Origin of the sequence: Planotetraspora silvatica (assembly GCF_016863315.1) — a bacterium.
Classification (GTDB): Bacteria; Actinomycetota; Actinomycetes; order Streptosporangiales; family Streptosporangiaceae; genus Planotetraspora; species Planotetraspora silvatica.
Window position 1 is genome coordinate 1 of record NZ_BOOQ01000036.1, and the last position, 45,036, is coordinate 45,036.

At 68.7% G+C, this 45,036-nt stretch carries 47 protein-coding genes and 1 pseudogene; 23 read left to right on the plus strand and 25 right to left on the minus strand.

Going from position 1 to position 45,036, the window contains the following annotated elements:
• Together Psi02_RS41125 and Psi02_RS26065 are read right to left on the minus strand one after the other, a co-directional pair.
• Window positions 1-551: pseudogene (locus tag Psi02_RS41125) on the minus strand (MmyB family transcriptional regulator); the annotation flags it as partial.
• 224 nt (window positions 552-775) lie between these two features.
• Window positions 776-1,591 (minus strand): helix-turn-helix transcriptional regulator, encoded by an 816-nt coding sequence (locus tag Psi02_RS26065; protein ID WP_203978283.1) that lies wholly within the window; start codon window positions 1,589-1,591, stop codon window positions 776-778.
• A 209-nt stretch (window positions 1,592-1,800) separates the two neighbouring features.
• Between Psi02_RS26065 and Psi02_RS26070 the strand changes: the two genes are divergently transcribed.
• Window positions 1,801-2,052: an SHOCT domain-containing protein gene (locus tag Psi02_RS26070; protein ID WP_203978284.1), complete on the plus strand. Its 252-nt coding sequence runs from the start codon at window positions 1,801-1,803 to the stop codon at window positions 2,050-2,052.
• Between the two features lie 135 nt (window positions 2,053-2,187).
• Complete coding sequence (locus Psi02_RS26075) at window positions 2,188-2,637, plus strand: hypothetical protein (protein WP_203978285.1); 450 nt, start codon at window positions 2,188-2,190, stop codon at window positions 2,635-2,637.
• Window positions 2,638-2,695: 58 nt separating this feature from the next.
• On the opposite strand, the gene Psi02_RS26080 is transcribed toward Psi02_RS26075, so the two are convergent.
• On the minus strand, window positions 2,696-3,817 hold the full coding sequence (locus Psi02_RS26080) for an FAD-dependent monooxygenase (protein WP_203978286.1): 1,122 nt from the start codon (window positions 3,815-3,817) through the stop codon (window positions 2,696-2,698).
• 92 nt (window positions 3,818-3,909) lie between these two features.
• On the opposite strand from Psi02_RS26080, the gene Psi02_RS26085 reads away from it, so the two are divergent.
• Complete coding sequence (locus Psi02_RS26085) at window positions 3,910-4,548, plus strand: TetR/AcrR family transcriptional regulator (protein ID WP_239095162.1); 639 nt, start codon at window positions 3,910-3,912, stop codon at window positions 4,546-4,548.
• Window positions 4,549-4,637: 89 nt separating this feature from the next.
• Here Psi02_RS26085 and Psi02_RS26090 read toward each other — a convergent pair whose 3' ends face one another.
• Window positions 4,638-5,096: a carboxymuconolactone decarboxylase family protein gene (locus tag Psi02_RS26090; protein WP_203978287.1), complete on the minus strand. Its 459-nt coding sequence runs from the start codon at window positions 5,094-5,096 to the stop codon at window positions 4,638-4,640.
• A gap of 74 nt (window positions 5,097-5,170) precedes the next feature.
• Between Psi02_RS26090 and Psi02_RS26095 the strand changes: the two genes are divergently transcribed.
• The gene (locus Psi02_RS26095) at window positions 5,171-6,040 is read left to right on the plus strand and encodes a sigma-70 family RNA polymerase sigma factor (RefSeq protein ID WP_203978288.1); all 870 of its coding nucleotides are present in this window, start codon (window positions 5,171-5,173) and stop codon (window positions 6,038-6,040) included.
• Window positions 6,041-6,145: 105 nt separating this feature from the next.
• Here Psi02_RS26095 and Psi02_RS26100 read toward each other — a convergent pair whose 3' ends face one another.
• Window positions 6,146-6,445 (minus strand): alpha/beta hydrolase, encoded by a 300-nt coding sequence (locus Psi02_RS26100; protein ID WP_203978289.1) that lies wholly within the window; start codon window positions 6,443-6,445, stop codon window positions 6,146-6,148.
• Between the two features lie 11 nt (window positions 6,446-6,456).
• Window positions 6,457-7,344, minus strand: coding sequence for an alpha/beta fold hydrolase (locus tag Psi02_RS26105; RefSeq protein ID WP_203978290.1), 888 nt, complete (start codon window positions 7,342-7,344; stop codon window positions 6,457-6,459).
• Between the two features lie 166 nt (window positions 7,345-7,510).
• Between Psi02_RS26105 and Psi02_RS26110 the strand changes: the two genes are divergently transcribed.
• On the plus strand, window positions 7,511-8,086 hold the full coding sequence (locus Psi02_RS26110; RefSeq protein ID WP_203978291.1) for a TetR/AcrR family transcriptional regulator: 576 nt from the start codon (window positions 7,511-7,513) through the stop codon (window positions 8,084-8,086).
• 214 nt (window positions 8,087-8,300) lie between these two features.
• Window positions 8,301-9,008 (plus strand): hypothetical protein, encoded by a 708-nt coding sequence (locus Psi02_RS26115; RefSeq protein ID WP_203978292.1) that lies wholly within the window; start codon window positions 8,301-8,303, stop codon window positions 9,006-9,008.
• A 137-nt stretch (window positions 9,009-9,145) separates the two neighbouring features.
• Here Psi02_RS26115 and Psi02_RS26120 read toward each other — a convergent pair whose 3' ends face one another.
• Entirely contained in the window at window positions 9,146-9,631 is a 486-nt protein-coding gene (locus Psi02_RS26120; RefSeq protein WP_203978293.1) for a carboxymuconolactone decarboxylase family protein, read from the minus strand.
• Window positions 9,632-9,829: 198 nt separating this feature from the next.
• On the opposite strand from Psi02_RS26120, the gene Psi02_RS26125 reads away from it, so the two are divergent.
• Complete coding sequence (locus tag Psi02_RS26125) at window positions 9,830-10,789, plus strand: RNA polymerase sigma-70 factor (RefSeq protein WP_203978294.1); 960 nt, start codon at window positions 9,830-9,832, stop codon at window positions 10,787-10,789.
• Between the two features lie 99 nt (window positions 10,790-10,888).
• Window positions 10,889-11,281: an STAS domain-containing protein gene (locus tag Psi02_RS26130; RefSeq protein ID WP_203978295.1), complete on the plus strand. Its 393-nt coding sequence runs from the start codon at window positions 10,889-10,891 to the stop codon at window positions 11,279-11,281.
• Here Psi02_RS26130 and Psi02_RS26135 read toward each other — a convergent pair.
• The gene (locus tag Psi02_RS26135) at window positions 11,195-12,163 is read right to left on the minus strand and encodes a sigma-70 family RNA polymerase sigma factor (protein ID WP_239095163.1); all 969 of its coding nucleotides are present in this window, start codon (window positions 12,161-12,163) and stop codon (window positions 11,195-11,197) included. The two genes, Psi02_RS26130 and Psi02_RS26135, sit on opposite strands and share 87 nt — an antisense overlap.
• Window positions 12,164-12,409: 246 nt before the next feature.
• Between Psi02_RS26135 and Psi02_RS26140 the strand changes: the two genes are divergently transcribed.
• The 4 genes from Psi02_RS26140 to Psi02_RS26155 all read left to right on the plus strand — a co-directional run bounded on the left by Psi02_RS26140 (window position 12,410) and on the right by Psi02_RS26155 (window position 17,042).
• Entirely contained in the window at window positions 12,410-13,240 is an 831-nt protein-coding gene (locus Psi02_RS26140) for an alpha/beta fold hydrolase (protein ID WP_203978296.1), read from the plus strand.
• A 200-nt stretch (window positions 13,241-13,440) separates the two neighbouring features.
• Window positions 13,441-14,022 (plus strand): mycothiol transferase, encoded by a 582-nt coding sequence (locus Psi02_RS26145; protein WP_203978297.1) that lies wholly within the window; start codon window positions 13,441-13,443, stop codon window positions 14,020-14,022.
• 120 nt (window positions 14,023-14,142) lie between these two features.
• Window positions 14,143-14,454 (plus strand): hypothetical protein, encoded by a 312-nt coding sequence (locus Psi02_RS26150; RefSeq protein WP_203978298.1) that lies wholly within the window; start codon window positions 14,143-14,145, stop codon window positions 14,452-14,454.
• Window positions 14,455-14,915: 461 nt separating this feature from the next.
• Window positions 14,916-17,042, plus strand: a complete 2,127-nt coding sequence (locus tag Psi02_RS26155; RefSeq protein ID WP_203978299.1) for a prolyl oligopeptidase family serine peptidase — start codon at window positions 14,916-14,918, stop codon at window positions 17,040-17,042.
• Between the two features lie 79 nt (window positions 17,043-17,121).
• Here the strand turns inward: Psi02_RS26155 and Psi02_RS26160 are convergent, their stop codons facing one another.
• Complete coding sequence (locus Psi02_RS26160) at window positions 17,122-17,307, minus strand: hypothetical protein (protein WP_203978300.1); 186 nt, start codon at window positions 17,305-17,307, stop codon at window positions 17,122-17,124.
• On the opposite strand from Psi02_RS26160, the gene Psi02_RS26165 reads away from it, so the two are divergent.
• Complete coding sequence (locus tag Psi02_RS26165; RefSeq protein ID WP_239095164.1) at window positions 17,297-17,464, plus strand: hypothetical protein; 168 nt, start codon at window positions 17,297-17,299, stop codon at window positions 17,462-17,464. The genes Psi02_RS26160 and Psi02_RS26165 overlap by 11 nt on opposite strands.
• Window positions 17,465-17,543: 79 nt before the next feature.
• Here Psi02_RS26165 and Psi02_RS26170 read toward each other — a convergent pair whose 3' ends face one another.
• Both Psi02_RS26170 and Psi02_RS26175 read right to left on the minus strand, forming a co-directional pair.
• Window positions 17,544-17,972 (minus strand): nucleoside deaminase, encoded by a 429-nt coding sequence (locus Psi02_RS26170; RefSeq protein WP_203978301.1) that lies wholly within the window; start codon window positions 17,970-17,972, stop codon window positions 17,544-17,546.
• On the minus strand, window positions 17,969-18,862 hold the full coding sequence (locus tag Psi02_RS26175) for an LLM class flavin-dependent oxidoreductase (protein WP_203978302.1): 894 nt from the start codon (window positions 18,860-18,862) through the stop codon (window positions 17,969-17,971). The genes Psi02_RS26170 and Psi02_RS26175 overlap by 4 nt, the downstream gene beginning before the upstream one ends.
• A 93-nt stretch (window positions 18,863-18,955) precedes the next feature.
• On the opposite strand from Psi02_RS26175, the gene Psi02_RS26180 reads away from it, so the two are divergent.
• A complete protein-coding gene (locus tag Psi02_RS26180) occupies window positions 18,956-19,408 on the plus strand; it encodes an Lrp/AsnC family transcriptional regulator (RefSeq protein ID WP_203978303.1) in 453 nt (150 codons plus the stop codon).
• Here the strand turns inward: Psi02_RS26180 and Psi02_RS26185 are convergent.
• The 4 genes from Psi02_RS26185 to Psi02_RS26200 form a co-directional block, all read right to left on the minus strand.
• Window positions 19,405-20,754, minus strand: a complete 1,350-nt coding sequence (locus tag Psi02_RS26185) for a nitrilase-related carbon-nitrogen hydrolase (RefSeq protein WP_203978304.1) — start codon at window positions 20,752-20,754, stop codon at window positions 19,405-19,407. The two genes, Psi02_RS26180 and Psi02_RS26185, sit on opposite strands and share 4 nt — an antisense overlap.
• Window positions 20,755-20,790: 36 nt before the next feature.
• On the minus strand, window positions 20,791-21,477 hold the full coding sequence (locus Psi02_RS26190) for a response regulator (RefSeq protein WP_203978305.1): 687 nt from the start codon (window positions 21,475-21,477) through the stop codon (window positions 20,791-20,793).
• A gap of 5 nt (window positions 21,478-21,482) precedes the next feature.
• Window positions 21,483-22,586, minus strand: coding sequence for a sensor histidine kinase (locus tag Psi02_RS26195; RefSeq protein ID WP_203978306.1), 1,104 nt, complete (start codon window positions 22,584-22,586; stop codon window positions 21,483-21,485).
• 221 nt (window positions 22,587-22,807) lie between these two features.
• Complete coding sequence (locus tag Psi02_RS26200; protein ID WP_203978307.1) at window positions 22,808-23,596, minus strand: SDR family NAD(P)-dependent oxidoreductase; 789 nt, start codon at window positions 23,594-23,596, stop codon at window positions 22,808-22,810.
• Between the two features lie 211 nt (window positions 23,597-23,807).
• Between Psi02_RS26200 and Psi02_RS26205 the strand changes: the two genes are divergently transcribed.
• The 3 genes from Psi02_RS26205 to Psi02_RS26215 all read left to right on the plus strand — a co-directional run bounded on the left by Psi02_RS26205 (window position 23,808) and on the right by Psi02_RS26215 (window position 25,688).
• On the plus strand, window positions 23,808-24,824 hold the full coding sequence (locus Psi02_RS26205) for a sigma-70 family RNA polymerase sigma factor (RefSeq protein ID WP_203978308.1): 1,017 nt from the start codon (window positions 23,808-23,810) through the stop codon (window positions 24,822-24,824).
• Window positions 24,825-25,014: 190 nt separating this feature from the next.
• Complete coding sequence (locus Psi02_RS26210; RefSeq protein ID WP_203978309.1) at window positions 25,015-25,203, plus strand: hypothetical protein; 189 nt, start codon at window positions 25,015-25,017, stop codon at window positions 25,201-25,203.
• A gap of 158 nt (window positions 25,204-25,361) precedes the next feature.
• Entirely contained in the window at window positions 25,362-25,688 is a 327-nt protein-coding gene (locus Psi02_RS26215) for a putative quinol monooxygenase (RefSeq protein ID WP_203978310.1), read from the plus strand.
• A 57-nt stretch (window positions 25,689-25,745) separates the two neighbouring features.
• Here Psi02_RS26215 and kilB read toward each other — a convergent pair whose 3' ends face one another.
• Window positions 25,746-26,327, minus strand: a complete 582-nt coding sequence (gene kilB, locus Psi02_RS26220) for a plasmid transfer protein KilB (protein ID WP_203978311.1) — start codon at window positions 26,325-26,327, stop codon at window positions 25,746-25,748.
• 168 nt (window positions 26,328-26,495) lie between these two features.
• Here kilB and Psi02_RS26225 point away from each other — a divergent pair, with 168 nt between their 5' ends.
• Together Psi02_RS26225 and Psi02_RS26230 are read left to right on the plus strand one after the other, a co-directional pair.
• Window positions 26,496-27,749: a sensor histidine kinase gene (locus Psi02_RS26225; RefSeq protein ID WP_203978312.1), complete on the plus strand. Its 1,254-nt coding sequence runs from the start codon at window positions 26,496-26,498 to the stop codon at window positions 27,747-27,749.
• The gene (locus Psi02_RS26230; protein WP_203978314.1) at window positions 27,734-28,381 is read left to right on the plus strand and encodes a response regulator transcription factor; all 648 of its coding nucleotides are present in this window, start codon (window positions 27,734-27,736) and stop codon (window positions 28,379-28,381) included. Before Psi02_RS26225 ends, Psi02_RS26230 begins: the two co-directional genes overlap by 16 nt.
• Before the next feature lie 25 nt (window positions 28,382-28,406).
• Here the strand turns inward: Psi02_RS26230 and Psi02_RS26235 are convergent, their stop codons facing one another.
• Window positions 28,407-28,916 carry a GNAT family N-acetyltransferase gene (locus tag Psi02_RS26235; RefSeq protein ID WP_239095165.1) on the minus strand — a complete coding sequence of 170 codons (510 nt, stop codon included), beginning with the start codon at window positions 28,914-28,916 and terminating at the stop codon, window positions 28,407-28,409.
• A gap of 132 nt (window positions 28,917-29,048) precedes the next feature.
• Window positions 29,049-29,642 carry a TetR/AcrR family transcriptional regulator gene (locus tag Psi02_RS26240; protein WP_203978316.1) on the minus strand — a complete coding sequence of 198 codons (594 nt, stop codon included), beginning with the start codon at window positions 29,640-29,642 and terminating at the stop codon, window positions 29,049-29,051.
• A 136-nt stretch (window positions 29,643-29,778) separates the two neighbouring features.
• Here Psi02_RS26240 and Psi02_RS26245 point away from each other — a divergent pair, with 136 nt between their 5' ends.
• Window positions 29,779-30,564: a class I SAM-dependent methyltransferase gene (locus Psi02_RS26245; protein ID WP_203978318.1), complete on the plus strand. Its 786-nt coding sequence runs from the start codon at window positions 29,779-29,781 to the stop codon at window positions 30,562-30,564.
• Here the strand turns inward: Psi02_RS26245 and Psi02_RS26250 are convergent.
• The 3 genes from Psi02_RS26250 to Psi02_RS26260 all read right to left on the minus strand — a co-directional run bounded on the left by Psi02_RS26250 (window position 30,559) and on the right by Psi02_RS26260 (window position 35,885).
• On the minus strand, window positions 30,559-31,437 hold the full coding sequence (locus Psi02_RS26250; protein ID WP_203978320.1) for a hypothetical protein: 879 nt from the start codon (window positions 31,435-31,437) through the stop codon (window positions 30,559-30,561). The two genes, Psi02_RS26245 and Psi02_RS26250, sit on opposite strands and share 6 nt — an antisense overlap.
• Before the next feature lie 69 nt (window positions 31,438-31,506).
• On the minus strand, window positions 31,507-32,730 hold the full coding sequence (locus Psi02_RS26255; RefSeq protein ID WP_203978322.1) for a PAS domain-containing sensor histidine kinase: 1,224 nt from the start codon (window positions 32,728-32,730) through the stop codon (window positions 31,507-31,509).
• A gap of 290 nt (window positions 32,731-33,020) precedes the next feature.
• Window positions 33,021-35,885 (minus strand): helix-turn-helix transcriptional regulator, encoded by a 2,865-nt coding sequence (locus Psi02_RS26260; protein ID WP_275415256.1) that lies wholly within the window; start codon window positions 35,883-35,885, stop codon window positions 33,021-33,023.
• A gap of 461 nt (window positions 35,886-36,346) precedes the next feature.
• On the opposite strand from Psi02_RS26260, the gene Psi02_RS26265 reads away from it, so the two are divergent.
• The 3 genes from Psi02_RS26265 to Psi02_RS26275 all read left to right on the plus strand — a co-directional run bounded on the left by Psi02_RS26265 (window position 36,347) and on the right by Psi02_RS26275 (window position 40,498).
• Window positions 36,347-37,822 carry a sensor histidine kinase gene (locus Psi02_RS26265; RefSeq protein ID WP_203978327.1) on the plus strand — a complete coding sequence of 492 codons (1,476 nt, stop codon included), beginning with the start codon at window positions 36,347-36,349 and terminating at the stop codon, window positions 37,820-37,822.
• Window positions 37,819-39,186 carry a sensor histidine kinase gene (locus Psi02_RS26270; RefSeq protein ID WP_203978330.1) on the plus strand — a complete coding sequence of 456 codons (1,368 nt, stop codon included), beginning with the start codon at window positions 37,819-37,821 and terminating at the stop codon, window positions 39,184-39,186. The genes Psi02_RS26265 and Psi02_RS26270 overlap by 4 nt, the downstream gene beginning before the upstream one ends.
• A gap of 130 nt (window positions 39,187-39,316) precedes the next feature.
• Window positions 39,317-40,498, plus strand: a complete 1,182-nt coding sequence (locus Psi02_RS26275) for a metallophosphoesterase (protein WP_239095166.1) — start codon at window positions 39,317-39,319, stop codon at window positions 40,496-40,498.
• A 156-nt stretch (window positions 40,499-40,654) separates the two neighbouring features.
• On the opposite strand, the gene Psi02_RS26280 is transcribed toward Psi02_RS26275, so the two are convergent.
• The 4 genes from Psi02_RS26280 to Psi02_RS26295 all read right to left on the minus strand — a co-directional run bounded on the left by Psi02_RS26280 (window position 40,655) and on the right by Psi02_RS26295 (window position 44,874).
• Complete coding sequence (locus tag Psi02_RS26280; protein WP_203978331.1) at window positions 40,655-41,485, minus strand: NPP1 family protein; 831 nt, start codon at window positions 41,483-41,485, stop codon at window positions 40,655-40,657.
• 296 nt (window positions 41,486-41,781) lie between these two features.
• Window positions 41,782-43,308 carry a dolichyl-phosphate-mannose--protein mannosyltransferase gene (locus tag Psi02_RS26285; RefSeq protein ID WP_203978338.1) on the minus strand — a complete coding sequence of 509 codons (1,527 nt, stop codon included), beginning with the start codon at window positions 43,306-43,308 and terminating at the stop codon, window positions 41,782-41,784.
• Window positions 43,309-43,542: 234 nt separating this feature from the next.
• The gene (locus tag Psi02_RS26290) at window positions 43,543-43,986 is read right to left on the minus strand and encodes a type II toxin-antitoxin system PemK/MazF family toxin (protein ID WP_203978332.1); all 444 of its coding nucleotides are present in this window, start codon (window positions 43,984-43,986) and stop codon (window positions 43,543-43,545) included.
• Window positions 43,987-44,040: 54 nt separating this feature from the next.
• Window positions 44,041-44,874, minus strand: a complete 834-nt coding sequence (locus Psi02_RS26295) for a helix-turn-helix transcriptional regulator (protein ID WP_203978333.1) — start codon at window positions 44,872-44,874, stop codon at window positions 44,041-44,043.
• Window positions 44,875-45,036: the final 162 nt, after the last annotated feature.

Sequence of the window (45,036 nt, forward strand, 5' to 3'; positions counted from 1 at the left end):
CCCCAGCCGGGCAAGGGCCTGCTCGGACGGGCTGCCCGGCTCGGCCTGGAATACGACGAGTTTCTGGCTGGGAGCGCTGTCGACGGTGAACGTCTGGTAGCGCAGGGTCAGGCCTCCGACATCCGGATGGTGCACGTGTACGGCGTCGTTCGTGTCCGTCTATACATCGTGGTTGGCCCACATTCGACGAAAGTCCTCGCTTTCACGCGAGAGTTCCTCGACCAGTTCGAGCAGTGCCGGGCTGGGTCGGCTCCCGCCGCCGCGCGTAGATGGGCGACTCTGGACCTGGCCTGATCTTCCCAGTTCACCCACAACTCACGGATCCTGGGTTCCAGGAAGGTCAATCGCACGATGTTGTCGTTGTGCAGCAAATCTTCGTGGAAAGCCGTGGAGGTGCTGAGTGGCCTCGGTACCCAGTTGCAGAACCCGCGCCAGGGCGTCGAGGACTTGATCGGACGGGTTACGCTCCCGGCCCTGCTCAAGCCGCACGTAGTAGTCGCAGCTGACCCGGCCAGCAGCGCCACCTCCTCGCGGCGTAGGCCTGGCGTCATGCGGCGATCGCCCGCATGCCGGAGCCCTACCTGATCGATGGTCGTGAGCCGGCGCCGAGCGCGAAGGAACTCACCCAGACGGCTTCCCGTGGCCCCGATAATAGGAAACTGCAGGTCAAAGCCACGCAAAGTGTCGAACCTGGTTGGCTTCTCGCCGCTGAACCCGCTCCGGTGGATCGCACCGCCGCGGCATCGCCGGCCCGTCCGAACATGGCCCCGGTCGTTCAGTCGTGACCGGCGACGAGCGCCCTCAATCGGCTCAGGGCCCGCTCGGACGGACTGCCGGGCTCGGCGCGGCCGATCACGAGATTCTGGCCGGGGGAGCTATTGATCGCGAATGTCTCAAAGAGCAGGGTTATTTCACCGACCTCGTGGTGTCGGTAGCGAATCGACTCGTTTGTCCTGACCCGCACGTCATGTCGGTCCCATATCCGCCGAAAGTCCTCGCTTGTGCGCGATAGCTCATCGACGAGCGCGTGCAGGCGCCGGTCGCCGTATTCGGCCCCCGCCGCGGCTCGGATGTGGGCGACCCTGAATCGGGCCTCTCGTTCCCAGTCAAGGTAGAATTCGCGTGACGCGGGGTCGAGGAAGACCAGCCGTACCAGGTTGTCGTTGTACTTGAGCCCTCCGTGGAGGGCCGCGGCCAGCCGATTCCTGTACGGCACGTCCATGCAGGGATTTGTCGTAAAAACCACCAAATGGTGCAAATCTTCCCCGAGGTGTGCCACGGTCGGGTTGACCTGATCGATTGCCCCGCGCCTGCATGCCCGGGGGTGGGCAAGCTCGTGAAGGTATTCGGTGGCCTCCGGGCTGAGCTGGAGAACCTGAGCCAGGGCGTTGAGCACCTGAGCCGAGGGGTGGCGTTCCCTTCCCTGTTCCAGTCGGGTGTAGTAGTCGATGCTCAGGCCGGCGAGCACGGCGACCTCATCGCGGCGTAATCCGGGCGTCCGGCGGCGATCGTCGACGCGTGGGAGACCTACCTGCTCAATCGTCGTGAGGTGGCGTCGAGCGCGAAGGAACTCGCCCAGGGGATTGCGCATGGCAGACACAGTAGGAACCAAAGGGTCAAAAAATGGCAAACAGCGCGACGAAGCCTGAAAGCGGAGTGCGGCTGTCCCTCCGCGACGTCAGGCACGGCGTCGTCCGACGTCGACTCTCGAAGGGTGGCAATGCCACACCCAGGCGAATCGCACCCTGGCGCCCCTGAACCGCGTGCTCGACCATGAGTACACGGCATCGAGGTGATGCGTTGATCGGAGGGAGCCAGATGGACCTGTACGGCATCACAATCAGCCAGGAGGAGTTCCTCTTCCTCCTCATCGCGGTCCTGTTCTGGGCGGCCGTCATCGGCGGCGCGGGCGCCGCACTCCATGCGAAGGCTCGCGCCTGGAGGTCGAGGACTCCCGAGGAGGCCCTCTTCCAGAGGTTCACCGCCGGAAAGATCGACGATGACGAGTACCGGCACCGCCTTGAGGCGCTCCGCGCCGTGATGGGTTCGTAAAGGCGGCCCCGCCCCTGACCACAACACCCAACAGCCCGAACGCCCCGAGCGATCATCGCTCGGGGCGTTCGTGTCGTGCGTCCGATCCATGAGGATCGTTAGGGTGGTAAGCCGCCCCGCCCTGGAGAAGCCATCATGAGCACGCCTGAGCACATCACGACCTGGCGCGACGCTCGCTACGACATGCCCGTCGCCCAACAGCTGGAGCGCTACGACAAGTTGGCCGCCCGGGATGCGTCAGCTCGCGCCCGGGTCGAGCTGGTGGCCCGTGGGATCTATGACCCCGTCCGGCATGGAGCCGAGGACCGGCCTCCGCTCACCGTGGCGGAGCACATCGAGTTGCTGGCGCTCGCGGAGTGCATCGCGCGCACCGTCCGCCATCCCGCCAACATCCACCACGCGCTGCTGGCCGGGGTCACGTGGGCCGCCATCGCCCACGTCATGGACTCCGACGAAGCCACCGTCCGGCGGGACTACCAGCAATGGGCTGACGACCAGCATGACCTCAACCTGCAACACCCGCACCTCGGCATGACCGCCGACGAGTACGCCGCCGCGACCGCCAGAGTTCAACGACAGAGCTGATCTAAGCGAGCAGGACGCGCCTGGCGGAGCGGGACGAAGCCAGGCGCGGCGCGGGGTTTCACCGACGGCTGAGCCAGACCCGCGCGGCGAGGTTGCGGGCGGCGATGCCGAGCCGCGTCTTGGGGATGAGCAGCCCTGCGGCCCGGCCGATGTTGCGCTGCTTCGGGTCGACCAGGGTGCGGTGCTCGGTCTCGTAGCGGCGGAACGCCCCCGTGTGGTCGGCCGTCTGCGCGGCGAGCGCCTTGGCGAGGGTGTGGGCGCCGGCCATGGCGAGGCTGGAGCCGTCGCCGAACAGCGACACACACGACGCCGCGTCGCCGAGCAGCGCGATGCGGCCGTTCGCCCAGGTGGGCAGACGCACCTGGCTGACTGAGTCGAAGTAGAGATCCTCGGTCTTCTGGAGCCGCTCGAGCAGTTCCGGCACTCGCCAGCCGGCGCCCGCGTATGCCTTGGTGACGATCCGCTTGTGCTGCTCGGTGTCGCGGTGGTCGAAGCCGCTGATCGCCGGGCCGCGGAAGATGAAGGCGGCCAGGGCGTGGTCCCGTGACGGATGGATGGAGACCAGCCTGCCAGGGATGTTGTACATGAGCACGTCGTGCGGGTGATCGACCGGGTCGCCGAGGGGCATGGTCGCGACGTAGACGCCCATGTGCCGCACGAAGTCGGGCTCCGGGCCGAACGCCAGCCGCCGCACCGTGGAGTGGAGCCCGTCGGCGCCGACGACCAGGTCGAAGCGGCGCGGTGCGGCGCGGTCGAACGTGACGTCGACGCCGTGCTCGTCCTGCCGCAGCGTGACGATCGTGTCGTCGAACAGGAACTCCGCGTCGTCCCGGGCGGCCTCGTAGAGGGTGGCGGCCAGGTCGCCGCGCGGGAGTTCGACCTCTCGGGTTCCGGCGGCGCTGCGGGTGGCGGGCATGGCCACGCGGGTGATCTGCCGTCCGGAGGCGTCGACGACGCTCATCGTGGTCGCCTGGGTGGCGACATCGCGCAGGCGGGGCATGATGCCCATTTCTTCGGCCACGGGCAGGGCGGGGCCGCGAACGTCGACGGGGTTGCCGCTGGAGCGCAGGCCCTGCGACCGCTCCACGACGGTGGGCTGGAACCCGTGGCGGGCCAACCAGTAGGCCAGGGTGGGGCCGGCGACGCCGCCGCCGGAGATCAGCACGCTGCGAGGTGACATGCCCACACGATAACCGCACTCAATGCGGATTTGCAATGAGTGCTGATTCGCGTTGGATGCCTGTCTGCGTCGAGTGCCGTATGCTCGGTCGCGTGTCACTTCGCGACCGTAAGCGGGCCCGCACCCGCCAGACCCTCGTCGACGCCGCCACTGAGCTGTTCGAGCGCAACGGCTACGACGAGACGACCATCGCCGACATCGCCGCCGCGGCCGACATCGGCACGCGTACGTTCTTCAGCTACTTCGCCAGCAAGGAGGAGCTGCTGTTCCCGGAGAGCGATGCGCGGGTGCGGGCGGCGATCGAGGGCATCGAGTCGCGCGGTCCGGACGACGGACCGGCCGAGGTGCTCCTGCGCGCACTGCACAAGGTCGGCGATGACAACGACGACATGGCGAGCCGGCTCGCCGCGCTGCGGCTGCGGTTGGTGCGGACCGTGCCGGCGGTACGTGGGCGGATGCTGCAGATCCAGCTCGACGCGCAGCGGGAAATCGCCAGGAATCTGGCCGCGGCGTTCCCCGAGCGGCTCGACGAGGTGAGCGCGGCGGCGTTGACCGGCGCGTTCGTCGGCGCGGTCACGGGCGCTCTGCAGGTGCTGCTCGACGATCTCGACCAGCTCGGCGACCCGGCCGCGGTTCAGGTGGCCGTCCGCCGGGCGACGGACGTGGCGCTCACCCCGTGGTTGCGGGCGTCAGCGTGGACGGTCGATCACCCCCCGCGTGGTACGGCCTGAGCCGTACGAGCGGTTCTCGCCCGCCCGGCGTCGGGGGGCGGCGCCGAAGCGGCGCGGTCACCGGGGTGGCCGCGCCGCGGTCGCCAAGCTCAGGGCTTCCACTCACCGGCCACCTGGCGGGTGGCCACGTTGAGCCGGTTCCACACGTTCACCGCGGAGATAGCGATGAGGAGCGCGGCCAGCCCCTGCTCGTCGTAGTGCCGCCCGGCCTCGGCCCAGACCTCGTCGGACACCGCGTCCGAGCGGTCGGCGATCCGGGTGACCGCCTCGGTGAGCGCCAGCGCGGCCCGCTCCGCCTCCGTGAAGTAGGGCGCGTCCTGCCATGCGGCCACCGCGAAGATCCGCTCGTCGGTCTCGCTTGCCTTCTTGAGCTCGTTCGCATGAATCTCCACGCACACGCTGCAGCCGTTGATCTGGCTCGCCCGCAGGTGAACCATGGCCAGCGTGGTGGCTGGCACGCCGAGGTCGTCCGCGGAGGTGCCGTAGGCGTAGAGGCCCTTCATCGCCGCGGGAATGAGAACGGCCGGGTTGGTCATCCGTGCCTGCATAATCGCTCTCCCTGTCATATCGGTTGAATCTGGTTCGTCATCGCTATGACGGATGACAACGGAGGAACCTGACAGTGGATGAGCACGACTTTCTCGCCGAGCGGTTCGAGGCGCATCGCGATCACCTGCGTGCGGTGGCCTACCGGATGCTGGGTTCGCTGACCGAGGCGGATGACGCCGTCCAGGAGGCGTGGCTGCGGCTGGCCCGCTCCGACACCGGCGAGGTGGCGAACCTGAGCGGCTGGCTGACCACCGTGGTGAGCCGGGTCTGCCTGGACATGCTGCGCTCCCGTAAGTCCCGGCGCGAGGAGCCGCTCGACACGCACGTGCCGGACCCGATCGTGGCGTCCGCCGCCCCGGATCCGGCGGAGGAGGCGGTGCTCGCGGACTCGGTGGGGCTGGCGCTGCTCGTCGTGCTGGAGACGTTGACCCCGGCCGAGCGACTGGCGTTCGTGCTGCACGACATGTTCGGCGTGCCCTTCGACGAGATCGCCCCGATCGTCGGGCGCTCTCCGGCCACCGCCACCCAACTGGCCAGCCGGGCCCGCCGCCGTGTGCGGGGTGCCGCGCTGCCGGACGCCGGCCTGCCCGCGCAGCGCGAGGTGATCGACGCATTCATGGCAGCGGCGCACGCCGGCGACTTCGACGCCCTGGTCGCCGTGCTCGACCCGGACGTCGTGCTGCGGGTGGATTTCGGCATGGCGGGACCGTCGGGGCTGATGCGCGGCGCGGCGGTGGTGGCCAAGCAGGCGCTGCTGTTCTCCGAGGGTGCCCGGTTCGCCCGCCCCGTCGTCGTCAACGGCGCGGCCGGGCTGGTCGCGATGCCCGCTGGGCGACCGGTCACGGTGTTCAGCCCCACCGTCCGCGGCGGCAAGATCGTCGAGATCAACATCCTGGCCGACCCCGAGCGCATCGCCCAGCTCGACCTGTCCGGGCTCGAGTGAGGTTCAGTCCTTGTGCCCGTCGCCGCGCGCGTGGTCCGCGCCCGGCGTCGCCGACCAGGCCGCATGCCCCGGCGATCGGGGGGATCGTCGGGGCATGCGGCACTTTCACCTCAGCTGTGCACGGTCCTGCCGGCGCACCCACTCGAGCACCGTTTCCGCCACCTCCCGCCAGCCCCTGTCGAACACGAGTGAGTGCCCGCGCCCGGGAACGGGCCGATATTCGGTGTTGGTCCCCGGCCTGTAGAGAGCCGCGGCCTGACGTGCGACGATCTCCGGGACCGTATGGTCGCGTAGCCCGCCGAGGATCAGGAGCGGCCCGCGATCGCTGTCGTCGAGATCGACGAGCGTCGGTGGCGCCGGGTCCTTCTTCGCGGCCGTCAGATCGAACACGGGCCGTGAAGCCATCTCGACACCCCCTATCGCACTGACGCGGCGGCGCGCTCAACGATCGTCGTCACAGCGGCGGGGGTCTCGAGCATCGACAGGTGACCGGCCTTGACCGTTTCCACCCTTCCGTGCGCGCGTGTCGCCATGGCCTGCTGCTCGGCGGCGGGGATCACCTGGTCGGCGGTGCCGATCAAGAACCAACTGGGCAGCGTCTTCCACGCCGGCTGTCCGGACTTCTCCTGAACCGCACCGGCCGCGATCGGCGTCTCCGATGCCGCGAGCGCCCGGCCGACGGTGCTGGGAAGGCGACCGGCGAAGGCCTCGGCGAAGAGGGCGCGCTTGACGTAGAGGTCGGGGTCACCCTGCGGGCTGGACGGGTCCTGGACGGCGTCGAAGACCGACTCGATCGGCCCGGCGAGGGCCGAGCCCGGCTTCGCGGACGCGAGGTCCACCGCCGACTCTCCCGCGTCGGGCGCGAAGGCGTCGATGTAGACGAGCGCCTTCACCTGCGGTGTCTGGAGCGCGGAGTTGGTGATCACAGCACCGCCGTAAGAGTGCCCGACCAACACCACCGGCCCCGTGGTCGCCTGGTCGACGAAGGCGGCCACGGAGGCCGCGTCCGACGCGAGTCCGCGCAGCGGGTTCGGGGCGTTGAGCACGTTGTAGCCATCGTGCTGGAGCCGAGTCGTCACCGGCGCGAAACTCGACGCGTCCGCCCACGCCCCATGGACCAGGACGATGGTCGGCTTCGCGTGGCCGGTGTGCTTGGCCGTCGAGCCCGCGATGGCGGCCGACGAGGACGAGTGTGCCGGCGCGGGGGTGGCGGACGCGATCGCGGTGGGTGTGACGCCGAGAGCGAGGGCTGCGGCGCCGGCGGCGACGGCTCGCCGTCCCCACGTACGTTGACGGGCGTTCATGCGTGCTCCATTCAGGGGAGGTCGCTCGTCGAGCAACCGAGGAAGAAAGAACGGTCGTTCTGTCGCGAGAAGAAGCGAAGCAGCATGGAGACGTAAAGTCAAACGAGGGTGAGCCTCGGTTCAGTGAGAGAGAAAGAACGATCGGTCCGCGTGTTATGCTGGGACGATGAAGAGCAGCCGCGAGTCGCCGGCGTCGGGGCCGCGACAACACCTGTTGGAGACCGCGAGCCGACTGTTCTATCTGGAGGGCATCAACGCCGTCGGCGTCGATCGCATTTTGCAGCAGGCGGGCGTGACGCGCGCCACGCTCTACCGCCACTTCGCCGGTAAGGAGGCCCTCGTCGTCGCCTACCTCGAGCGGGAAGACGCCTTGATACGCCATCACCTCGAGGCCGCCGCCGACCGGGCGGTGTCGCCCGACCACATGCTTGAACTCGTGATCGAGGGCATCGCCGAGGATGCGTGGCGGCATCACACGCGGGGCTGTCCGTTCATCAACGCGACCGCCGAATTCCCCGATCCGGCAAACCCCGTCCGCCAGGTGGTCGGCCGGCACCGCGTATGGTTCCGCGAGGTCCTCGAGGAGTACCTGACGGCCGCCGGTCGGGAGGACTCCGCCATGAAGGCCGACACGCTCGTGATGCTGCGCGACGCGGTTCTCGTAGGAAGCTACCTCGACGACAGTGAGGCCAGCCGCCGCACCTTCCTGCGTACGGCACGCTGCGCCGCCGGTCTTCCCTAGCGCTGTGACCAGAAACGATCATCGGGCTGCAAAGCCCGCGGAAACGCGGCGTACCGGGGGCGTGAGCCTTTGAAGGCCTGCCGGCCGCGAGTTCCGCACGTGGCGACGCGCGGCCGGATGTCCGGCACCACCTGATTTGATCGTGGCGGTACCGACAGGCGATCATCGCGGGATGGCCGTTCCATCCTCCTTGCGCGAGTCATTGCATAGTCCGGTGTTCTGGGCGCGGTACACCTTCGCCCACGAGGACGGACCCGGAGCCGATCGGCTCGGCGACCTCGAAGAACTGCTCGGCGACGACCTCGACGACCTCGACGACGAAGAGGACCAGGATCCGGACGATACGGCGCTCGATGTGGAGTTCGACGTCGGCGGCGGCCACCGCGTACTGCTGACCGTCGACAGCCAGGCCGACTCCTACAGTCTGGGGATCGCCGCCCCGGACTCGGCCGACACCGCGGAGTTGGGCTGGGACGACCTGGCGCACTGGCACCCGTACGCGCTGCGCTGGGCCGAACTCGACCTGATCTGCCGGGCGGTCGCAGCCCTCGACCCACAGTCCCAGCACCCCGGGGCGCCGCTGGCGCTGCTCTGCCGGTTCGCCGCAGTCTTCGAGGACGACGACGTGGACGGCGCCCTCGCCGCCGTAGACGCTGCGTACGCCTCGCTACGCCCGCAACAGTGGGACGGCTACTGGCCGTGTGGCACCGACTGGCTCGAGCGTGCGGACTTCCGCGGTCAGAACGTGGTCTGGCAGCGCGACCAGGCCGGCAACCTGTGGGCCCGTCAGGAGGACGACCACGAGGCGGACTTCTACAGCACCCGCGTGGAACCGGCAGCCGGCACGGATGACTTTCCGCACACCCGGCTACAGGCCCTGCTGTCCGCCGCCGCTGCCACGCTGAAGACCAGCGCACCCTGATCAACACGATCGCCGGGTGCGGCCAGGCGGCGAAGCATGGAAAAACGGGCCTGCCGGAGGATGGACGGACAGCCCGGACCTGCCCGGGCCCGGCCCGGCTCGAATGATCCCGGGCCGGGCCGCGATTCTCCTGCCGATCAGCTGGTCAGGCCGGCGAACATGCCGGTCTCGTAGGAACCTCCCTTGTTGCGCACGATCACGCCGAGCCGGTTGGCCGCGTTGATCATGGCGACCAGGTAGACGAGCGCGGCGATCTGATCGTCGTCGTAGTGCTTGCGCACCTGGGCCCAGGTCTCGTCGGACACGCCGTGGTGCGCGTCGGCGAGTCGGGTGCCCTCCTCGGCGAGCGCCAGCGCGGCCTGCTCGGCCTCGGTGAACACGGTGGACTCGCGCCAGGCGGCGACCAGGTGGAGCCGGACGGCACTTTCGCCGCCGGCCGCGGCCTCCTTGGTGTGGAAGTCGACGCAGAATCCGCAGCCGTTGATCTGGCTGGCGCGCAGCATCACCAGTTCCTGAGTGGCCCTGGGCAGCGGTGACTGCTGGATCATCAGGCTGACGTTGGCGAACCGCTTGCCGATCTTGGCGCCGATCTCGTTGGTGATCAGGTTGAAACGGGGTTCCATGGCTTCGTCCTCGCTCGTGGAGCGGCATGCCGCGCGGATCGTCCGCGCGGCGTCTGACGACCAAGAGATGCCGGCGCCCCGATCCCTGTGACGCCGCGGCAGTGTGACGTGCGCCACCGATCGGGGGTGTCACAAAGCGGTGGGGACCGGCGTCTTGTGCGCGTGGCACAGTCGAGTGACAACAGGCAGGAGCCGGCTATGAGCGAGGGAACAACGGACGCGGCCGAGCCGCTCGCCGGTGGCGGCCACACGGACTCCGTCGCCGATGCCGCCGATGCCGCCGCGGCCGTCGAGGCCACCGGGGCGTTCGTCGCCCACCGGAACCTGCTGTTCACCGTCGCCTACGAGATGCTCGGCTCGGCCGCCGACGCCGAAGACGTCCTGCAGGAGACCTGGCTGCGGTGGACGGGCGTCGATCTCGATGCAGTGCGGGATCGGCGTGCCTACCTGGTCCGGATCACCACCCGGCAGGCGCTGAGCCGGCTGCGTACGCTTCGCCGGCGCAAGGAGTCCTACGTCGGTCCCTGGCTGCCCGAGCCGCTGCTGACCGCGCCCGATGTCGCCGAGGACGTCGAGTTGGCCGACAGCGTCTCGATGGCGATGCTGTTGGTGCTGGAGACGCTCGCGCCGACCGAGCGGGCGGTGTTCGTGCTGCGCGAGGTGTTCGACCTGGAGTACGACGAGATCGCGCAAGCCGTCGACAAGAGCCCGGCCGCGGTCCGTCAGATCGCCCACCGGGCACGGGCACACGTCGCCGCGCGCCGACCCCGCGGGGTTGTTTCTCCGGCAGAGACCCGCGACGCGCTCAAGGCGTTCCAGCGGGCGGTCGAAACCGGCGATCTGCAACGCCTGCTCGACCTGCTCGCCCCGGACGTCGTCTTCCTGGGCGACGGCGGCGGAGCCGTGCAGGCCGCGCCGGCGCCCATCGTGGGGGCCGACAAGGTGGCCCCCCTGGCCGCCGGACTGAGCAGGTTCGCCGCGGCGTCGCTGCAGCCGGCACAGGTCAATGGCTATCCGGCGCTGATTCTCCGGCTCAACGGCGAGGTGGACACCGTCATGGCGGTGCGCATCGACGACGGCCTCATCACCGGGCTCTACGCCGTGCGCAATCCCGCGAAACTGTCGCACATGGAGCGGGAGACCACCCTGCGCCGCTGAGTCCAAGCCGCCAGAGGGTGCTGACATGCGCTGAGTCTGCCTGAAAGGTCACACCGCTCGAAACCGCCCGGTGGTGCGGAACTCGTCGGCGCTGAGGCGATGAGTTTCCGCGATGCCGGCGGTCCTATCCACATGGCGGCCTCCGCGACCTCCTTCGCCCTCGGCGCGACGGTCACGCGTTCGGACATCCCTGTCCTGTGCGCCGAGCTCGCCGAGTTGGTGCGCGGCCGCGCCGGCGGTGTCGTGATCTGCGACGTCGCCGACGTGGCCCATCCCGACGTGGTGACGGTCGAGGCGCTGGCCCGGTTGCGCTTGACCGCGCGGCGGCATGGCTGGAGTTTGGCGGTCATCGGCGCCGGCCCGCACCTGCTCGAGCTTGTGCGCCTGCTCGGATTGACCGACGCGCTACTCCAGGCGGGCCGGCAGTCCGAACAACGGGAAGAGGCGGGTGGTGTCGAGGAAGTTGTTGACGGCCGCGATTCGCCCCATTGAGATCTCCAGCACCATCAGCGCCCACGGGTCGTGACCGGAGCCGCTGAGGCTGGGCCGATACTGCCCGAACGCCGGCATGCCGTTGGCCACCACTGGCACCAGGCGCGAGCCGCGGCAGCCGCTGCCCGTACCGGCCATCCAGGCGGCGATGTCGTCGTGGCCGCGCAGCCACAGGGGCAACGGCGGCATCGACAGCGTCGCGTCGTCATGCAGCAGCGTCGTCAGCGCCTCGAGGTCGTACGCCTCGAACGCCTTCACGTAACGCGCGAGCAGCGCCTTCTGCCCGTCGTCCAAAGGCTCGTGAACGTCGGCGGCGGTGTCGGCGGTGGCGATGGTGGCCCGGGCCCGTTGGAGGGCGCTGTTGACGCCGGCTACCGAGGTGTCGAGCAGGTCCGCCACCTCCTGAGCTGACCACGCCAGCACCTCCCGCAGGATCAGCACGGCCCGCTGCCGCGGCGGCAGGTGCTGTAGCGCCGCGACGAACGCCAGCCGGATCGACTCGCGTTCGGCGACCACGTCGGCCGGATCGGCGGCCTCAGGCAGCACCCGGCCGTCCGGCACCGGGCCCACCCAGATCTGGTCGGGACGCGGCTCTCCCGGGTCGGTGGCACGGCCGGACCCGGCCGGGCCGAGATCCATCGGCCGGACCCGCAGCTGAGCGCTGGAGAGCATGCTCAGGCAGACGTTCGTCGCGATCCGGTACAGCCAGGACCGCAGCGCTGAGCGTCCTTCGAACCGGTCGAAACCACGCCAGGCGCGCACCAAGGTGTCTTGTACAGCGTCTTCGGCCTCGAAGGCGGATCCCAGCATCCGGTAGCAGTAGCCCGTCAGCTCAGGCCGGTACGCCTCCAGCCGCGACTCGATCGGTGCATTGGTCGCCACATCGTCCACCCTGACGAACCTAGCGGGCGACTACGACTTTTCCGGGGGCGAAATGGCATCCTCCCCGACATCGGCTCGGGGTGGTCCACACCTGTCACCATGCCGGCGGCCGGACCGCACCAGGTGCTCATCACGTGGATGCCTGCGAGCGTGCGGAGAAGTCGCCCCGCCCTGGGCGATGAGTTTCCGAGGGCCGCCCGGTCTACAGACGCGTCAAGCAGAACGGGACATAAGCAAGGAGAAATCATGACCGCCACGGAATGGACCGCTGAGACCGCCGGCTCGGGCCGGTACGCCGAGGTCAACGGAGTCAACCTGTACTACGAGACATACGGAACGGGATCCCCGATGGTCCTGTTGCACGGCGGCCTCGGCTCGGGTGAGATGTTCGGGCCGATCATCCCCGCCCTGGCCGACCACCACCAGGTCATCCTCGTCGACCTGCAGGGGCACGGCCGGACCGCTGACGTCGACCGTCCGCTCGACATCCGGCTGATGGCCGACGACGTCGCCGCGCTCATCGACCATCTCGGCCTGCGGAAGCCGGCCGTGGTCGGCTACTCCCTCGGCGGCGGGGTGGCGCTCCTGGTCGCGATCAGGCACCCGGAGAAGGTGGGTCGCCTGGTCGCGGCTTCGGCACACGTCAGCCGCGACGCGATCTACCCGGAGATGCTCCAGCAGCAGGGCCAGGTGAGCGGGGCGGCCGCCGAGTTCATGAAGGACACCCCGATGTACGAGCTCTACCAGCGGGTGGCCCCCCACCCCGAGCACTTCCCGAAGCTGCTCGACAAGATCGGCGAGGCGATGGCGCAGGACTTCGACTTCTCCGAAGACGTGCGCGGCCTGCAGGTGCCGACGCTCGTGGTCGCCGCCGACGCCGACATGGCGCCGCCGAGCCACTACGTCGAGGTCTTCAAACTCCTCGACGGCGGCCTTCGCGACGGCGGCTGGCAGGGTGAGGCCCGGCCCAAGGGCGGTCACGCACTGGCGATCCTGCCCGGTCTCACGCACTACGACATCTTTCTGTCACCGCTCTTCGCGGCGGTCACCCTCGCCTTCCTCGACCAGGAGAGCTGATCCGGTCCACGCTGCCCGGCGGCCTTTCGAGTCGGCCGTCGGGCGGCTCGCCGTTCACCACTCGCCGCCGGGCGGCTCGCCGTCCACCGCTCGCTTCGCGGACCGAGGGCGCGTGGGTGGCGCTGGTCGAGGTCCCAGGTCTTACAAGATTGCACGATTTCCGGAAGCGGAACGTCCGCAATGTTGTCTACGGTGACGCCATGACCAACAGCGACACTCCGTGGGAACCGCCCCTTGCCGGCACCGAGGTCGAGCACCTCGTCGGGGCGCTCGACCGCCTGCGCACGACCTTTCTCTGGAAGGCCGACGGCCTCGACGCGGCCGGCCTGCAGGCCCGTATCGGCGCCTCCTCGCTGACCCTCGGTGGCCTGCTCAAGCATCTCGCCGCGGTGGAGGACTACACCTTCACCGTCAAGCTGAGCGGGGAGCCGATCGGCGCGCCGTGGGACGCCATCCACGATGGCAGTGACAACTGGGAGTTCATCTCCGCCGCCGACGACACCCCCGAACAGCTCTACGCGCTCTGGGACGGCGCCGTCGAACGCTCCCGCGCGAGGCTCGGCGCGGCCTTGGCCGACGGCGGGCTCGACCGGTTCGCCCACGTGTCCTCGTCCGACGGGCAGCATGCCAGCGTGCGCCGGCTCGTCTGTGACCTGATCGAGGAGTACGGCCGGCACACCGGGCACGCCGACCTGCTCCGCGAGGCGGTGGACGGACGGGTCGGCGAGGACCCTCCGGCTGGATGGCGACCGAGTATGAGCCGATCACGCCTGAGCAGCTGACCGGCGAACGAGGCGTCGGGGGACGCCTGGGAGCGCCCGGCTGTCAGGCGGTTGCATCGCGTCAAGACACCGTCATAATGATTTGACTGGTGTCGCCAATGGTGGGAGATCACAGTGATCATGAGGACCTGGCGCGGTTGGACGCGGGCTGAGGACGCCGACGCCTACGCGGCCTACCTGATGGAGACGGGCCACCCGGGTTACACCTCGACGCCGGGTAACCGAGGTGTCACCTTCACCCGCCGCGACGACGGCGACCGGGTGGAGTTCCTGCTGACCTCCCTGTGGGATTCCTGGGAGGCGGTCGGGGCCTTCGCCGGCCCCGATCCCGAGCGCGCCGTCTTCTATCCCCAGGACGACCGCTTCCTGGTCGACCGCGAGCTCACCGTCAACCACTACGAGGTCTTCGCCGTCGGGCAGTCGACGGTATGAGGGCGGTTCCGTCCGGAGATCCATCTCGAAATGCTCCGAATTACTTTTGCGCTAGATCTATCGCGCACATGACATACCAGTACGCATGCGTCTTTTTTGCGCGAAATTTTGCGGGAGAACAGTTGATATAGCCGACCGGCTCTCCGGATCCCGCATATCGATGATGCGGGGGATCGGCGCTCACCGTCCGAGAGCGACGCCTCCGTTTATCGATCGCGGGCGCGGGGACAGGTCCTATCGTAATCGCCCATTTCGGGCGAATCGGCGCATTCAGGAGGCCGACATGAATGGATACCTTCCGTATCGCGACTCCGGTCCGGCTCCCCGCATCGGGGGCGTGCGCGGCTGGCAGGCCGACATTCTTCGCGGCCAGTCATAGCTGAGTGAGCCGGGGTACTGCGGTCCGAACAGGCCGCAGTACCTCGACCTGTGTCAGGCGGGGCGACGCATTGGGGGAGTTCGTGGCGCGATTGTTCTACCCTGCCGCTCGGCGCGGCGATGTGGTGGAGGATCTGTTCGGATTCCTGGTTCCCGATCCCTATCGGTGGTTGGAAGACGGCGACGACGCGTCCGTGCGGGACTGGGCCGCGGCCCAGGATCGTCTCTTCCACGCGAATCGCAGCGGATGGCGTGAGAAGCAGTCGTGGGCGTCCTTGGTGGATCAAATGTCTTCGTTCGGCGTGTCGGAGCCTCCGCTCGTGCGTGGCTCGGTCATGTTCCTCGCCGAGCAGTTCCGTGGGGATGAGCAACTCCGGCTGCTCGTCGTCGACGCCGAAGGGAACAGGCGGGTGCTGGTCGATCCGGTGGAGATCGATCCGTCCGGACATACAGGGCTTTATGCCTGGTGGCCGTCACGCGACGGCGAACGTGTGGCCGTCCAGATGGAGGTCGCCGAGCAGCCCGGCAGCGAAATCATGGTGCTCGACGTGCGTACCGGCGAGGCGGTGGACGGGCCGTTGCCACGCGCCCGCAACACCTCGCTCGCCTGGCTGCCGGGAGGGGACGCGTTCTACTACGTCAGCCGCGTTCCGGATGAGGAACTGGCCCCCGGCGACATGCGTCTACACCGGCGGGTGAGGCTGCATCGGATCGGGTCACCCTGGCAGGCCGACGCGGTGGTGTTCGGCGGCGACGACGCCCCAGACCACTATTACGGGCTCACGGTCAGCGCCGACGGCCGTCATCTGGCGGTCACTGCGACGGTCGGGCCCGCCTCGGACAACGATGTGCACGTGGCCGAGCTCATCGATCCGGAAGCCCCGCATTTCGTCAAGATCGTGGACGGTCGCACCCTGGGCGCTCGTGTTCTCCCGCGCTTCCTCGCGGACGGCGATCTGCTGCTGGTCACCGATTACCAGGCTCCGTGCGGCCGCATCTGTACGGCACGCCGGCACGACACCGACCCGGCCGCATGGCGCACGCTGGTAGCCGAAGATCCCCAGGCCCCCCTGGACGAATGTCTGGTCCTGGACGACCCGGCGCTCGCACGGCCCCTCCTGCTGGTGGCACGCACCCGCCACGGAGCCTCCACCCTGACGCTGCACGACCTGGCCGACGGACGGTTGCTCACCGCGCTGCCCCTTCCCGGCGCGGGCGTCGTGTCATCCCTGCGGACGAACATCCCGAACGGACGTCACGCATGGTTCAGCTATTGCGACGCGACCACGCCCCCCACCATTTATCGCTACGACGCGGCCAGCGGAAAGACGGAACAGGAAGCCGGCGCCACAATGGCCGGAAATACTCCAGAAATTCGCAGCCACAGCGTTCGCTATGAAGCCGGTGACGGTACCGAGATCACGTTGTTCCTTTTCACCCCGGCTGAAGAACATGAGGGCCCCCGCCCCACCCTCCTGTACGGCTACGGCAGCTTCGGCATGCCGATGCGCCCATGGTTCTTCCCTCTGGCGGCCGCGTGGGTCGGCGCCGGAGGCACCTATGCGGTCGCCTGCGTACGCGGAGGCGGCGAAGAAGGCCAACATTGGCACGACGCCGGCCGCGGACCACACAAACACCGCGCGGTCAGCGATTTCAACGACGCCGCGACCTGGCTCATCGACACCGGCCGGACCACCCGCGAGCAACTGGCGATCTTCGGCCAATCCGCCGGCGGACTGCTGGTCACCGCCGCCGCCACACAGCGACCCGACCTGTACGCCGCGGTCGTCGCCGAAGCCCCCCTATGCGACATGGTGCGCTACGAACAATTCGGTCTGGGATGCACGTGGACGGACGAATTCGGTACGGCCTCGGAATCCGAACAACTCCAATGGCTACTCGCATACTCCCCTTATCACAACGTCGCGCCCGGAGCCTCTTATCCGGCATTCCTCTTCGCCGGCGCGGTGACCGATCTGCAGACCGGTGAGGCCCACGTCACCAAAATGTGCGCGGCCCTCCAACATGCCACCAGCAGTGACCGGCCGATCCTCATGCGTCGAGAACCCGACACCGCCCACGCCGCCTTTCCCGCGAGCAAAGAACGTGCTCTCAGCGTGGACATTCTGGCTTTCGCCGGAAAATACACCGGATTGTCACCGGAAGAGACGACCATGCGTCTTCAGGAGACCGCCGCGGAATCGCACTGAGAACGGTCTGGCCGGGACCACTGAAAATCGGCGATGAAGGGGGAGCGGTGGAGGCCGTAACCGCACCGAGCCCTTTTCGTCAAAGGAGGAAGGCCGCCGTGGCGCCGCTCGGCACCCGCCACAGGCCCTGATCTCCGGTCGCCCAGGCAAGCCCGGTAGGCCCGCTCTCCAGGTCAAGACGGCTCGGCGGGGCGTGGATCGGCGGCAACATCGACACCACGGCGGGAACGATCGTCGGTGAAGAGGCGCTCCAGGTGGCGACCATCCTGAAGGTCACCCAGAACGCCCTGATGGGGGTGGTGGCGATCGCGCTCACCGCGGGCTGGCGGCCGGTCGGTGTCTTCGCCGCCGCGACGGTGGTGAACGTGGTGCTGGCGCTGGGCCTGGCGGCGCTGCTGTTCGGCGGCTTCTCCGTCACGTAGCGGAGGAGGGAGGGGCCGGTACGGCGGACGCGGAGCCGTACCGGCCCTCTGTGCACCGTCCGGCCGGGGGGCGCGGGGGTCAGCGGTAGTACTCCTCGACGGGAATGCGTGCCTCGTCGAACAGGGCGGGGCCTTCGGCGGGGGCGTCGGTGAAGCCGGTGCCCGGCGGTTTGAGGGTGGCGAGCTGTTCGTTGGACAGGGCGTAGACGACACGGCCCAGGCCCGACCGTGCGATGGCGCCGGCGCACATGCCGCAGGGCTGGCAACTGGTGTACATGGTGGTGGCGGCCGCCGTGTCGGGATCGAGTTCGCGGGCCGCCCACCGGGCCAGTTTCAGCTCCGGATGGGCGGTGATGTCCCGTTCGGTGATGGATGTGTTGTGGTCCTCGGCCAGTACGGTGCCGTCCGGGCCGGCCAGGAGTGAGCCGAACGGCGGATTGCCGCCGGCTCGTGCCGTCGCGGCCAACTCGATGGCCCGGCGCAGGAGTGCCTCGTCTTCGCGCGTCATCTTCTCTCCTTCGGAGTGTGGTCACTGATCGAGTTCGCGGGCGGCTGTGTTGTGAGGTCCACGAGGGCGGCCACGGTGGCCAGTGCCCGCCAGGCGGGCTGCGGGCGGAGGGTCTCTGCTGGATCGTCGTAGAACGGATCGAGCACGACGGAGTCGGCGCCGAGCGCCCGCAACTCCCGCAGGTCGTCGAGGATCTGGTCGACGTCGCCCTCGCCGGCGAGCCGTCCGGGGCCGGTGACCGGCGCGTCGGTGAGCCGCAGCAGAATGCGGGGTTCGAAGGCCGGAACCGGCCGCCGCTGCTCGTGCGCGATGTCCTTCAGGCGTTCCAGCCTCTCGCGCAGCTTCGGCAGGGTGAGGCGCAGCGGGTGCCAGCCCTCGCCCAGGCGTACGGCTCGGCGCAGGGCGGCGTCGCTGCTGCCGCCGACCCAGATCGGGACGTGACCGGCACGATAGTCCTGTTCGTCCTCCCAGGCGGTGCGCACGGTGCGCAGGTACTGGTCGGTCAGCGCGCCGCGCTGGTCGAACGGGACTCCCAGGGCGGCGAACTCCTGTCGGGCCCAGCCCACACCCACGCCCAGGACCAGCCGTCCTGCGCTGAGCCTGTTGAGGTTGGCGGCCATGCGGGCGATGAGCAGGGGATCGCGGTACGGGACGATGAGCACCGAGGTGCCCAGCCGGATCCGCTGGGTGACGCCGGCCAGCCAGGCGAGGGTGGTGAAGGGTTCGTAGAACGGCGCCGGGTACTGTTCGGCGACGTCGGGTGTCACCGCGACGTGGTCGGAGATCATGAGCAGGTCGAAGCCGAGGCCCTCCACCGTCTGCGCCCACTGTCGCAGCATGCCGGGGTCGGTGCCGGGACCGAAGTTGGGAACATTGACGCCTATTCGCACCGATTAAGGCTATCCACCGTATTCACGGATCTTGAAGGGATTTCTCCGGGTTCTAGACAGTCTTGGCCTGGAATCTGCCGGTATATTCGTCGAATGGCCGTGAATCTTGATTCGACCGACTGGTCCATCCTGGGCGAGTTGCAGCGCGACGGTCGTGTTCCCCTCACCGAGCTGGCCCGCCGGGTGAGCCTGAGCGCTTCGGCGGTCACCGATCGGGTCAGGCGGCTGGAGACGGAGGGCGTGATCACCGGCTATCGGGCGGAGGTGGATCTGGCGGCGGTCGGTTTCGCCGTGCTCGCCATGGTGCGCCTCAAATACCCCGGCAGCCGGCACGAGCCTCTGCACCGGCTGCTGGAGGAACGCTCGGAGATCCTGGAGTGTCTGCGCACCACCGGCGAGGACTGCTACACGCTGAAGGTGGCCGCGACGTCCATGCGGCATCTGGAACGGATCGTCGACGAGTTGGCCGGGTTCGGCAGCACCACGACCAACATCGTCTACAGCCAGACGCTGCCCTACCGCGGTCCCCAGGCCTCCTGCGGTTAGGCGCCGGACGTGGGTGAGGCGTCCACGGTGGTTCTCGCGGCCGGGCTCACGCTCACCGCGTTGGAAGTCTTCCTACGGGCCAGCGCACCGAGCGCGAGCAGCAGCAACCCGGCCGAGGCCCACGCGGCCCAGTCGCCCAGGGCGGTGTAGAGGGTGGCCGAGCCCTCCCGGGGCAGGGTGGCCGTGACCATGGCCATGCCCGTTCTGTCGCTGTAGCGCTCGGTCACGATCCGGCCGCGGTCGTCGCTGACCGTCAGCCATCCCTGGCGTGCGGCACGGGCCACCGCCAGGCCGTTCTCCACGCCGCGCACCACCGCCATGCGGCTGTGCAGCCACGCGTCCTCGTCGAAGTCCCAGGCGGGCGCGAGCAGGGCGGCGACGCCGGCCTTGCCGTACCCCCTGACCAGGCCGGGGAAGTCGAGGTCCTTGCAGATGATGAGGCCGAGCCGGCCACCGTCGAGGAAGGCCAAGCCGGTGCCGGGCCGGAACTCGCGTTCCACGCCGGGAATCATGTGGTGCTTGTCGTAGCGCACGCCGGAGGGATAGCTCACCGCGCTGTTGGTCTCCATGGCGATTCCCGCGACCACCTCCGCACCCGGGCGGGCGAACGGCAGGTCGGCGGTCGTGAAGACCTTCTCGGGCAGCACCACGATCTCCGCGCCGCCGGCCACCGCGGTGTCGACGGCCTCGCCGTACCGGCGGACCGGATCCTCGGGGTCGTCCGTCGCGACCAGCGCGACCTTCCGGCCTCCGGTGTCGGCGGGCGTCGCGAGCCGTACGAAACCGTGGCCGAGCGTGAGCGCGACCAGCACGGCCGAGACCACCGCCGCGCGTGGCCGCAGGACCGCGATCGAGGCGGGCACGAACAGCAGGAGGAAGGTGATGCCCCAGACCCCGGTGACCGAGGCCGTCTGCAGCACGGGCAGGAAGTCGGCCTGCGTGTACGCCAGGCTCCACCAGGCCCCGTGCGGTCCGGCGAGGTCCATGGCGTACTCGGTGGTGACCCAGACGGCCGGTACGGCTGCCGCCGCCAGGAGCGGTCTGCCGCGCACGAGCAGGGTGCGAAAGAGCAGCACGCCCAGGCCGTAGCAGAGCGCGGGGCCGATGATGAGGGCGGCGGCCAGCGCGGGCGGCATCTCGAGGGTCCGGGTGAAGTACGGCCACATCTGCGCCTGGCCGGCGAGCCAGACGAGGGCCCCGGCGGCGAAGGCCGTACCCCCGCCCGCCCGGCGAGCCAGGAACAGGACGGGCAGCGGCGCGAGCCAGGTGAGCCACCAGACGGGGTGGAGGCCGGTGCCGAAATGCATCAGGACGGCGGAGGTGAGGGTGAGGAGAATGCGTTCCATGCCGACGAGCATGTGTTTCCCCGCCCTGCCGGCGCGTCAGTCGCCGGTGCGATCTCCGTTGTCACTCTCACCGGCGACCACCAGCCCGGACTCGTAGGCCAGGACCACGGCCTGGACCCGGTCCCGCAGGTCCAGCTTGGTGAGCATGCGGCTGACGTGTGTCTTGACCGTGTGCTCGGTGACCACGAGTGCGGCGGCGATCTCCGCGTTCGACAGGCCGCGCGCGACCAGCTTCAACGTCTCGCGCTCGCGTTCGGTCAGTGCGCCCAGTCTGGCCGCCAGCAGGGGGGCGACACCGTGGGCGGGCCTGCGCACCAGGTCCTCGAGCAGTCTCCGGGTCGCCGCCGGGGCGAGCAGGGCCTCGCCCGAGGCGACGGTGCGGACGGCGTGGGCGAGCTCGTCCCGCCGGATGTCCTTCAGCAGGAAACCGCTCGCTCCCGCCCGGACCGCGTCGTAGACGTACTCGTCGAGGTCGAACATGGTCAGCACGAGCACCTTGGCGGCGGTGGTGGCGCAGATCTCCCTGGTCGCCTCGATGCCGTTCTTGCCCGGCATGTGCACGTCCATCAGGACCACGTCCGGCTGGAGCCGCCTGGCCTCGGCGATCGCCTCTCCGCCGTCGGAGGCCTCGCCGACCACCTCCATGTCCGGCTGCGCGTTCAGGATCAGCCCGAACCCCGCGCGGAAGAGGTCCTGATCGTCGGCGATGAGCACCCGTAACATGCGGGCTATTGAAGCGGAAATTCGGCCTTCACCATGAATCCCCCGTTTCGTCCGGCCCCGGTGGTGAGCGTCCCACCGCAGGCCGCCGCCCGTTCCCGCATCCCGGCCAGCCCGTACCCGCCGCTCTCACCCGGCCCCCGGCCGTCGTCGGCGATCTCCACCGTCAGGTTCTCCCGCCAGGTCAGCGTGAGGCGTACGGCACGCGTACCGGCGTGCTTGCGCACGTTGGTCAGCGCCTCCTGAACGATGCGGTAGACGGCGGCCTCGACACTTTCCGCGACCGGGCGCGGGATGCCGACCGTCGTGCTCACCACATCGAGGCCGCTGCGCTCGAGCAGCGCGGGGAGGTTCGCCAGACGGGGCTGAAACAGCGATTCACCGGCATGGCCCGACGTCGGTGCGACGCCTTCGCTCGGGGTCCGCAGCGCGGCGAGCACCCCGCGAAGCTCGGCCAGCGCGCTCCTTCCCGTGCCGGCGATCGCGTCGAAAATCACCTCGGCCTTGTCCGGGTCGCTGCGCACCACCACCGGCCCGGCTTCAGCCTGAACCACCATCAGCCCGACGGAATGGGTGACGATGTCATGCATGTCGCGTGCGATCCGGGTGCGCTCCTCGGCCGCCGCCGCGATGTGCTCCTGCTCCCGCCGCCGCGCCCGCTCGGCCAATTCGGCGGTTCGCGAGCGGCTCGCCCGGACACTGGTGCCCAGCGCGTAGGCGGCCACGAAGGCGGTTCCCACCAGCCGGAAGGTCTCGTCGTTCTCCCCCGGCAGCACCAGCGAGGAACCCACGGCCGCCACGATCACCGGAATCGCCGCCAGCCTCTTCCACGTGGGGCTCAGATCGGCGATCGTGTAGACGGCCAGCAGCGGCCCGAAGGGCAGGAACGGCTTCTCCCACGTCACCATCACCGACATCGCCGCCCCGACCACCACCGCCACCGCCATCGGCGCCCGCCTGCGCCACCACACCGGCAGCGACGCCGACAGCCCCAGCCCGATGATCCACCACGGTTTGGGATCGGGCAGGACAAGCGGCCCGACCGTGGCCAGGACCACGCCTACCGCAAGGGCCCCGTCAACCGCCCGCCCGACCCGGCCCGCTGCAAGCATCCGCTCATTATCAGGATTTATCAGCCCACTGTCCTCACTCTCCAGAGTGATGCTCCCTGGCGCTCTCTGCTTGTGCGTCAGGGCGGGCGCGCGGTCGCCGGAGGCGACGTCGGCCTCGGCTCGTACCGGGCGGTGGCGACCCGGTACGGCATGCTCGCCTGCCGCTGCCAGGTCGCCATCACCGTCGCCGCGTCGACGGCCGCCTTGCCTTTACAGAGGCCCTAGTCGTCCAGGCTTCCCATGGTCAGGTTGACGGTGGTCCCCGTCATCCCGCTCGCCTTGTCGGACGCCATGAGGACCGCCATGTCCGCCACCTCGTCGAGCCTCATGACCCGTCGCGGGTGGGTCGTGCCTGCGAGGTACCCTCCGAACTGTTCCCAGGTCATCCCCGCCGACGCCTTGGCCTCGAAGGCCTCCCTCATCGTGCTCGTCTCCGGCATGCCGTGGGGTCGCAGACCGACCACGCGGATGCCCTGAGGCGCGAGTTCGGCGGACAGATCTCGAGTGAGCGCCTCCTTGGCGGCCTGCGCCGGGCCGTAGCCTCCGTTCAATCGGGAGCCTATCCGTGCGGGGAGCGCGGTGACGGTCATGATCACTCCCGATCCGTTGGGAATCATCTGCCGCGCGGCCGCGCGGGCCGTCAGGAAGTACGACGTCGTGTAGGTCGTGATCGGCAGGGAGAACCGCCCGGCGTCCATCTCGGCCAGCGGGGCACCCAGAATCTCCATGTCCGGGACCCCGATCGCGTTGAACGAGATGTCGACGCGGCCCGACTGATCGATCACGGACCGCAGATGCCTGTCCACAGCCTGCTCGTCGAGAGCGTCGACCTCGGCCGCATCGGCGGATCCTCCGGCGGAAACGATGTCCTTGGCGACGACTTCGACGGGTGCCAGGGAACGTCCGGTGACAAAGACCCTCGCTCCCTCGGCCGCGAAGGCGCGTGCGACTGCGCCGCCGATCGCGCCTCCGGCTCCGTAGATCACCGCGACCTTGTCCTTCAGCATCATCTCTGGTTCCTCTCTGTGCCCGGGTGGTCACGGGTGCCCACCTCATGGGTGAAAGACCGGCCGCTGAACCCATCCGACGTACGGATCGTCAGAGCCGTCGACGATGCAGACACCGCGACATCGGGAAACTGGGCGCCCGCCGACCGCCCAGTTCGCCTCTCGGCCGGTGTCTCTACAGGATGGGAAATGCCACAGACGCGGGAAGAAGGCGATGAGGGTGGCGACAGCCGACCTGATCTCAAGGGCGCGGGCCGGAGACGGCGACGCGTTCCGAGAGCTGACCGAGCCGCACCGCCGGGAGCTACAGGTGCACTGCTACCGGATGCTCGGCTCCTTCCAGGACGCGGAGGACGCCCTGCAGGACACGCTGCTGACCGCCTGGCGAGGTCTCGCCGGGTTTCAGGGACGCGCCTCACTGCGCACCTGGCTCTACCGGATCGCCACCAACCGGTGCCTCAACGCGCGCCGCTCGGCCGGCCGACGACCCGCCAAGGAGTGGAACGTCCCAGGGGTCGAACCGCCGGAGCCGACCCGGCTCGGCGAGGTCGTGTGGCTCGAGCCGTTCCCCGACGCCCTCCTCGAAGGCGCGTTCGATGTGCCACCCGGCCCCGAGGCCCGCTACGAACAGACCGAATCCATCTCCCTGGCCTTCGTGACCGCACTGCAGGTCCTGCCGCCTCGCCAGCTCGCCGTCCTCATCTTGCGCGACGTCCTCGGGTTCCACGCCGACGAGGTGGCCGAGATGCTCGACTCGACGGTCGAATCGGTCACCAGCGCCCTCAAACGGGCCCGCGCGGGCCTGCAGCGCCGCCGGTCGCCGGCCGCCGATCGCGAACCGTCTCCCGCCTCCGGCTCACTCTCCGAGGACGCGATCGTGGCGAAGTTCGTCAGCGCGTACGAGTCCGCCGATCTCGACGCGCTGGTGGCCCTTCTGACCGGCGACGTCTTCATGTCGATGCCGCCGATGCCCCTCGAATACGAGGGACGAGACCTCGTGGCCCGCTTCTGCGCCGGCATCTTCGGCACGGACCGCAGGTTCGACCTCGTGCCGACGCGAGCCAACGGGCAGCCGGCGTTCGGGGCCTACCTGCGCGCTCCCACCGGCATCCGCCACGGGACCGGCCTGTTCGTCCTCACCCTCGCCGGCGACCGGATCTGCGCCATGACCCGCTTCGAGAACAGCGTGCTCCCATGGTTCGGGCTACCGCGATCGCTCCCGAGCCGATAGACCGGTTCCGGGCAGTGAGGGGATCGGTTGAAATGCGGCTCAGCCGTCTGGGCGCGGCACGTTTGACGACATGACAGGCTGAGTCCGTGGACGAGTCGAGGTCGCAGCTGAAAGTTCTCCAGGTGACTGGGGCCGGCGACGGGCGGTGCCGCCGCCCGGTCGTCGGCTCGCGAGTGAAGGGACGCCACGGATGAGCGAGCAGCGGATCTGCTCGGCGAAGGGCTGCGGGGCGGCGGCATCGTATGCCGTGGTCTGGAACAACCCCAAGATTCACTCGCCGGAGCGGGAGAAGATCTGGATGGCCTGTGAGGAGCACCGCCAGTCGCTCGCCGACTTCCTGGACGCGCGCGGGTTTCTGCGCCGGGTGGAGAACCTGTAGGCGCCGGCTCCGGTGAAGCGTGGCCGACCCGACCACGGTGATCGGAGCATCCGCACGGCTCAGACCCGCGCGGTCGTTGGTCGGACGAGCGGAAAGCGCCCGTGACCAGTCGTAAGATGGCCGAAGATCAGGATATTGGAGACATCGAAGGGCCGAACATGATCTTCATCACCGCCAAGTTCCGGATCAAGCCCGAGTATGCGGAGACGTGGCCGGAAATCACGCGGGAGTTCACCGAGGCCACCCGCGGTGAGCCCGGCTGCCTGTGGTTCGAATGGTCGCGCAGCCTGGACGACTCGACCGAGTACGTGCTCGTCGAGGCGTTCCGGGACGGCGACGCCGGCGCCGCGCACGTCCAGTCCGATCACTTCGCGACCGCGCAGCGGACTCTGCCCCCGCACCTGGTCGAGACGCCGCGGATCGTCAACGCCGTCTTGGAGCAGGACGACTGGTCCTTGCTCGGCGAGATGGCCGTTCAGGGCTGACGGAACTGGACCTGGAGACACCGGGAACCACACGTCATGCGCACGATTCGCCTCGTGTCAATGGATCAGACGCTTCGTGGTTTTCATCTGAACCTGCGTTGAGGATCCGGACACGAAGGCTTCGATCGCCCTGCGAACCTCTTCGGAACGGGCCTTGAGGGGCTCGCCGATCTCCGCGTGATGCATGTCCGCAGCGAGATCCATCGCGGCTTCGGCGAGTCGGATCACGTCAGGCTCGTCGGCGATCAGCCGTATGCGATAAACGGCATGCCATGCGGAGGCCTTGAGCCGGAGGGACTCCGCTTTCGCCGCTTGATATTCGAGTTCGTGCCCCTCGCGCCCTCGTAAGGTGGCGCGGTCGTACTGCGCACCGCGGAACTCGAGCACGGCACCGGCGAAGCCGCTGTATATGACCATCCTCTCCTCACGCAACCGGGTGGCGAGAGTGAATCGCTCGGCCCTGTCGGTCGTCCTCCGCTGGAAGACGAACGTGAGAAGGGAACCCAGCAGGGTGCCAGTGACCGCGAGGAGGGCGGTGAGAACGGCTTCCACGCTCATTAGTCGATCACAGGTGGCCGTTTCCCGTTGTTCGCATCTACCGCCGGAGCCGGAGAGAACGGCGTCGGTGTGGCGGGGCATGGGCCTGGACGTACGGGTTGGTGGGGCCAGACCCACTTCAGAGCTGATCGAGGAGGTGCCGGGCTCTGTGCGGTGCACAGTGGAAACACCAAGCCGTACCGGCCGGATCGGCGCATCGCAGGAAGCGTGGGTGCCGCGGTCGGAGGTGTGAAGTGAGAAGGAATGATCATGCGACAGTCGGTGTCGTGGGTGGCGAGCGCCTGCGTCGGGTTCGTGCGAGCGTGCGTTGTGGTGGCCGTCGCCATGCTGGTCCCGGCCGTGTGGGCCGCCGCGGTGGCGCTGGCGATCTGGTGGGGAAACCCGTGGACGTGGATAGCGCCGTTCATATGGGCGTGTATCGGCACGCTCGTCCTGTCCCGACCGGTGTGCCGGATGTTCCGCCTCCTCGTCGCGAAGTGGACGGCCACCGTCATTCCCGCCGGATACCGGGAGGCCGGGCCGGTGGTGCGCATGTCCACCGGGTACTGGTGGAACGGGTACTCCTACGAGCGCACCCGCCGGGACGCCCTCCAGGACCAGCGGATGCGAACCCGGTGGCGCGATCCCGCCACATGGCGTGACCTGCGTTTCACGGGGATCGCACCGATCACCGCGGGGGTGGTCGCGTCCATCCCGCTCGCCGGAGTCGCGGCGGCGGTCTTCGGGTTCTCCCAGTCGTCGCTCACCATGCGCCTCATCGGGTTGCTCGGCTTGGTCGTGGCGATCGCCGGCGCACCGTATGCCTGGCGGGCCGTCGAGCCGGTGGCCGTCCGCTTCCTGCGCGCGTCGCCGGCGATGATGCTGGCGGACCGGGTGGATGAGCTGACGGCTCAGCGCGCGGACACAACGGTCGCGCAGGCCGCCGAGATCCGCCGGATCGAGCGGGACCTGCACGACGGAGCGCAGGCACGCCTGGTCGCGCTGGGGCTCTCCTTGGCGACTGTGGAGAAGCTGATGGAGACCAACCCTGACCAGGCCAAGGCGCTGCTGCGGGAAGCGCGAGTCGGCGCCACCACGTCACTGACCGAGCTCCGCGAACTGGTCAAGGGAATCAACCCGCCGGTGCTGAGCGAGCGAGGGCTCATCGATGCCGTTCGCGCTCTCGCTTTGGACAGCCCGCTCGAAGCGGCTGTCAGCGCCGACGTTCAGCTACACCTGGATCCGCCGATCGAGTCCGCCGTGTACTTCGGAGTCGCCGAACTGCTGACCAACGCGGTCAAGCACGCCCATGCGACCCGGGCGCGGATCTCCATCGCCCGGGACGACACCGACGTCGTCGTCGATGTCGAGGACGACGGCCGGGGCGGGGCCAGTGCGCGAGCCGGCGGTGGGCTCGCTGGGCTACGCCGCCGCCTCGCGGTCTTCGACGGCACCCTGGAGATCACCAGCCCGGCGGGTGGTCCGACCCGTGTGAGGATGGCGGTGCCATGCGAATCGTTGTAGCCGAAGACCTCTACCTCCTGCGTGACGGGATGGTCCGTCTCATCGAGGCGTACGGACACGAGGTGGTGGGGACGGCGACCACCGGACCCGAGACGCTCGACGCGCTGCTGAGGTGGCGGCCGGACGTTTCCATCGTCGATGTCCGGATGCCGCCGACCCAGTCGGATGAGGGTCTGCGCGCGGCTCTCGCCGCCCGCCGCGAACTGCCCGGACTGCCGATCTTGATTCTTTCTCAGCACGTCGAACAGTTGTACGCCCGCGAACTCTTGGCCGACGGCGCCGGCGGCATCGGCTATCTCCTCAAAGAGAGCGTGTTCGACGCCGATCAGTTCATCGATGCCCTGGAGCGCGTCGCCGATGGCGGGACCGCCATGGACCCGGCCGTCATCGCCAAATTGTTGTCCAGCGGATCTTCGAACAGGCGGCTCGCCCGGCTCACCGAACGCGAGCACTCCGTGCTCAGCCTCATGGCGGAGGGATTGTCCAATCAGGCCGTCGGCCAGCGGCTGTTTCTCAGCCAGAGCGCCATCAGCAAGTACACAACCACGATTTTCGGCAAGCTCGGCATCACCGATGACGACAGCAACAACCGCCGCGTCCTCGCCGTCCTCACCTACCTCAACGAGCCCTGACGTCAGGTCGTGGCCTCTTGAGCCGTCAGGAAAGGAGCAACTCGTACTCGACCTGCTCGATCGGGTTGCCGTCACCGAAGTCGTGGCCGCGGACCACGCCTGACTCCGTGAAGCCGCTCTTGGCGTAGAAGCGGCGGGACTGAGGCGTGTCACGGAGCGTCCACAGATGGACCCGCTTGACGCCGTCGTCGTGCATCCTTCGCAGGGAAGCGGTCATCAGAGCGCCCGCGACACCGGTTCCCCAGCCGTCCGGGTGACCGTAGAACCCGAAGATCTCCGCCGACTCCGGTCGCGCCGGTGACGAGCCGAAGTAGGAGAAGGCCAGCGGTCGCCCGTCCAGCGCGGCCAGCATGGCCGTGCCCGAGCCCTCGGCGAGCATCGCGTGCCATTTGCCGCGCCGCTGCCGGACCGCTTCGGCGAAGAACTCCGGAGAGAAGAAGCCGGCATAGGCGACCTTCCACGACTCCGCGTGGATCTCGCCCACCACATCCCCGTCGTCAGAAGAAGCCGGGAACACGGTGAAATCTCTGATCACAGGACCACAGTACTGGGCGCCGACTACTGCTGCCTTATAGATGCAGTTGCGCATGCTATGTAGCTGCGGTTGCTCGTAGGCCGGGGGAACCTCGAGGTGCTGTGCTGCCGGCCCGTTCATGGCTGCGAGGGGCTACGGGGCCTGTACGACGCCGGCGATGACCGCGGTCACCATCCTGAGGACGGCTCCGGCCTCCGGCGGGGAGCCCTTCCGGTCGGCGAACAGCAGGTGCCCGGTCCCGATCAGCATGGGAGCGAGCATGTCGGCGTCGGCGTCCGCCGCGATGCGGCCCAGTTCGCGCTCCGCGGTGAGGTAGGAGGCGATCATGACCGCGGCCTCCGTCAGGACCGGGACGCCCGCAGGCCACGTCTCGCGCAGGCGGGCGCGCAGTTCATCTCGGAAGGTGACGAGGGCGACGATCGCGACGGCGACGGACTCGAACAGGGCTGTCAGCGCGTCGGTGAGGTTGCCGGCGACGGTGCCGGTCCCGGCGGCGTCACGCAGGGCGGCGGCCTGGGGGGCCATCCGGTCGATGCGGTCGAGCACGAACTCGGCGAGGAAGGCGTCGAAGTCCTCGAAGTGCCGGTGCATGACCCCCTTGGCGCAGTTCGCCTCCGTGGTGACCGCCCGGCTGGTCAGCCCGCTCGGCCCGTCCCGGAACAGGACGCGCTCGGCGGCGTCGAACAGTTGCTCGCGCACGTCCCTGATGGCCACCCCTGTCGGCACCGCGCATCCCTCCGTCTCTCGATCCGTCCCCACCCGGTTGACGAGTGGGCGCTTGCCCATTCATAGTGGGCGCATGCCCACTCTACCGCCGGATCGAGCGCCTTTCGCCGAGCCCGAGCCTCATCGACACCGACAGATGGCGGAGTCGTTCGGTTCGGACGCCGAACGCTACGACCGGACCCGGCCCCGCTATCCCGACGCCATGGTGAACCGGATCATCGCCGCCGGACCGGGCCCCGACGTCCTCGACGTCGGGTGCGGGACCGGCATCGAAGCCCGGCAGTTCCAAGCAGCCGGCTGCAAGGTGCTGGGGGTCGACGTCGACGCGCGCATGGCGGAATTCGCGCGGCGCAGCGGGGTCGAGGTCGAGGTGGCGACGTTCGAAGCCTGGGACCCCGCCGACCGGGACTTCGACGCGGTCATCGCCGGGCAGGCCTGGCACTGGGTGGATGCGGCCGCCGGAGCGGCGAAGGCGGCGCAGGTGCTGCGGCCCGGCGGCCGGCTGGCGGTGTTCTGGAACGTCGGTCAGCCCCCGCCCGAAGTGTCGGAAGCCTTCGCCGCGGTCTATGACCAGGTGGTGCCCGATGCGCTGACCGCGCGGGCCTACCGCCAGAAGATGTCCGCCCTGGAGGGATACTCGGTGCTGTTCACCAAGGCGGTCGACGGGATACGGCAGGCGGGCGTGTTCGGCGATCCGGAGCAGTGGCGATTCGACTGGGAGCAGTCCTATACCCGGGACGAGTGGCTGGATCTGCTGCCCACCCAGGGCGACCACAGCCGGTTCTCGCCGGCTGAGCTGGAGGAACTGCTGGCGGGCATCGGAGCCGCCGTCGACGCGATGGGTGGCGGCTTCACGATGCGTTACACCGCGGTGGTGGTCACCGCGGCGCGGACCGAGGCCCGGCTCGGCGTCGGCTCATAGGGGACGGACGCGGACATCCTGGAGGGCGCTCCGCACGAAGGCCTGGTCGCCTGCGGCGGCCAGGAGGAAGCCGTCACGGCACGTGCTCCCTGCGATGGGATGGCGTGAGTCGAGGACGACGCTGCCCGCCCGTCCGCAGTCGGGGATCGGAGCCAGCACCAGCATCTGGCGGCTCAGGCCGCCGAACCAGAGTTGCGGCCCGACGAGCATGCCCTCGCGGATCTCACCGGGTCGCGAGAGCCGTACCGGGCCGTCGGCCGACAGGGTGAGGAAACCGTCGGGGGTGAGCCTGCCGTGCATGTTCTCCGCCCAGGCCACCCGTTGTTCGAAGGTCAGCCCGGCACGCTCGTCCTGCAGGGCGATCCGCCAGTCGCCGAAGGTGAAGAGCAGGACCGAACCGGCGCCGTCCACCCCGAGCGGTCCCGGCCACACTGTGACGTTGTCGGTGAGACGGCGAATCATCGGCCGTCCGGCGGCGGTCTCGGCCTCGCCGTACAGCGGGGCGGTGAGGGTGCGGAACTCGTCCATCTCCCCGTTGCCGGCAAGAGTGCCGCTCACGTACGGCCGTGCCCCCAGCGACGCCAGGTTCAGGTCGGCGGGGTAGGTGAGCTCCGCCCGCGACCCGTCGGGGAACGTGACCCGCATCGTCCTGGTGTCGCCCGGCCCGTTCGCCTCTGGATAGGCGGCGTTGGGTGTCACGCCGATCGCGTTGCGCATGGGTGTAGGGGTGACGGCCGGGATGGGGCGGCTCGTGTCCCGGTTGGCGAGTATCCCGATGAGCGGCACGGCCACGAGAGCGACCAGCACTACGAATCCCACCCAGCTGGGCCTGCGCGTGCCCTGCTCGACGATATCGACGTCGCCGGTGGCCATCGGCCTTCCTTCGTCGTACGGCTGTCGCACCAAGTTCAGACCAATGGCTGCCTTCTGCGCAAGCCCAGGCTAGGCGGCGAGGGGGAGGCGCAGGACGAAGCGGGCGCCGGTGGTGTTGTCGGCGGCGTACAGGTCACCGCCGTAGCCATGGGCGATATCACGGGCGATGGGCAGGCCGAGCCCGGAGCCGCCGGGGTCCAGGAGGTAGGCGTCGTCCAGGCGGCACAGCCGTTCGAAGACTCTTTCGCGGTCGGCCGGGCGTATGCCGGGTCCGTCGTCGATGACTTCCAGGACCGCGTCCGGCGGGTCGGCGGTGACGATGATGTCGATGGCGGTCCTGGTGTGCCGTTCGGCGTTGGCGAGCAGATTGTTCAGGAGCCGGACCAGCCGGATCCGGGAGGCGCGCACCACCACCTGCTGATCGAGCCGGACGAGGACGGTGGTGGTCAGAGGGCGGCGTTCCAGTTCGTCCAGCACGAGATCGGCCAGGTCGACCGGTTCGGTGGGCGTCGCGGTGTCCAGGCGTGCGAGTTCGAGCAGATCGGCGACGATGTCATTGAGCCGTACGGCGTCCAGCAGCAGTTTGCGCAGTATCTGGTGCAGGCCGACGTCTGGTTCTGAAATCGCGACCTCAAGCTCGGTCAGGAGCCCGGTGATCGGGTTACGAAGATCGTGGGAGGCGTCGAAGACGAATCGCCGCTGCCGTTCGATGACCTCCTGCAGCGCCGACGTGGTCTGGCGCTGTTCCCTGTCCGCCCGCGTGAGCCGTTCGTTGAGGTCCTGGAGTTCGCGGGCGCGAACATACACGTCGGTTCTCATCGCCTCCAGTTCCGCTCTTCTTCCCGAGACGCCGCGTTCGCCGAACCGCCTCAACTGCAGGAGGAAGCCTGTCACCTCCTCGGTTCGGTGAACGATCAGCTGCACTTCACCGTCAGGGCCCAGGACGGGAGTGTTGATCGTGCTCCAGTACCGCTCCTCGAACACCCCCGGTCTGCCGCTCACCTCGATGTCGTACCGCTGCAGCGCCATGGTCTCCCGCTGTCCGGTGGCCAGCACCCGTTCCAACGAGGCACGCAGACCCTCCGGGCCCTCCTCGCCGGGATCGTTGGGAGCGTTCGGGTTGGGGGGGAAGACGGTGAAGAAGCAACGGCCGTACAAGTCCGCCGGGCTCCGCTTGGTCACCTTGAGGTAGGAGTCATTGGCCGCCACCATGGTGAAGTCCGGCGTCAGCACCAGCAACGGGGCCGCGAGCGCCTTGAACACCGCCCGGTAGTCGACCTCTGAATCCGTCACCGCGCCTCACCTCAACCCCTATACGTCCAAAGTTAGGCGACGAGAAAGGGCCACAGGTCATCGGCCCGTCTGTCCTCCCTGCTGGACTCGCAGGCAGGTCGACCTCCTAGCCGCACCAGGCTGATCTGGGATGAAGCGCATCCCGTCCCGGAATCGCTCGAGCCCCGGCAGCGCCGGAGCTTTCCGATATTGCCTTTTTGACTGATATGCGCTGTGTGTCGACGTTTGAACCTCCATCGACTGTCGATCTTTCCGGCGCCGTCGAAACCGGCTGCCTGGCAAGCCGCACGCTATGTGTCCTTGAGGAGGTCTGGGCATTCTTCGGCGACGATGCAGGCCAGTTCGACGCGGGATGCGATGTCGAGTTTGCTGAACATCCGGCGAAGGTGGGTGGACACGGTGTGGGGCGACAAGAACATCCGCGCCGCGGCCTGACGGTTGGTCATCCCTCTGGCGATCAGCACGGCCACCGCGCGTTCCGTATCGGTGAGGCTGTCCCATCCGAAGGCCGGCCGCTGGAGTTGGGCCCAGTGACGCCGCCGGACGCCCAGTGCCCTGAGCCGGGCTCGCACGCGGGCCGCGTCCCGGAGCGCACCGATGTGCTCGTAACCGTCGAGCGCCTGATCCAGGCTGGCGATGGCCTGCTCACGTGCGGAGGCGCCGGGTGTGGTGGACAGGAGGACGCCGAGGTCCTCCGCGCCCGAGGCGCGTGCCCACGGTTCGGGCTGATCGGCGGCGGCGGAGGCCAACGCGCCGGGGTCCCTGTAGAGAATGCCGCGGGCATGGGCGGCCGTGGTGGCGAGGGCGGGGAAGTCGGGGTTGCTCTGGGCCAGGTATTCGACCGTGTCGACGATGGTCTGCGCATACGGGCGGTTCGCCGTGGCCAGCGCCAGCCGGGTCATCCAGGCGGCCGTGAGGGGTGTCGTGAGGAGCGCCCAGCACCGCTCCTCCTTGTCGGTGTAGATGGCGTGGAGTATGTCGACTGCCCGGTCGGGATCGCCTTGGGCCTCGACCACCGCCGCCATCACCCACCTTTCCCACACCGACCCGAACAACATTCCGGGCGCGGCGTCTATGGAGTGGTAACGCTCGATGTGCCGGACCGCGGCGTCGATGTCACCGCGCCGCATGGCGATGAGAGCGAGCATGGACACCCCGACCCGGATGAACCCGTGGGTGCCCAGCTCATCAGCGATCATCAGCCCGGCCTGGGCCTCGGCGGCGGCATCGTCGAGTCGACCGGCGGCCAGCTTCACAACGGAGCGGAACAGGGCAGGTTGTGCGGCGAGCACGGTCAGCCCGCAGGCTTTGATCTCCTCCTCGGCGGCCTGGATGGCGATGTCGGACTCCTCGAACTGGCGCATGGCCCTCCAGTTGAGGCTCAGCAGCAGGCGCGTGTACGGGCGCTGGATGGCCTCAACGGTGCCGCTGTTCGCGATCTGCAGGGCTTCGTGCAGGTGCGCGAACGAGTCGGCGACCCGCCCGTCGGCCACGGCGAATCGGGCGAGCAGGAGGAGAGCTCCGACGACGGCGGCATCGGTGTGTCGCTCGCGCTCGGCGAGAACCGACTCGGCCCGCAGACGCCCCTTCCCGAAGTCATTCAGGCAGATCAGCCCCCAGCACACGGTCCATTCGGCGATGCCGCGAAGGTCATCGGGGACGTCGTGCTGGGTGAGCAGGCTTTCGGCCTCCGCTACCGCGTCTGCCGGTCGGCCGCTCAGCAGCAGGATGTACGCCAGGGCGCATCGCAGGTGGGGGGCCTGGGCGGGCGGTGCCTTGCTGAGTGCGCCACGGGCGAGATCGGCCGCTTCCGGCAGCCGGCCGATGGCCGTCAGCGCGTCGGCCGCCGTGGCGGCACGACCGACCCAGTCAGGGTCAGCGGGGTCGCTGAGTTCGAGCGCCCGCAGGGCGAGGTCGGCGGCGGTCTGGGGTGAGGAGCGCAGGACCTCGCGCGCGGCTTGGCCGAGTCCGCGTAGCGCGGACTCGTCACCGCGACCGGCGCTGTGAATGAGGTGCGCCGCGGCGGGAACAGCCGATCCGCCGCGTTTGAGCAGCATCTCTCCCGCGTCGCGATGCAGGGCCTGCCGTACGGGGGTGGGGATGGTCCCCACCACCGCCTGCCACAGCAGGTCGTGGCGGAAGGTCAGCTGGTCTCCGGCGGGTTCGACGATGCCCGCCGACATCGCCTCCTCCACCATGGGCAACAGACCGATGGTCGATTCGCCGAGTATCTCGGCCAGATCCTTCACCGAGAACGAGCGGCCCAGGACCGCGGCGACCTGGAGCAGATGCCTGGTCCGTTCGGACAGTTCGTTCAGGCGTTCTTGCGTGACGACCTGAGCTCTCGGCAGCCGCGCGGAATCCATCCCCACGTGACCATCGGCGATGTGGAACACGCCCTCGCCTTTGAGCTTCTCAAGGAGATCGACGAGCAGGAAGGGATTGCCGTCCGCTATGCCGGCCAAGGCCAGCACGTCCGGCTCGGGCGCCGCGCCGAGGACATCGGTGACGACGTCCGCGACCGCTCGCTCGTCCAGCGCCTCCAGCGTGATCCGGATCGCGCCATCACGTTCCAGCACGTCGAACAGACGGTTGAGGCGGGGACAGTCGCCGCTGCCGGTCGTACGGGTCAGCATCCAGACGAGCGGATAGGAGGCGAGATCTCTGGTCATCGACCGCAGCGCCACCAAGGTCATCGGGTCGGCCCACTGCACGTCATCCAGCGCGAGAAGCATCGGGCCCTGGGCCACCCGCTGCTCCAGCGGTCCCAGCAGTCGCTCCACCAGCAGCAACCGCTGATCGGCCGGACCTGCGAGGGCCAGGCAGTCGTCGGCGGGAAGCGTGCGGCCCGATGGCTCGAGGGCCGATATCAGCGGGGCCAGCGGTATCAGCTGGGTCAGTTCGTCCGCCGCGCCCTGGGCGACCCCGAACCCCGCCGTCGCCGCCGCGGCGACGGCCATGCCCAGCAGACGACTCTTTCCGGCGCCCGACCGGCCCTCGACCAGTACGATCCCACCCCGGCCGACCTTGGCCGCCTGCAGCAAACCGACGACAAGCTTCCACTCCCGGGCGCGGCCACGCCAACCAAGCCGCGATGATCCACAAAAACCGGGCTCACCAGCAGCTTCATGGTCATTATGGGACGAACCGCCCATAAATCAATGAACTACCCAGGTGTCAGCGGTGTCAAGTATGCGGGTGGCGGAGATTCACGGGCTTCTCCGCCCCTATGTCGGCGTTTTCGCCAGGAAAGCCGTCGTCCGCCCGGGAATGCGAGCTCTCGCCCCGGCTTTTCTCTTCCTCGCGCTCAATCATGCGACATCGTTCCGGGGACGAACCTCCGATCGCGGATGTCCGTCAAGTCTGGATCAAGCCCGCCCCAACGGGGCGTCAGATCGGTGGCCGAACGCCGGTGGCACAAAGGGGCAACCACGCATGAATATGCGATACACGGCCTTTCGCCGCAGGTCAGGCTCGTACCGTTCGCTCGTCTCGGTGAAGTGACACGGAAGGATCCCCTCGGCTGAGGCGCGAAAGGGAGCGGCAGAGGTGGTGACCCCCGACCTGCTCAGAACCTGGCATCCCCCTCGAATTCCGTTCGAAAAGGATGGCGACGTTGGATCTGCACGACAACTGGCTGATACTCATGTGGCCCCTGGTCGCCCTGCTCACGTGGGTGGCGATCGCCACGGGCCTCGCGCATCTGCTGACTGGCAGATCACGGGATCGGAGGGTCGATCTCACACCCCGTGAGATGACGCACTCCGGGCAGTTCGCGCCCGGCGAGGTCGATGCCGACGAGCACCGGCGTCACGGGGCGAAGGCTCCGCCTACGAGGTCACCGATGCGGGTCATCCGATGCAGGCCGGGGTCGATCCGGGGGCAGGTCACCCTGCTGACCACCGCTGTGGCCGTCCTCACCCTCCTCACCCTCCTTGTCACGGGGGTGGGGATGTACGCGACGGACCAAACACGCGCCGCCCGATGGTCGAACGTGGCCGCGCCCGCCGTCAGTGAGGTGCACTCCGAAACGGCACCCGAGCGGTTGCACTCGCGGGGCGCCGACGCCGGCCGGACCCGAACCGTGGAGATGGGCCGTTACGGGGTCGCCGCGCCTGCCGCAGAGTCCGGCAGACAGTCGATGCGGGAGTTCCTGTCACCCGGATCTCTCCATCTGATCTTGATGATCGAGGCCGTCGAGCTGATCGCCTTGGCCGCGTGGGCCACCTGGAGGGCGACCAGTCGCGTGTTGCGCCCCGTGGACATGGTCCGCGCCGAACTGGCCGTGATGGACGTCAGCGACCTGCGCACCCGCGTTTCCGAACCGGACGGCGCGCGTGAGGTCGCCAGTCTGTGCCGGACGATCAACGATGTCCTGCAGCGGCTGCAGGAGGCCAACGAAGAGCTCCAGGATTTCGCGCGATCCCAGGGGCAGTTCGCCTCAGACGTATCCCAAGAGCTGCGCAATTCCATCGCCGGGCTGCGCGTGCAGTTGGAGGTGGCGCGACAGGATTTCTCCGGGGTTCGGCTGCCCGACCTGGTCGCGACGATGTCGGGCCGGGTGGAGCGGCTCCAGGCGATCATCGACGACTTGTTGTTCCTGGCTCGTGTGGGGGCCTGTCCGGTCGCCGAGCGGCGGCAGCTGGATCTCGCGACGCTCGTCCGGACCGAGATCTCTCGACGGTCGCACGAGTGCCCGGTACGGCTCCGGCTCGCACCCGACAGCACCGTCAACGCCGTGCCCACCCAGATCAGCCGGCTGCTCGTCAACTTGCTGGACAACGCCCAACGGCATTGCACGCACCAGGTGAGCGTCGACGTGCACGTCGCCCACGCCGCCGTCGAGCTCGCCGTCAGTGACGACGGGCCGGGCATAGCGCTCGCCGACAGGGAACGTGTGTTTCACCGTCTCACCCGGCTGGACGACGCGCGCCGGCTCGACCGCGACGGCACCGGCCTCGGCCTCGCCATCGCCCGGGACATCGCCCATGCGCATGGTGGGACGCTCAGCGTCGAGGAAAGCGCCGGCGGCGGCGCGCGTTTCGTCCTCCGGCTGCCCCGCGCCCTTCCACGTGGACGGGGGCCGTCGTGAGGCTCGAAAACTGCTCGATCAGAGGCCGCCTGGCGCTGTTCACCGGGGTGGTGGTGGGGTTGCTCTGCATCCTTTTCTCCACTGTCCTGCTGCTCACCATCAACAAGGCGGCCACCCGCAACCTCACCAAAGAGGTGACCGCGGTGGGGGAGCTGACCGCCTACTACGTTGATCGGGGGAAACTCATCAATCCGCTTCCCCCCATCCCGCAGAACCTGATCCGCCCTGTCCAGGTGGTCGATCCTCAGGGGAAGGTGGTCGCGGCGACCAGAGATCTGCAGCACCAACCGGCGATGGCGCACTTCACACCGAAGCCCCCTCACCGGGTGGCCAGCGCCGTCGTCTGCCATTCCATCTTCACCGAGGGCCGCTGCCACATCGTGGTCGCACAGCAGGTGTTCCACAACGGCGACTGGACCGTCTACAGCGCCGCACCGACCATCCCGTTCTACATTTATCCAGGCGTGATGGCCCTCTTGATCGCAGGAACGGTCATCTTCACGATCGCGGTGGCCTACGGGGCGCGGCACACCGTCACCCGATCGCTCAAACCCGTGGACGCCATCCGGGCGCAACTCGACCACATCCAGAGCACCGACCTCGGCCGCCGGGTCCCGGTCCCCACGGCCAAAGACGAGATCCACCGGCTGGCCCGCAGCGTCAACCAGACACTGGACCGGTTGGAGGACGTGCTGGAGCAGCAGCGACGATTCTGCTCCGACGCCTCCCACGAACTGCGCACCCCGATCACCGCCATTCGCGCCCAGATGGAGGACGCCCGCCTGGCGCCGGACGACATCGACCTGGCCAAGCTGTGCGACGCCGTGCTTCCCAGCGTGGAGCGGCTCCAGTCGATCGCATCCGGCCTGCTGAAGCTGACGCGACTGGACGCCGGCGTACCGCTTGAGCGGCAGACCATGGACCTGGCCGAGCTCGTCGCCGCAGAGCTGAAGAACCACCGACTGAACAAGAAGGTCGTCCGGCATCTGGCGACGGGCGTGACCGTCAGCGGTGATCGAGTGCGGCTGAGCCAGTTGATCGGCAATCTGGTCCAGAACGCGCAGCGCCATGCCGCCTCCACGATCACGATCACTGTACGGCGCGCGGACGGCGACCCGCGTTTCCCGGGGGAGACCGCGGAACTGGAGGTGCTCGACGACGGCGCGGGAGTCGCCGACGGCCAGCGGGAGATGGTGTTCCAGCCGTTCGCCCGGCTCGACACCGCCCGGAGCCGAAGTGCGGGAGGCGCAGGCCTCGGCCTCCCCATCGCCCGGCGGATCGCCGAGAGCCACGGCGGTACGCTCACCATCCAGGACAGCCCACACGGTGCACGTTTCGTCATCCGTCTGCCGCTGTCCCCCTAGAGCCCGGCGGGTCTCCGATCCCGTCGCGCGTCCCTGATCTCGATCCCGACCGAGTGGCGGCCGGCGCGTATGGTCGGCAGGGTGTCCGAGGTGTCATGATTCACGCACCCACAACCCGAGGAGTCCGGCAGTGTCAGCTGGTGAAGCGGCGCAGGCGGCGCCGGCGAGGCGATCGTTGCGGCCGTTGCTGTTCGGCGTGACGATCATCGCCGTCCTGGCGTTGCTGTTCGGTGTGCCGTGGTGGACGCTGGTCGTCGCCGACACGCGGTGGCCGACGGCCGTCGTCGTCGCCGGCACGATCGTGTTCGTCGGCGCGCTCGCCGCGTTCCCCGCGCTCATGTATCTCGGGCACGGTCGCCGCCGCCGGGACTGGGCGGCACGCGCCGGAGACACGATCCTCGGCGTGATCTGGGTGACGTTCGTCTGGGCGCTGCTCGGCAACGTGCTGCGGCTCGCACTCGTGGTCGCCGGTGTCGCGGACCCGGCCCGGTCCCGGGTCGTCGCCGCCGCGAGCGCCGTCGTGTCGCTCGTGCTGCTGCTCTGGGGGTACACCGAGGCGATGCGCGTGCCCCGCGTCCGGCGGGTGGACGTCACGATCTCCCGGTTGGGCACAGGCCTGGACGGCGTCCGGGTCGTCCTGCTGACCGACACGCACTACGGTCCGATCAACCGGGCCCGATGGTCGGCCGGGGTCGTCGCGGCCGTCAACGAACTCGATGCCGACATCGTGTGCCACACCGGAGACATCGCCGACGGTACGGTGTCGGAACGACGGGAGCAGGCCGCGCCGCTCGGCGACGTCCGTGCCCGGCTGGCCAGGACGTATGTGACCGGGAACCACGAGTACTTCGGCGAGGCACAGGGCTGGCTCGACCACATGCGGGAACTCGGCTGGGAGCCGCTCCACAATCGGCACATCGTGGTGGAGCGCGACGGCTCCCGACTCGTCGTCGCCGGCGTCGACGACGCGACCGCCGCGTCCTCGGGGCGCCCCGGCCACCATGCCGACCACGCTGCGGCGCTCTCGGAAGCCGACCCGGACCTTCCCGTACTGCTGCTCGCCCACCAGCCGAAGCAGATCGACGCGGCCATCGCGCACGGCGTCGATCTGCAGATCTCCGGGCACACCCACGGCGGCCAGATCTGGCCCTTCCATTTCCTCGTGCGCGTCGACCAGCCCACGGTCCAGGGCCTGAGCCGGCACGGGGACCGTACCCAGCTCTACACGAGCCGGGGCACCGGCTTCTGGGGACCGCCGTTCAGGGTCTTCGCGCCGAGCGAGATCACCGTGCTCACGCTCCACGCGGCGTAGATCGACAAGCGTCAGGCACCGCTTCGAAGCGACCACCGTCGTCAGGCACTTGGGTGGCCCGTGACCGCGCCTCTGAGGCCGGAGGGCCCGCGGCCACCGCGTGATCGATAAATGATCACGCGGTGGCCGTTTCTCCATGTGGCCCTGGTGTACGGCTCAGGCGTAGGGGTCGAACGGGATGCCGGACGGCTTGGCCTTCGCGAGCTCGCCCTCGAACCAGCCGTCCCTGAGTCCGAATTGGGCGCTGCCGAAATCGTGGTTGACCAGGAGGTCACGGAAGCCGGGCGGGTAATTGTCCCAGCCGATCAACGGCGGCCACTGCCACCATCCCTTGTGATTCTCCGGCTGTTCGCCGAAATTCGCGAAACGGAAACAGTGCGTGCTGACGCCGTCCTTGTGGTAGACGATCAGCGGGTGCTTTCCGGTTTCGTCCCAGGGAATGTCGTTCCTCGCGCGAGTCGAGTATTTGCCGTGCGCGGACGCGGAAACGTACATGCCCCACTCGCCCTGCACCCAGACCACGACGTGCTCCCAGTCGTGCCGGTGCCCGGCGCTACCGGGGCCCAGTGCCGCCTGGTCCTTCTCGAAGTAGAGCGCGTACATGTACGCGCACCAGCCGTTGTTGCACTTGACTCGCGAATAGGCGTTGGTGTTGTCGAGATCCCACGAGTCGCGGCAGTGGCCGTTCTCGGCCCCGCCCAGCGACAGGCCGGGAGCGATCGTCCCGTCGCGCCCGATCGCCGGAGTGGGGTAGCAGCCGTCGCCGTCGTAGTCGAAGCCCGGCTCGTAAATGCGGTCGGGCCACGGGGCCGCCCAGTCGAGGGCGGACGGCGGATCCGCGAAGGCCACGCCGGGGAAGACGACGAGCATCGCGATGGCGGCCACGAGGGCGCGGATGGAGAACGACAGCTTTCCGAACCGGCGCCGGCGCCGGTTCCTGACCGAAGGTGTGTTGTCCGCCGACTCCCCGGGAGACACCTGTCGCATCGAACCTCCTCATATTTCCTGGGAGATTGAAATGGCCATGGCCCCCGAGGGGTGCGACGTTCTGCACCTTGATCAAGGATCACGGTAGGATCTTGACACCCTGGAGTCAAGGTTGAAATAAGCCGGAGTTTAAGGACGCGTGAACCTTCGGCGTCGAGTGCGCCCATGCGGGGAGGCCGGGCGATGCGGGCGGCCGAGAGCCGGCTTCATCTGAGCGTTATTCCGGGAATCCGTGCGGCAGGACAGGAATGGTCATTCGCCGGCGTCCGCCGAAAGTCGAGGCAGGCGTGTATTCGTCAGATCCACGACGGGAAGAGCATGCGGGCATGCCAGGAGTCATACGGGATGTTCTCCGCGGTGAGCACCGGGTAGAGCCACCAGAAATCGACCAGCACCAGCAGCGTGAACGCGCCCACGGCGGCTGCCCCCAACGTCCGCCGGAACGGCGAGGCCTGCACGCGGCCGATGATGATTCCGGCCGCGAGGACGATCGCGAGAATCATGAACGGAACCATCGGCAGCGCATAGAACAGGAACATGGTCCGCTGATCGGAAACCGCGTAGTAGAACCACGGCAACCAGCCCACCGCGTAGGTGAGCAGAACCGCACCGGCGCGCCAGTCACGGGATGCGGTGTACCAGACGATCATGCCGGCGAGCGCGATTATCGCCGCATACCAGATGAGTGGCGTTCCGGTCCCCAGCACCGCCTGGGCGCAATTCGCGGAACCGCACCCCTTTTCCGACTCATAGAAATAGGGGACGGGCCGCAGCAGCAACGGCCAGCTCCACGGCTCCGACATGTAGGGATGGCTGGTCTTCAGCCCGGTGTGGAAACCCAGCACACTCGTCTGGTAACCCCACCACGACCGAAGCGAGTCGATGACGAAATAGACGGGGCCGGCCGATGTGGCCTGGTCCCAGTTGCGGCCGTAGCCTCTGTCCGAGGCGAACCAGCCTGTCCACGAAAGGAGATAGACGAGGCCGGGGACCACGCCCAGCATGACGGAGGCGCCTGGCAGGTGGCCCGGGAGCGTCCCGAAGTACGGCCTGCGGATCCCGGCTGCCTTGCGGGCTCCGGCGTCCCAGGCCAGCGACATGATCGCGAATCCGATGAGGAAGAAGACGCCGCTCCATTTGACGGCGCAGGCCGCGCCGAGGCACAGTCCCGCCCCGAGCCGCCACCACCGGACACCCAATGACGGGCCGTCCGCGGGTGACCCGCCGGACTCGTGCCAGTCCGCGATCCGCTCACGGTATCTGTCGCGGTCGACGACGAGGCAGGCGAACCCGGCCAGGATCCAGAACATCAGGAATACGTCGAGCAGAGCGAATCTGCTCGACGTGAATTCCAGGGCGTCCAGAGCGAGTAGGAATCCCGCGAGGCAACCGAGAAGCGTCGAACGCGTCATGCGGCGAGCCGTACGGGCCAGGATGAGAATGGAAAGCGACCCGACCAGCGCGGCCATGACGCGCCATCCGAAGGGCGTCATCCCGAAGAGGAATTCCCCCAGGCCGATCATCCATTTGCCCAGCGGCGGGTGGGCTATGTAGGAGGCGCACTCCGAAAGAGGCTGCGGAGGACAGCGCACGAAAACATCGGTGTTCCCCGCCAGGAGTCGGGTGTCGGCGATGGGATTCTCGGTCGTGCCCAGCGTCGACTGTTCTACGCCGAACCGGATGAGCGCGTACGCGTCCTTGGCGTAGAAAGTCTCGTCGAAGACGACTGCCTTGGGCTCTCCGAGACGGAAGAATCGCAGATAGGCGCCGAAAGCAGTGACGAGTAACGGCCCGAGCCAGCCCCACAGGGCGGGCCCTCGCATCTCCGGAACCAGCCGGCCACGCACTGTGAGATCGCGGTCACCTGTGTCGGCGGCATTGCGTTGCCGCTGCTCAGGCGGCAGGGGCGGGGAATCTCTCAATGCCACGCGGCCATCGTAGTGGGGCCGATCTCCATGCTGAGAGTTCGCATCTCGCGCGGGCGACCGACCGGCCGGCTCAGCTCGATGCGAGCCGGCTACGCGACCGACCGGCTGGATCGGCTCGACGCGAGCCGACTACGCGAACCGCCAGCCGTAGCGGCGGTGCAGGACCGCGGCGACGCGGGCGAACCTCTCCCCGTCCAGGATGGCGCCCTCGCGGCGGATGTCGTCCTCGTCGAGTTCGAAGATCCGGTCCAGCCGCAGGTAGGAGTCCCGGCCCTCGCGATCCCACGTGCCCGAGCCGAGCTCCAGCGCCTCGTCCTCGTAGCCCCGGTCGGGCTCGCGACTGGTCAGCATCATGCCCAGCACCCGGCGTCCATGACGGCCGACGAGAAGCAGCGGCCGGTCCTTGCCCCGCGCCGGGTCCTCCTCGTACGGGACCCAGGCCCACACGATCTCGCCGGGGTCGGCCAGGCCGTCCAGGTCGGGGGAGTACTCCAGGGCCGCGGCCCGCTCCACGTCGTATACCTCTCGGACCGCGCCGTGAGCGGGGCGCGGATCCTCGCCGTGATCACGCATGCCCCGCAGCCTAACGGCACCCCGCGCCGAGGTTTTCCCGGGGCTTCCCCGTCCTCACTCCAGCCCCGCGCCGATCACGGACAGGAGCTGGAGCTTCTCGTAGCTCTCGCTTCCCGGGGTCGCGGTGTAGACGACCAGCATCTGGGACTGGTCGGGGTCGTGCAGTGTCTGGCAGTGCAACTCGAGCAGGCCGAGCTGCGGATGCAGCACCCGTTTGGGCGGGCAGTAGGAGCCGGTGACCGGGTGTTCGCGCCAGATCGCCGCGAATTCGGGGCTCTCGGCGAGCAGGGCGTCGACGATCGCGGCGGCGCGGGAGTCCGTGCCGTCGCGCGTGTACACGCGGTGCAGGTTCGCCGCGATCAGCCTGCTGTGGATCGGGTGGTCGTCCTCGGGATAGATCGACCGCGTAGCCGGATCGGTGAACCACCGATAGTGCAGGCTGCGCGCCGGTCCGGTGTGCGCGCTCTCGTCGCCGATCAGCGCCTTCGACAGCCGTGTCTGCGTCAGCGTCTCCCCGACATGGTTCACGACCTGGGCGGCGGCGTCCTCGAGCCCGTCGAAGATGCGCATCATGCCCGGCTCGATGTGATCCGTACGGGGGACGCGTCGCGGAGTGGCGTGGCCCGCGAGGCGGAACAGGTGATCGCGTTCCTCGAGGGACAGGCGCAGGCCGCGGGCGAGCGCGGCGAGCATCTGCTCCGACGGATGCGGCCCGCGCTGCTGTTCCAGCCTGCTGTAGTAGTCGGCCGACATGTCGGACAACACGGCGACCTCCTCGCGGCGCAGGCCGTCGGTACGTCGTCGCCGGCCCCGGGGGAGTCCCACGTCCTCGGGCTGCAGCGCCTGCCGGCGGGAGCGCAGGAAGTCGGCCAGTCGGGCCCGGTCCACGGCTCGGTCCTCCTCTGCGAGGTCTCAGATGACGGCACAGTCGCGCCGTTTACAACGAATGCGTGGTCAGGGATGTTTCCCCCGCAGTGCCCACCCGCAGTGCCCACCCGCAGTGCCCACCCGCAGTGCCCACCCGCAGTGCCCACCCGCAGTGCCCACCCG

Excerpts from the sequence above, each read along its gene's own strand:
- Psi02_RS26065 (WP_203978283.1), bottom strand. The coding sequence starts at position 1,591 with ATGCGCAATCCCCTGGGCGAGTTCCTTCGCGCTCGACGCCACCTCACG.
- Psi02_RS26075 (WP_203978285.1), top strand. The coding sequence starts at position 2,188 with ATGAGCACGCCTGAGCACATCACGACCTGGCGCGACGCTCGCTACGAC.
- Psi02_RS26080 (WP_203978286.1), bottom strand. The coding sequence starts at position 3,817 with ATGTCACCTCGCAGCGTGCTGATCTCCGGCGGCGGCGTCGCCGGCCCC.
- Psi02_RS26090 (WP_203978287.1), bottom strand. The coding sequence starts at position 5,096 with ATGCAGGCACGGATGACCAACCCGGCCGTTCTCATTCCCGCGGCGATG.
- Psi02_RS26100 (WP_203978289.1), bottom strand. The coding sequence starts at position 6,445 with ATGGCTTCACGGCCCGTGTTCGATCTGACGGCCGCGAAGAAGGACCCG.
- Psi02_RS26105 (WP_203978290.1), bottom strand. The coding sequence starts at position 7,344 with ATGAACGCCCGTCAACGTACGTGGGGACGGCGAGCCGTCGCCGCCGGC.
- Psi02_RS26110 (WP_203978291.1), top strand. The coding sequence starts at position 7,511 with ATGAAGAGCAGCCGCGAGTCGCCGGCGTCGGGGCCGCGACAACACCTG.
- Psi02_RS26120 (WP_203978293.1), bottom strand. The coding sequence starts at position 9,631 with ATGGAACCCCGTTTCAACCTGATCACCAACGAGATCGGCGCCAAGATC.
- Psi02_RS26125 (WP_203978294.1), top strand. The coding sequence starts at position 9,830 with ATGAGCGAGGGAACAACGGACGCGGCCGAGCCGCTCGCCGGTGGCGGC.
- Psi02_RS26130 (WP_203978295.1), top strand. The coding sequence starts at position 10,889 with ATGAGTTTCCGCGATGCCGGCGGTCCTATCCACATGGCGGCCTCCGCG.
- Psi02_RS26140 (WP_203978296.1), top strand. The coding sequence starts at position 12,410 with ATGACCGCCACGGAATGGACCGCTGAGACCGCCGGCTCGGGCCGGTAC.
- Psi02_RS26145 (WP_203978297.1), top strand. The coding sequence starts at position 13,441 with ATGACCAACAGCGACACTCCGTGGGAACCGCCCCTTGCCGGCACCGAG.
- Psi02_RS26150 (WP_203978298.1), top strand. The coding sequence starts at position 14,143 with ATGAGGACCTGGCGCGGTTGGACGCGGGCTGAGGACGCCGACGCCTAC.
- Psi02_RS26160 (WP_203978300.1), bottom strand. The coding sequence starts at position 17,307 with ATGGTCGCCACCTGGAGCGCCTCTTCACCGACGATCGTTCCCGCCGTG.
- Psi02_RS26170 (WP_203978301.1), bottom strand. The coding sequence starts at position 17,972 with ATGACGCGCGAAGACGAGGCACTCCTGCGCCGGGCCATCGAGTTGGCC.
- Psi02_RS26180 (WP_203978303.1), top strand. The coding sequence starts at position 18,956 with ATGGCCGTGAATCTTGATTCGACCGACTGGTCCATCCTGGGCGAGTTG.
- Psi02_RS26185 (WP_203978304.1), bottom strand. The coding sequence starts at position 20,754 with ATGGAACGCATTCTCCTCACCCTCACCTCCGCCGTCCTGATGCATTTC.
- Psi02_RS26190 (WP_203978305.1), bottom strand. The coding sequence starts at position 21,477 with ATGTTACGGGTGCTCATCGCCGACGATCAGGACCTCTTCCGCGCGGGG.
- Psi02_RS26195 (WP_203978306.1), bottom strand. The coding sequence starts at position 22,586 with ATGCTTGCAGCGGGCCGGGTCGGGCGGGCGGTTGACGGGGCCCTTGCG.
- Psi02_RS26200 (WP_203978307.1), bottom strand. The coding sequence starts at position 23,596 with ATGATGCTGAAGGACAAGGTCGCGGTGATCTACGGAGCCGGAGGCGCG.
- Psi02_RS26205 (WP_203978308.1), top strand. The coding sequence starts at position 23,808 with ATGAGGGTGGCGACAGCCGACCTGATCTCAAGGGCGCGGGCCGGAGAC.
- Psi02_RS26210 (WP_203978309.1), top strand. The coding sequence starts at position 25,015 with ATGAGCGAGCAGCGGATCTGCTCGGCGAAGGGCTGCGGGGCGGCGGCA.
- Psi02_RS26215 (WP_203978310.1), top strand. The coding sequence starts at position 25,362 with ATGATCTTCATCACCGCCAAGTTCCGGATCAAGCCCGAGTATGCGGAG.
- kilB (WP_203978311.1), bottom strand. The coding sequence starts at position 26,327 with ATGCCCCGCCACACCGACGCCGTTCTCTCCGGCTCCGGCGGTAGATGC.
- Psi02_RS26225 (WP_203978312.1), top strand. The coding sequence starts at position 26,496 with ATGCGACAGTCGGTGTCGTGGGTGGCGAGCGCCTGCGTCGGGTTCGTG.
- Psi02_RS26230 (WP_203978314.1), top strand. The coding sequence starts at position 27,734 with ATGCGAATCGTTGTAGCCGAAGACCTCTACCTCCTGCGTGACGGGATG.
- Psi02_RS26245 (WP_203978318.1), top strand. The coding sequence starts at position 29,779 with ATGGCGGAGTCGTTCGGTTCGGACGCCGAACGCTACGACCGGACCCGG.
- Psi02_RS26250 (WP_203978320.1), bottom strand. The coding sequence starts at position 31,437 with ATGGCCACCGGCGACGTCGATATCGTCGAGCAGGGCACGCGCAGGCCC.
- Psi02_RS26260 (WP_275415256.1), bottom strand. The coding sequence starts at position 35,885 with ATGGGCGGTTCGTCCCATAATGACCATGAAGCTGCTGGTGAGCCCGGT.
- Psi02_RS26280 (WP_203978331.1), bottom strand. The coding sequence starts at position 41,485 with ATGCGACAGGTGTCTCCCGGGGAGTCGGCGGACAACACACCTTCGGTC.
- Psi02_RS26285 (WP_203978338.1), bottom strand. The coding sequence starts at position 43,308 with ATGCGAGGGCCCGCCCTGTGGGGCTGGCTCGGGCCGTTACTCGTCACT.
- Psi02_RS26290 (WP_203978332.1), bottom strand. The coding sequence starts at position 43,986 with ATGCGTGATCACGGCGAGGATCCGCGCCCCGCTCACGGCGCGGTCCGA.